Source organism: Acinetobacter bouvetii (assembly GCF_902753875.1).
GTDB lineage: Bacteria > Pseudomonadota > Gammaproteobacteria > Pseudomonadales > Moraxellaceae > Acinetobacter > Acinetobacter bouvetii_A.
Genome location: NZ_CADDTS010000025.1, coordinates 57672 through 115342, shown reverse-complemented (window position 1 = coordinate 115342; position 57671 = coordinate 57672). Strand labels below are relative to the sequence as shown.

Below are 57671 nucleotides of genomic sequence, written 5' to 3'. Positions count from 1 at the left end.
GGCTAGCTTATTCATATCTTTCTGATTGATCTGTGTCTTATGAATTTTCAAATCCATATGATTGATGTCAAAAATCAATTACAAAACTATATCTGGTTATTAGAGCATATCCCCAGCAAGGAAGTGGTTGCAGTTGACCCGACTCAAGCAGACCTGGTTGAAGCCTATTGTGCTAAGAATGGCTTAACACTAAGTCAAATCTGGCTGACACATTGGCATAAAGATCATACTGGCGGTGTTCCAGACCTGCTGCTTAATCGGCATATCCCGGTCTATGGCCCACGTGAAGAATTAACTAAAGTTCCGTTTATTAGCCATCCACTGCAGCATGAAGCAGAAATCAGCTTTCACGGTTTAAAGGTTGAGATTATTGCCGTACCCGGTCATACCCTGGGGCATATTGTGTATTTTATTGATGAACTTGATGTGCTGTTCTGTGGCGATACCCTGTTTGCCATGGGTTGTGGTCGCGTGTTTGAAGGCACTTATGATCAAATGTATCACTCGCTCAATCGTTTGGCCGCCCTCCCTACCCAAACCAAAGTTTACTGCACCCATGAATACACGCTGGCCAATGCCAAGTTTGCACTACACGTTGAACCGGACAATCTGGCGATACAGCAGCGCTTTGAACAGGTGGAAGCACAGCGAATGCTCGGTCAGACGACCTTGCCGAGCAGCATTGAACTGGAACTGGAAACCAATCCGTTTTTAAGAGCCGACAGCGTCGAAGAATTCCAGCGCCTGCGGCAGTTAAAAGATCAGTTTTAATGGTTGTCTGCTATGAAGTGCTTATAAAATCTGATGGGTTTGCGCATAGGCATCCAGCTCAACTTGTGTGACCACTTTGGTAATATGCATTTCATCGACACGGACCAGCAGCAAACCGCCCAAAGCCGGCTGATAACGACGCGCACTGCCAAAAGGCGTATAGGCCACTTGGGATTGTTCCGTGAAAATTAACCAATCTTCATGGCCCAGCATCACAGCAACAGGAATCAGCTCTTGTTGCTGCATGTTTTGAATCTGATTCAACACCTGCTGTTCAATGGTTTCTGTGCTCATTTCAATTCCATCATCGTCATTATCATCGTAAGCATAAAAAGTTGGCATATAGCTAAGCTTAAAAACATGCCGCTAAACACCGCCCTGCACTGTAACGTGTTTTCATCGAGCAGGCATCTATTGCGCCTATTTTTATTTTTTGAATGAACTCTGTGAAGATTTAAATGAAGAATTAAGTCATGATGCAGTTGAATAATTGTACTCAAAGATATTTAAACCGCAGATTTAAGCTCAAAACCTTTTAAACTTGACTGTAAATTGTATATAAATATTACTAACTCTAAAACCCTATATTAGTTCAATGAAAATCAATCAAAATCAATGAACTAAAAAACCATGCAATTCAGCTCATTGCTTATTTTTAAATCATTCTTGAATGAAGAGTTAGCCTATTTTTGAATAAAAAAACCACAAAATACTTATTTTTTAAAAAACAGCACATAACTCCCCTTTAAAAAAAAACCTATATCCCTATTAATTATTAAATACTACTCAACAAGTATCCCCTATACACAAGGAGTTCTCTCGTGAAGAAAGTTGTTAAAGCAAAAAATTTAATTGCATTTCGTATCTGGTTAGAAAAATTAGGCTACTCAGTGAAATCTTTAACCGATAATCGTGGATTTACCTTTAGCTTTAAAAAAGAATATGGTCTGGTGACTTATGATTTAGCCGGCAATCAACTGGCGATGAAACTTGGTGAAGAATTCGAAGATCACTTGAAAGCTTAAAAGGCTATTTTTCACTTTTGGATCGAGACAAAAACAATAATAATTTCAAATCTATTTTAAAAAGCCCATTTTGGGCTTTTTATTTATGTTCATTTTTTACTGACAATAAAAAAGCAAGGTATTTACCTTGCTTTAATATGGTGGGGATGGAGAGACTCGAACTCTCATGCCCAGAGGGCGCTGCGACCTGAACACAGTGCGTCTACCAATTTCGCCACATCCCCATTAGGGTACCAACTCAGTAGCTGGATTTTTTTACAACAAAAAAGCAAGGTTATTTACCTTGCTTTAATATGATGGTGGGGACGGAGAGACTCGAACTCTCACACCTTGCGGCGCTGGAACCTAAATCCAGTGCGTCTACCAATTTCGCCACGTCCCCATCAGGATACCAACAAAGTAGTTGGATTTTTAAAACTTGGCAGAGGATCAAGGATTCGAACCTTGACGAACGGTTTTGGAGACCGTCATGCTACCATTACACCAATCCTCTGTAACCTAACTATCATACCATGATGATATTTAAGTGGTGGGGGCGAAGAGACTCGAACTCTTACACCTTGCGGCGCTGGAACCTAAATCCAGTGCGTCTACCAATTTCGCCACGCCCCCGATGGCTGTGTATATTATAGAGATCGATTCCTCATGACAAGACCTTTTTATGAAAAATCCACTTGTTTGTTTAAATAAAAAACAAAAACCGTTTTTCTGTATTTTTCTTAAGCAATTTCAGTGATTAAGCACTGTTTTATACTGTAAATATCGGTAAAACGCTGGGCTTTTTGTTTGGCCAGCATGCCCGAAAGCAGTTTCTCAAAAATTGAAAATTGCTGTGGAAGTTCAATACTTAAGCACTGACAGTGTAAATATGCCCATTCCTGATAATTTTTTGCACGTAAACGTTGCCCGCTCAGCCATTCATACAAAATAATGCCTAAAGCATAAATATCAGTTTGCACGGTTTTTGCTTCACCATGAAAAAGTTCTGGTGCCATATAACGCGGTGTTGCCGTCAGATTTTGCAGATTTGTGGGTGAATCAATTTTTTGTACCTGCTCAAAATCGATCAAACAAAGCTGTTGCTGATAGGCAACTACATGCTCTCGTTTTAAATCACCGTGAATCCAACCAGATTGGTGCAATTGATCCACAGCATCCAGCAACTGGCCGATACGCTGCTTAATCGCATGGACTGAACGTTCAGCATGCTCAATCCATAGCGCCTCACCATGCGGCAAAATCAGCGCTGTAGCATCCTGCTGTTCTAGATCTTCGATATTGAACTCAGAAAGCATTTGAAAAGGTAATAAAAATTCAGGCTGCTTTGGCGTATCTATCCATTGTTGATAAAATGCCCATTCATTTAAGAATCCTACTTCAATTGTAGCATTGACATTTAAAGCTTGAGTTTTTAACCAGTAGTGCTGCTGCTGATATGCAAAGGCATAAAGATAACGCCCAAAAGTCAAACTTCTGGGCTTGGTTTTCAGTATTAAATTGATATCGGAAAAATCCGCAGCCTTAAACTGCAATAAATTCTGCGGATTTTTGCTCTGGATCATGTTGATAACTTAACAGCTCTAAACAGTGTTGGATGGTTTTACCAACCCGGGCATGGGTTTCGATGGAGGATATTTTCGGCCATGTTGCCCGCTCACCTTCTCTTTGCAACAACTTGAACAAATATGGACGTGGATTTTGCAACATATAGCTATAGTGACGTAAGCTATAATCCCCGACAATGTTCAAATCTCCATAATAGCCTTGATCAATCACTCCATAACCATGATCCAGCAGACGGCGTACAGATGGGATCCCTCCGACGCGACCGCGAGTAAAATCCATAATGCCTTTGGTAATCACTTTACCCTGACGGCGAATAATCCGTTCTGGCCAGCTCATCATATCTTGACGGTAACGCTCGGCGTCACTTTGCATAAATGGCACAATATGCGGATTAACCTGACTGGCAATGGTATAATTTAGATTATACAGTCGGGCCATTTTCTCTTGCGGGAAATCACTTCTGACACTGCCATCTACCCAGCGCGTATCTGACATATAAGGGGTTAATTGCCCGTCATGGCGCTTACTGGTCAGTTTAACCGGTGGAAATAGGATCGGCACTGCACAAGATGCCAGCACAGCACTCCAGACTAATAGATCTGGTGAAGTATAGGTGTTCATAATGCGGGCTTGTTGCGAAGTATCATAAGGTGCAACAGCGACATTGATATGCAAACCTGATGTTTTAAAGGCTTCCTCAAAAGTGACATCACCCAAATTTTCAACCAGAAACTTTTTCAGGTATTTCACATCGGCAAAACCACCATTGCCTTTTAAAATTTCGCTAAATTTACGAAAATGAAAAGCTTCAGTAAAAAAGTTTTCCCCATTTAACAGACTGTTAATATCGGAAGGTTTTGACGTCCCCAACATGGTCGTCATAATAGCTCCGGCACTGGAACCCGATAGCACTTTTGGCATTAAATCCTGTTCCAACAAGGCTTTACATACGCCAGTATGAAACAGACCTAATGTTGCACCACCTGAAAACATAATCGCAGGCTGGCCATAGGCCTTTTTACAATGCTGGAAAAATTCAATTTTTTCCGCCATAGATAGGCAAGTACAGTTACTCGAAGCAACGTAGGCCAAACTTTCGCTAACTTCCTCTACATAGTCTTCAATGATTTTTTTAGTACCCACATAAGTCGTGGTAAACAGCATGGGATGTGCAATATTGGCAATATCGTAGGTTAAACCTTCACGTAAAATGTACATGAGATCTTCAGTACGTTTTTGAAAACGGTAGCGCTTCAACCGGTTTAAGCGTTGAGAAATAATTTCAGCATCAAAATACGGCGAACAGTTATCAAATTTCCACTCTTGTGCACCTGATTCTTCATCTATTTTTAAGGCAATGCTTTTCCATTCTTCATAAGTTTCAGCTGCGGCAAGTTGGCTTTTTAATTTTTTTAGACGATACGCTTGATGTGGATTAATATCTTTTGTGAAATCATTAAATAACATATCTATCCCTCAAACACTTTCATTGTTATTTGCTATCCCTAATCAGGTATCGAACATCATATTTGCATTTGCACAATACACAAGTGATTAATCAACCATGATACCCGCTATTCAATTGGCAAACTATGACTATTTGATATACAGTTCCCCTGTAAAAATCTTTCTTTTCACTTCGTACGTATAAGCTGAACAATCATGGCAACAATTGATTTACCTGACAATATCTTACAAGTTCTTTCTACTGTACTCCATCAACTACAGCAAAACTTACCTGAACTGAAACAAGAAACCAACTTTGAGGCGTCTGCTTATAAGTGGCAAGATAAACAGCTAAAAGCCATCCAGCAGCCCAAAAAAATTGATTTGGATGATTTAAAAGGCATTGAGCGTCAAAAAGAGAAAGTGATTCAAAATACACTGCAGTTTTTAAAAGGCTTACCTGCCAACGATGTGTTATTGACTGGCTCACGCGGTACAGGAAAATCTTCAATTGTTCGTGCCCTGTTAACAGAGTACGAAGCTGAAGGTTTACGTTTAATTGAAATTGAACGTGACGATTTAGCTGATTTACCTATTATTCAGCAATTGATTGAAGCTCGACCTGAAAAATTCATTGTCTACTGTGATGATCTGGCTTTTAACGCTGAAGATGAAAACTATCGCAGCCTAAAAAGCGTCCTCGATGGTTCATTACAATCAGGTTCAAGTAATTTTATTATTTATGCCACCAGTAACCGTCGTCATTTGCTACCTGAATTCATGCATGAAAACACACCTGTCACCCGGGTGGATGTTCCGCAATATACAGAATTGCATCCGCAAGAAGCCATTGAAGAAAAAATTTCTTTATCTGACCGTTTTGGCATGTGGCTGTCGTTTTATCCAATGGATCAAAATCTGTACCTGGAAATCGTGCAGCACTATTTAGCAAAAGCCAATATGCCGATGACAGAAGAAACTCGTGCTGAAGCATTAAGATGGTGTCAGGGTCGCGGTCAGCGCTCTGGTCGTGCAGCCTATCAGTTCTCCAAACACTGGATTGGTTCACAGCAGTTGAAAGCGCTTTAAGATTGATTCACCAAAACTTTGCAACAACCTTGCAGACCTAACAACTAAAGCTCAAAGCCTTATAAAAAAGCCCAGCACAAGCTGGGCTTTTTGTTGTTCTTTTTAGATTGCTATTTTCATGTAATGGTCTTCATGATCTGATGCTGACCTTGTTATGGGATCGGATTTAAATCTAGCCCATCAATAACATATAAGGTATTGGTATCAATCTGTTTTTTATCCGCATCTAGATACTTTTGTTCCAGCACCCCATTGGTGACCCAAAGCGCAAAATCGTCATCATTAATTAGACCTAAGTGCTTGTTGTCAATCAGCCAAAGCCCTTCCATCTTGTCATGCGGAAATTTAACTTTTGCAATCATATCCAGTACCAAGGTTTTGACTGGCGGCACAATACCCAATGCTTTTAAACCATCCCAGCCTTGCGCCAAAACATACTGCTCTAGGGTTTGCCCATCAATCGTTAAACCCAATTTTGCATCCTGTTTCAGATTGCTATTTTCAGCAATCGACTCTAAATCTGTTGCAGAACGCAAATCGATTTTATACACGCGCTTAAATGCCGCAGGATTATCCCGATAAAAGTCACCATCACGCTCCAACACTAAAAATGATGTACTGCTTAAAGCTGTAATAGCTGAATTTGAATAGGCCTTTGCCCCACCTTCTTGCTTATACAAATACTGCTTCACCTTTTTACTGGACAAATCAATAGTCACAATACGGGTTAAATCAGACTTATTTACCGCGGTGCTTGGATTGTCCATAGTGGACTGCATGATGCCAACCAATGTTTTCCCGTCAGGCGTGATGGTCAAACCTTCCATGCCACGGTTAGGACGGCGGTTAGCAAATTCTGCCGGCAGCAAATAACCGCCCACTCTGCGAGTATCTTGTTCAAAAGCATTGATACGATCAATTTCGACTCCGTTCGCATCATAATGCACAATATGCGGTCCATATTCATCACTGACCCAAAAACTACCGTCGGCCATCGCCACCAAACCTTCAGGATCTAAGCCATACTCATTAGTTTGCTGTGCCAGCAATTTACCTTGAATGTCATAGGCAGCTTCTTTGGTAGCACCATAATTAGCATTTGGTAAGCCTGAAATCGCTGTGCCGTTCCGATCTTTTAACAAAATTTCCTTCAGCTTCTTCACAGTTCCATTTGTTTGTACTTCAAATAAGCCAATGCGCGGCACATAGCTTGGGTCTGGAAACATTTTGCCGTTGTCTTTATTTAAGTTGTAATCGGCATTAGGCCCGCGGTCGGTAATCGCATAATACTGATTTTTATTCGTTGGATGTGCCACCAAATCGGAACCAAAACCACCGCGGCGGAACTCAATCGTATTGCCCGGCTTAGCGCCATCTGCGATGCCTTTTAAATTTTCCATCACTTCATAGCTGAGCGGTACACCCAGCGCAAATTTATTTTCGGTAATACAGCTTGGCGTTGTCTGCTCGATTTCCGCATTGTCCAAAATACCATTGGCGTTTTTATCCTGACCCGATACTTTTGCGCTACCCCCCAACCAGCAAGTGCTGTCGCCAAAACTTAAGTTTTTTTCAGCCGTTAAAGTTTTTATGCTTGAACTTTGCTGATCATTATCATTATCACTGCCGCACCCCACCAAAGCCACTGCACTTAATACCCCAATTACCAATAGGTTCTGTTTCATTTTATTTTTACTCCCTAATTTGCACAGAATCTTATGCATGGCGCATGTAAATTAAATGACACTGAGATGACAATTTATTGAATAGATGTGCAGCAATATTTTGATCACTACGAGAATTCTATTTTTTATTTTTCGATAAATAGTTAAAAACAACGACATCAAAAAACAGACATTAAAAAAGAGGCTAAGTCGCCTCTTTTTTATCACATGAATGATCAAGCTTGATTTGGATTGGTCAGCTCGGTCATCGGCCAGCGCGGTGTGGTGGTCACAGACAAACCATCATGCTGACCTGCTTTTAAACGCTGATAACCAGCAAAAGCAATCATGGCGCCATTATCGGTACATAAAGCAGGTTCTGCATAATAGACTTGCGCCTGAATCTTGGCCAAATCCGCTTCCAAACGCTCACGTAAACGCTTGTTGGCGCTTACACCACCTGCAATCACCAAACGTTTTAAACCAGTCTGTTTTAAAGTTTTGACCGATTTTTTCACCAGAGTATCCACCAAGGCTTCCTGAAAAGATGCAGCAACGTCTGCTTCACGCCCTTGGCCTTCGACTTTTTTCAACTGAATGGAAACCGCAGTTTTCAAACCACTGAATGAAAAGTCCAAACCTTGATGCAACATCGGACGCGGGAAATCAAAAGCTTTGGCATCACCCTGTTCCGCCAGACGCGAAATATTCGGACCACCCGGATAAGGCAAACCCATCATTTTTGCGACTTTATCGAAAGCTTCCCCAGCGGCATCATCAATCGATTCACCCAGTAATTCATACTGACCAATGCCATGTGCTGCCATGAGCTGGGTATGACCGCCAGAGACCAATAAAGCAACAAACGGAAACTCTGGAGGAGTTTTTGACAACAAAGGCGCCAACATATGACCTTCCATATGATGCACACCAATTGCCGGTTTATTTAATGCAAAAGCCAAAGTCCGGCCAAACAAGGCACCGGTCATCAGCGCGCCCATTAAGCCCGGGCCACGTGTATAGGCCACTGCATCAATCTCTGATTTTTTTACCTTGCTTTGTTCAAGCAATTGATTAATCAATGGAATTAACTTACGCACATGATCACGCGAAGCCAATTCAGGGACCACGCCACCATATTCTGCATGCAGTTTAATCTGACTATATAACACCTGTCCTATTAAGCCGACTTCACTGTCATAGAGTGCTAACCCGGTTTCATCACAAGAAGTTTCCAAGCCCAGAACGATCATTAAACTGCCTTTTACCCGTATCTAAATATTGCTAAAGCTATTATAGACTTGTGATATGAGATGTAAATGAGTAAAATACTGTCCTTCACTTGTGATCTAAGGCAATCGTGCCATAGATCTTATCCATAACTTATGAGGATTCTTCATGCCACAAGTTAAATTGAAAGAAGGCGAACCAGTAGACGTAGCTATCCGTCGTTTCAAACGTTCATGCGAAAAAGCGGGTGTTTTAGCTGACGTTCGTAAACGTGAATTCTACGAAAAACCAACTCAAGAACGTAAACGTAAAAAAGCTGCTGCTGTTAAACGTTACCAAAAGAAATTGGCTCGCGAATCAGTTCGTACTACACGCCTTTACTAAGATTAATTTGTGATTGACTGCTTGGACAAGATAAATGACTACTTTAAAAACCCAAATAACTGACCTTTTGAAAGCAACTATGCGTGCTAAAGAAATGGACAAGTTGACGGTAATACGTAGTCTGCAGGCAGCAATTAAGCAAATCGAAGTCGATGAGCGCAAAGAGCTTGACGACGCTCAAGTTCTTGCGGTCATTGAAAAACAAATTAAACAACGTAAAGAATCGGTTAAAGCCTTTGCAGGCGCTGGCCGAGATGATTTAGCTAGTAAAGAACAAGCCGAAATTGAGCTTCTGTCTCAATTTCTACCAGAAGCTATGACTGAGGAAGAGCTTGATTCTATCATTGCGCAGACGATTACTGCTCAAGAAGCTACTAGCATGAAAGATATGGGTAAGGTGATGAATTCTCTGCGTCCGCTCATAGCCGGGCGCGCCGATCCTGCACAAGTTTCAGCAAAAATTAAAGCGAAACTTGGCTAATCCCCCACTGCTAAAATCATTCTTTATCGTTGAACTGCCTTTAAGTAAAGACAGTTCAAATATTCCTTTCTACTATCAATAAACATTTCTTATTATTTCAGATCACACTGAATATTATATTTTTTCAAAATCAGCATTTCTTTTGATGACATCACCTGATTAATCACATCCTGTTTGCTCATCTGTCTATATTGGCGATCCAAAGATTCCCTATTCTGATCCACCGCCTGATATAGCTGCGCAACATAATTTCCCACAATGCCACAAAATTGAGTCTGCTGCTGTACGCTAAAGCTAGTTTGCTGTGAGTTCAGACCATTAAAAAAGTTCCGGGTATCCTGCTTGTACTGCGCAGAAATGTTCTCTACTGCAGCCACATATTGCTCCACACTGGCAAATGCCGCATTGGAAGCCACACAGCTCAGCACCCCAAAAACAAAGAATATTTTTTTCATAAATCGCTATTGTTCATTTGAAATCTACATCACCCGCAAGATTATCACAGGCACCTTCATTTTCGTTGCAGATTTTATTCATCAATATGCAGAAAATCTGGTTTGTATTGCAGATAAGCCTGCTCGCTAGGCGCAGGTATATGCCCCTGTGTCACCGTCCCTAAACGCAAACGGATAACATCAGGTAAATCTATCCGGTAAGAATAGATCGGACTACCACATTCCTGACAAAAAACACGTGCTTTATTCGGACTATGAAAATATTCTTTGAGCAGCTTAATGCCACTGCTAATTTCAAATTTGGATTTTTCCAGTGGACTGTTCCAGCCACATAACGCTCCCTGAGCCATTTGACAGTCTTTACAATAACAGAGGATGGTTTTTTCAATTTCACCGTGATAGCGATATTTCACCATTCCACATAAGCATTGCCCTACAATCATTTTTCACTCCTTGTTTTTATTATGACTGCAAATTATCAGCTAAGATTAAATTTTTAACTGACGCTCTTTTTGCATTTCATTGATCCGCGTTTTTAATTTTCCAGCCAGGACTTCATTATCCTTAACCAGACGTTGGGCATGCAATAATGACTTGATTGCATTTTCTTCCAGCCCTGACCAGTATTCCACTTCAGCCCGATAGCGCAATACATTCACCGTCCTAAATGGCGATTGCTGATCAATATTGGCAGCCTGCTGCATCAAACGCCATGCTTGAATATCACGCGGGTTCTTGTTGGAAAAACGCTGAACCACCTGAGAAGCCTGCGCAGCATCTTTCTGGCGAATCAACACTTCTGCCAATTTAAAAGCCAAAGCCCGATTTTCAGGCATAATCCGGGCCGCGGACTGAATGGCCTTATAGGCCGCATCTACCTTGTTTTGTCCCAAATAAATATCGGTTTGCATGAGTACCAACAGATTATTCAATTGCTGGTGACTTTTGGCCTGATCTAAAACCTGCTGCGCTAAAACGTAGTCGCCCTGTTTAAGATAGAAGGCAGCCAAGGCCAACTGTCCGGCAAAATTTTTACGATTGGCCAAAATCTGCAATTGTTGTTCTGTGGCCTGATTGGATACCACCCGACTATACCATTTCAGGATTTCAAAATCTTCGTCATGCAAACTGGATTTAACTTTAGGGAATTGATTAGCCCTTAAACGCGCTTCGCTCATCCGCTCCGTACTCAGCGGATGCGTCAGCCAGAAATCCGGTAAAAAACTGACCTTACTGGTGGCCCGATCCATGACCTCAAAAAAATCTGCCATACTTTGCGGGTTATAGCCTGCACTATACATATACTGCATGCCAATCCGGTCAGCTTCACGTTCCTGGTTACGGCTATAATTCAGCTGCTTATCCATTAAGGCTGCTTGTGTGCCCATCATGACTGCCGTTCCGACATCACCATCGGCTTGTGAGGCCACCAATGCACCTACCAGCAGTCCTGCCAAAGTGAGCAAACCCTGACCCTTAAATGCTTCTTGCGAGCGACTGTAATGACGCTGTGATACATGGGCTACTTCATGCGCCATTACCCCTGCGACTTCATCCATATTGCGCGCAGAAGTGATCATCCCGGTATTGATAGCAAACAGTCCACCCGGTACAGCAAAAGCATTGATTTGAGGATCGTTGATAATCACCAGACCGATTGGTTGCCCAATTTGGGTTTGGCTTAAAATATGAAAAAAAACATTAGCCAGCTGATCTTCCAGCCATGGATTTTGCAGGACAGGCATTTGATGCTGCACTTCACGAAAAACTTTTTCACCAATCATTTTTTCTTTTTGTTGATCAATGAAACCCACACCACCGCCAATTTCAGGCACATTTAACTGTGGAGTAGTATTCACATTCGCAGCATAAACTCCCCCTGTCATGGAAATCCAGGCAATGTTGCAAGCCAATAAAAACCGTTTCAATATGCTGTTCTCAAACTGCTTTTTTTTGATTTATCCGACTATAACATTGAAAGTTGAAGGCATTTGCAATGAAGTGTTATCAAATTTTAAGAAAATGAAGGATTGACCAAACTCGGGGGTGTACGACCTGCCAGTGCGTCCACCAGATTACGATAAGCCAGTTCAGCCATTTTTTTCCGTGTTTCTGCTGTTGCAGAACCGACATGGGGTAAAGTCACCACATTGTCCAGACCAAACAGCTCCGACTCCTGCAAAGGCTCTTTTAAATATACATCCAACCCGGCAGCAAAGATTTTACCTGCTTTCAAGGTGTTAATCAGCGCCTGCTCATCCACCACGGAACCGCGTGCAATATTGACAAAAACCGCATGTGATTGCATCTGATCGAATTCCTGCTGACCGATCAGTGCCGCAGATTCTGTATTTAAATCGACAGCCACCACAACAAAATCTGACTGCTGCAACAGTTCATGCAAGCCGCAATAGCGTGCATTTAAAGGCTGTGCCAGCTCCAGTTTTTCACGACGGTTATGATAAAGAATATTCATATTAAAGCCATGAAAAGCACGCCGTGCAATCGCCGCCCCAATATTACCCAAACCGATAATACCCAAGGTTTTCCCAAAAACATCCTGCCCGAATTGAGCTTCACCTACAGTCCGCTTCCACTGCCCTTGCTTGGTCCAGTGATCCAGATACGGCGCTTTACGCGCAGCACTCATCAGCAAGGTAAAAGCCAAATCAGCTGTGGTTTCAGTCAGTACATGCGGGGTATTGGATAACCAGATTTTTTGCTGATTCAGATAAGCCAGATCATAGTTATCATAACCGACACTGACACTAGAGATAATTTTGAGTTGCTGTGCGTTGGCTAAATTGCTTTGATTCAGTAGACGACCGGCGCCAATCATACCATCGGCATCTTTAACCTGTTCACGGATCTGTTGATTCACATCCCCCTGTTTGGGATCGATCATCACGACATGATATTGTTGTTGTAAACGTTGAAGTACTTCTGGATCTAACTGACTAAAAACCACAACTTTCTTGTTCATGTTCCTTCCGTGTCTGGATGTCTTTTTTGCATAAACTGCCACAAGCGTTTTTTTAATAAGGGTTGATCCAGCATGTCTTGCAGACCAGCCAGACTAATGCTTTTCGCATGAGTAAAATAAGCACTTTGCCCTAGAAAAATAATATTTTTATCAATACTGATGGCATCTAAAAAGCCTTGCACATAACTTTCCGCACCACGGCCATCCTGAAAATTCATCAAGGCAAAAGGCCATTGCAATTCATAATATTCAGCCTGAAGCGCCTGTTGAATATTGTTCCATAATTGCTGTTGTTCAGCACTGATTTCGGTTGCATCCACCACAATGACACAATGTGGCAGGCCAAAAGCCTGAAGTTGAAATGCGGGAATTTGTAGCGCAGGACGCTGTTCAATCACTTCAGCAACAGCTTCAATTTGTTCTTCGGTAGTAGAAATAACAACCGTTGGTGGCTGTATTGAATTTAGTGCTGGCTGTTCATGTTTTACTTCTACTGGCAATGGCGTATTCACAACCACAATTTCAGTCGGATATTCAGGTGCCGATTGATCACGCCAAATCGATGACGACGGCATTTTTTGACATGCAGCATCCTTAGGAACCCAGATATCGATTCCCAATGCTGTAAATATGTCACGTTGATGCCCGATCATCTTTTTTTCATCACCCATTGAATGTTTGCTATTCTAACGAGATTAGTGAGTTTTTGCTGCGCTTTTATTGCAGATTAGTTTAATCAGCACACATCTATATTTTTTCGTACTTCATTTAGACGATCATCAAACTATTTTTTTTCTGCATCAGTTCAATAATTTCATCGGTCTCAAACCCAAAACGCCAATACAGCAATTCCAAGACATCTAACTCATCTTGAGTAATGATGCGATCATTCCATAAGCACAGTTCCGCAATTCCTAAAATACTCAAACGATCACGTAACAATAAGCCCGCTATGTCGTTTAAGATTTCTGCCAAATCAATCGGCTCATCTGAAATTTCGGTATACATTTCAATTTCTTGGGCAGTGAGTACCCGCTTGAGAATTTTTTCACGTACATCCAGCTGGTTCTGGCTATTAATCTGCTGCACATGTAACAAGGCATCGATTAGGCGCACGATATTCGGTTTCACATCTTCCAGCGAGGTAGGTGTATGAATTGGAAGAAGATTCAATTCATATTTCGCACATTCCAAAAGTAAGGCATCCAACAAACCGATTTCACCATCTTCCTGAATAATACGTGCCAGTTTCATTAAAAATTGCCGCGCGATCGTGGCCGGCATATTGCCAATATTTTTACAGGCATCATGAAAGATCGAGATGTGTACCCGACCATCCAAATTCAGTAGTGAGTCGACAATTGCACGGCTGACTTCAGCTTCAGCAGGAATAAACTCACGGTACTGCCGAATCATTAAAATGGCTACCATGACTTCGCGCGAGCCAGTTGCAGTTTGCAAGGCACGCTGAATCAACTCAGGGCGCTGTATATTATTTCGAATTTCCGGGTTTAATGGCTTAATGGCGTCATTAATAGCAAAACTAATGGGCGATAAACGCAGCAATGGCAGCGGCTGTGGTGAACTCCAAGGCGAATAGACCTCACTATTCATTTCATCCAGAGATCGAAACAGGCTAAATAACGGTTGATTGCGTAATTTTTTTAAATTTTCAAGCTGCAAATCCTGAACCAGCCCCGGATTTAACTCATAAATTCGCTGTTCAATGCGAGGATGAATATTCATCCAGTTTTGCGGACTTAATGAATTGGCAAAACACATATGTGAAATGGATTCTGCATATTCACTATGAATTTGCGAACCCGAATGATGCACATAAATTCGAAGCAAAGTTTGTACATTGGCATCATTCTGAATAAGTCGGCGGGTTTTTATGTCATTTTTAAACGTTCGACTGCCCAATGAAATATATTTAATAAACCGGGTAATCAAAACTCCCAGACTACCAATCAGCCAAATGACGCCCCCCATAGCCACAAAAGAAGTGGCAAATTTATGGGTATGTGCCTGCCCATGCTTGGTAAAGCCAAGTTTGGCAATTTTGCTACCCCACTGACTAAAGGTCGTTAAACTACTATAGAGAATTTTCAGGCGGGTGTTTTCAGCCGTTTCACCAGATAATATTTTATTAAACTCATGACTAAGCAGGCCATAAAGTTCCAATTCATCCAGATTTTGCAATGCCCCCCAAGTCAAGATAATTACAATATCCCGCGGATAAAATCCGGCGGTCAATGCATTAACCCCCACTTCATCCGGCAGCACATACACAGCAGGTGCTTCAATTAAAAAAGTATCTGCCAGTTGTTCGGTTATTTTTAAGGCCGTACTTTCTTCAGGAATACTTTCAATCAAGCTTAAACGGCGTGCGCCCAGCTGTTTGGCCAGAGAATGCCCACCTGAACGAAATACATAAAACTCATATAAAACCGAAACAGCCATGACGCTCAGTAACAGCACAATCAAATAAGGGCTTAACATATGCCAAAATATTGACTGACTTTGATCGAGGTAAAAAACTAGCAGCCCGGTAATGGTATTTAAAATAAATAGTGTCAGCAGTACCGCCAGCATGCACACACTAGCAGACCACACCATATTTTTATTTTTAATGAAAGAGTAACCCACATGCCTCAATGTAAAGTTCCTTTATTACATTGTACTTATTTAGCCATCATAAATTAAAAAAGCGGGAAATTCCCGCTTTTTCATTACCTAAAACAAGAATTTTATTCTTCTTTCAAGCCAGTCAGATCGACTGATGCTGCATCAATATTGACATCGATATAACCATCTTTTGACTTTTTCGCGCTTTCGCTACGTTTTTGTTGCAGGTCATCCAGATATTCAGCATTAATACCACCAGCCACATACACACCATCAAACACGGAACAATCAAATTCCTGCAATGCCGGTACTTTGCTGGTACGAACTGCCCCTTTTAAATCTTCCAGATCCTGGAAAATCAAACGGTCTGCACCAATAATTTCACGAATCTCTTCAACACTTCGACCTGAAGCAATCAGTTCAGATTTTGCTGGCATATCAATACCATACACGTTTGGATATTTCACCATTGGTGCTGCTGAAGCAAAGAATACTTTCTTCGCACCGGCATCACGTGCCATCTGAATAATTTCGTTACAGGTAGTACCGCGTACAATCGAGTCATCGACCAGCAATACGTTCTTGTCCTGAAATTCCAGTTCCACAGGGTTCAACTTTTGACGTACCGATTTTTTACGTTGCTGTTGACCCGGCATAATGAAGGTACGACCAATATAGCGGTTCTTCATAAAGCCTTCGCGGAATTTAACACCTAAAGTATTAGCAAGCTCTAAAGCTGAAGTCCGTGAGGTATCCGGAATTGGAATAACCACGTCAATATCATGCTCATCACTCCATTCACGCAGGATTTTTTGTGCCAGTTTTTCACCCATTTTTAAACGGGCTTTATATACTGAAATCCCATCAATGGTAGCATCAGGACGAGCAAAATATACATATTCAAAAATACAGGGACGATATTCAGGATTAGCCGCACATTGATGAGTAAATAAATTACCTTTTGAATCAATGAATACCGCCTCACCCGGTGCAACATCACGCTCTACTTTAAAACCTAGTGCAGTAATCGCCACGGATTCTGAAGCCAAGATATATTCTTTACCTGCTTCAGTTTCGCGTGAACCGTAAATGAGTGGACGAATACCGTTTGGATCACGAAAACCCACCAGACCATGACCGGTAATCATGGCTACAACTGCATAACCACCTTTACAACGCTCATGCACACGTGAAACCACATGGAAAACATCCTCCGCTGTCGGATTTAATTTGCCACGTTTTTGCAATTCATGCGCAAATACGTTAAGCAGAACTTCTGAATCCGAATCGGTATTCATGTGACGAAGATCAGTTTTGAACAAATCATCGTGAATTTCTTCAGCGTTGGTCAAGTTACCATTGTGCGCCAGCGTGATCCCATAAGGCGAGTTCACATAAAATGGCTGTGCTTCTGCACTACTTGAAGAACCTGCTGTTGGATAACGTACATGACCAATACCGTAATTACCTAGCAATGCACGCATGTGACGCGTATGAAAGACGTCTCGCACCATACCGTTGTCTTTACGTAGGAACAACCGCCCTTCATGACAAGTTACTATTCCGGCTGCATCTTGACCACGATGTTGTAACATCGTCAATGCATCAAACAACATTTGGTTAACAGGTGACTTACCAGCTATACCAACTACTCCACACATAGCAACCTCGCAAACAAGCTAGGATTAATAAAAAGGATTATTCGTTGATTCATCTGTACGCGCTGCATGCTTCTGCGTTTGAACAGACGATGAGTCGGAAGATGTCGGCGCACCTTCATCGGACTTGATATGATTCAGCGCGCCATGCGCGGCTTCTTTGGAAAGCTCGGCTGCCCATGGTGCATAAGGGATCAGGAGTTGTACGAATTTAGATTGTTTCCAATGCGGAGAACTTTCCACCCAGGGACCAACACCCTGCATGGTAATGAGTACAATCAATAAACCCTTTAAAGAGCCAAAGGCACCACCCGCCAGACGGTTGAGTGGACCAAGTTTTAGGCTCTTTAATATTTTGTTGAGTAATGAGGTAATAATCCAGGTTAAAACCACCATCACCAATACAATAAATGCAAAAGCTGCAATTTTTTGTACCACTGGATCTGCACTGAGTGAGATCATCGAAGGTGCTAGAATGGCTGCATATTTTGCGCCCACAATCAGCGCAAAAATCCATCCTACCAAGTTCGCAAAGGCTGAAACCAATCCTTGTCGCAAACCGTTGAGCCCTCCAATGAGCAAAATAATCAGTATGACAATATCCAGTGTATTCATGGTGTATTTAAAGCATCAACGCAATCTTTGACTAGAGTTGGGCCTGTATATATGAGGCCACTATAAATTTGTACAAGGCTGGCACCGGCCTGTTGTTTTGCAACGGCCTGCTCACCTGACAAAATACCACCCACACCAATCAATGGAATTTGACCTTTTAACACTTTGGAAAATGCCGCCAGACACGCGGTACTTTTCTCAAATACCGGCGCACCGGACAAACCGCCTGCTTCATTGCCGTGTTTGAGATTTTCCACGCCTTCACGTGATAATGTGGTATTGGTAACAATCAAACCATCAATTTTAAACTGAAGCAATTGTTTGGCAATAAATTCGATATCTTCGGCCGTGAGATCCGGCGCAACCTTAAGCACCAAAGGGACATAATGCTGATGTTCTTCAGCCAGTTCAAGCTGACGCTTTCTTAAAGTTTGCAACAATTCGGTTAGCGCATCACCACTTTGCAGACTACGCAAATTTTTGGTGTTGGGTGAGGAAATATTGACGGTAATATAAGAGGCGTAATTGTAGACTTTTTCCAGACAAATCAGATAATCATCAACGGCATTTTCAACCGGCGTATCGGCATTTTTACCAATATTAATGCCTAAAATGCCTTTGAATTTTGCCGCTTTGACATTTTCAATGAGTTTGTCTACCCCATCATTATTGAATCCCATACGGTTAATAATGGCTTTGGCTTCAGGTAAACGGAATAAACGGGGATGCGGATTGCCGGACTGCGGGCGTGGGGTAATGGTTCCGATTTCAATAAAACCAAAGCCCAGACCTGCCAGGGCATCAATATAAGCGCCATTTTTGTCCAAACCAGCGGCCAAACCTACCGGATTGGGAAATTCAATCCCCATACAGGTCACAGGTTTATTAGACGCTACGTTTTGACGCATCATGCCCATGCGATGAGCTGATTTCAATAACGATAGTGTGAGCTCATGTGCACGCTCTGGTGCTAAGGAAAACAACAAAGGGCGGGCAAGAGAATACAACATATCTATAAAAGTCTACTGCTTTTTAAGTCGCCATATTATAGGCATAGCCCATAGAAAACACCATGCTTAGCAGATCTTTATTTTTACCCTTTATTGTACTGTCGCTGTTAATTTGATCTGACCTGCATCTGAAATTAATTCTATTTTTTCAAGACTTAGCCCCATTTGCACCATTTGGGTTAAAAAATTGGCCAAAACCGCATAATTTTCATGCGCTGCCACAATCTGAATTTGTTCACCAGATTGCTGGGAAGCCACCGATAAACCCTGTTGTTGAGCCACACGCTGAACTTTTTCCGCAGCCGTTAACTGCAAATCATCCGCCGGTTTCATGGTTACGGCATTGCTTTGCATCCAGACCATCATATCTTTTAAATCATTGACACGATTCTGCTGCTTATTGGCTGCAGCATGCATATACCAAAGTGCCGAACCCAGAGCCGCAACCACAACAAAAATTGTGGTAAAGATCACCATATAACGTTCACGAACAGAAAGCCGATCCAGATAATCTGTAACACTTTCCAGCCATTGATCGATCGAGTTTTGCAGTTTTTCGGTTGTATTCATTATTGTATTTTCACCAATCCAATTGCACCCGTACCATTTGGCTGAATATTACCTAATTCAACTTTGAAGCCTTGCTGATTGAGTTGCTGGGTTAAATTTTGCAAAGCTGCGGCAGAATTGGCTTTCAATTCCATATTTAAGATAGAAGCATCATAAGCGATACGATTGGCCACAATCTGATTTTGCATCAGTACTGGACCAATACGGCTAAGTAACTGCAAAGCCTGTGTATTAGCACTTTTATTTAATCGTAGATGACTTTCAAACTGGCTTTTCAAATTCTGTTCAGTCACACGACTATTGGGACCAAACCAGTATTTATATTGATCCACGGCTTGTACCGCAGTCTGATCAGCCACCTGTTTATACTTATACCAACGCGTAGCATCATAACTAAACTGAACCATTAATGCCGCGACCAGCACCGCTGCACAGGCCTTCCAATAGCCAAATATACCCTGACTATTTTTAGCTTTGGGCAAAATGTTAAAGGGATGATTATGGGCTTTTTTGAGTGCCGGTAGTTCATAATGAAAAGATTCAATCTGCTCCTGCGTCAGCATGGCTTCAAGGCTTTGCATTTGCTCCGCGGTAAAATTACAAATTTTATAGCGTTGCCCTTCAGGCTGATAATCAAGAAACAGCGCCAGATCATCCACCGAATTGCCCATAAATTCATTTTCACGCACCAGTAAACGACCGGATACATTGGCAATTACAGTTTGCCCAGCTTCCGGAACTGGTAAAATCAGAAAATCAGGCAATAAGGAAATGATTTTCACCGGAATCAGGCTTAAGGCATGTTGCAAGGTTTCAACCGTACTATTAGCCATACCCAAAATAAACAATTGATCCGGATTTTGAAAATGATGTAAGACTTTCATGGAATCTATGGGCAGAACCACAAATTCTTCCAGCAGGTACTTTACCCCTTCCGCACCCAGTTTCTTATATTGTGCTTTGGCTAAAGTTTGCTGCAGCATTTGCACATCACGGCTTGGAAAAAAAACCACCGCTTCCCGCCCATGATAGGCCTGAGTTTCCTGAATCAAATGCTCAAGACTAGAGGCCTGAGACCAGTGCTCTCCAGTTGACCATTGCCAAACCCCATTGGCTTCAGGCATCCATAAATACAACATTAATATTGTTCTGCCGTTTTAATTAATATGTTATGCGTTTGGAATAAAGCTTTTTAACTGTGTAGACAATCCAGTTGCAATTACTGCCTGTTCATAAATTCGTGCTTCTGCCAAAGCATACGGATGAAAAGGCTCTGATGTCAATAACGATGCAATATGTGCCACCACATTCATGTGGCACACTACAACCACCGACTCATACGGCAACTGTGATAGCCAGTCCACTGCCTGTCCTGCATCATCATCTGGCTTAATCTTATTACAGACCATTACAGGCACATCTTTAAAATAGTGTTGCAGATGCGCCAAAGTTTCCTGTGCACGAACCAACGGACTGACCACAAAAACATCCGGTCGGATCAAATCCTTTAAATATTCAGCTGTTTGTTGCGCCTGCATATGCCCTCGCTCGGTTAAGGGACGTGTTTCATCCTTTCCATGCACCGCAGGAGAAGCTTCACCATGACGGATTAAAGTGAGTTGCATAAAATTTCCTTATTTCCAGTATGCAGTCATTATAAGCACGCATTATGACCGTGATATTTTATTGTTTTCGAAATTAGACTTCATGATGTGGCAAAACAAATTCTACATCACTACGATGCCCGTTTTTCATCAGGGAAAGTGCAATACTTAAAGGCGGAGCACCTTCAAAAATCACGTCATAGAGTGCGCTGGTAATTGGCATGTACACATCCAGTTCTTCAGAACGGCTACGTACCTGCACAATGGTATTAATCCCTTCCGCAGTTTGACCCAGTTCTTTGGTGGCCTGCTCCAAGGTCTTACCTGAACCCAAAGCAAAACCCACCTGATAGTTACGGCTGAGCGGACTATTACAGGTCGCAAATAAATCACCAACACCTGACAAACCTAGGAAAGTCAAAGGATTAGCACCGAGTTTTACTGCAAAACGACTCATTTCCGCCAAGGCACGGGTTAGAATCATACTCTTGGTATTTTCACCCACTTTATAGGCAGCCGCCATGCCCATGGCCACGGCATAGATATTTTTCAATGCCCCACCCAATTCCACACCATGCACATCATCACTGGCAAATACGCGGAACAATGCACTGTGCAAGGCTTGTTGCACCGCATAACGCACCAGTTCTGACTGGCTTGCAATGACTGTACCTGCCGGCTGACCAGCCATAATTTCTTTGGCTAAATTTGGTCCAGACAGTACACCATAAGGCACTTCAGGTAATTCTTCACGAATAATATCACTCATGAAGTGAAAGGTTTTAGCTTCAATCCCTTTGGTTAAAGACACAACTGCTTGCGAAGTAATAAAAGGCTTGATTTGTTTGAGCACATCACGAAAAGAATGGCTCGGAATCGCCACCAAAATAATGTCACGATGCGTAACTGCAATTTCCAAGTCCGTCACTGCCTTTAAACCCGGTTCTAAAATAAAATCCGGTAAATAACGTTTATTGACATGGTTTTGATTGATTTCTGCAGCTGCAGCTTCATCACGAATCCAGATCATGGTGTCACAGCCATTACGCACAGCGGTATTGGCCATGGCCGTACCAAAACTACCACCACCTAAAATCGTCACCCTTAAGGCCGTTTTTTGATCAACCACAACCGGTTCAACAAGATCTGAAAATTTCAACTCTGACATTATTTTTATATCTCAACTCATGATGCTAAACAGTTATTTGTTCCAATAACTGACATAATTTTGTGTATCCAGGGGTTCACGCGCTGGAATCGCTTTGATTGCGGTTCCAATATAAATAATCCCAGAAATTAAATCATCCTTTGCCAGCCCTAAACTTTGCTTAAATAAAACTGACTCAACTACAGCCCCACTTCGCCACATGGTAGAAAACCCTTGCGCTTGCAAAGACAATAAAAAGTTTTGGATGGCCGCGCCCGTACTCAAGGTTTGTTCAAAATTCGGTACTTTGGGATGGGGCTGAAATTTGGTCAGCGCTAAAACCAGAAGTGGCGCACGAAATGGGTGGTTTTTCACCCGATCCAGCTGAGCCTGATCTGTTTCGCCCAAATCTGCCAGCGCTTTAGATAACAATTCACCAAAAGCTTCGCACTGATCCGTAGGAATCACCACAAAACGGGTGGGCTTTAAACGGTGATGATCGGGTGCTGTCAGTGCCGCCTGGAAGGCTTTTTCCAGCTGCGCTGCATTGGGTGCAGGCTCCACCAAATGCCCAATGGACTGACGTTGATGAATATTCTGATGAACCGTATCTACCGCTAAATCCGTCATTGATTCTATATCTATGTACTCAAATATGGCATTAAGATTAGCATATTCTGCTTCTGATACTCTAGAGCATTGAGTCAATGTTGCCCTTGCATCTGAGCCTTAAAAGCAGGTTCATCACAGAGCAACCATATAAATGCAGCATATTTTATACAAGTCCTTCAAAAATCATTCAAAAAATCATGTTTCAATAACCTTAATTCATTTAAAAACTACCCAGGGGAAAAAGATGAATCAAGCCTTTGCACTCACTTCCACCATTGCTGCAGCTGTTGCCTTAACGGCCTGTGCCTCTAATCCAACCACTTCTTTAGCCGTTCAAAAAGAAAATAACCAGTACGAAGTGACCGGTATCGGGAAAAGCAGCTTAATTTCTAAAAACAACGCGATTGCTGCTGCAAACAACACCTGTGGCAAGAAAGCAACACCAGTCGTCGTGAATGAAAAGACTGATTACAATGGCGCTTTAAAAGGTGTTGTGGATGAAAAAACCGGACAAATGATTCAAGCGGCCACCAGTGTGCTGGGAACTTTAGCTGGTAAAAGTGGCAGCCTAGCACGTGATGAAGACTATCAAACCGTACTGACCTTTAGCTGCAGAGCCAACTAAGCCTAAGCTAATCTTCAATCAATACAGCAATCTATATTTAATAGATGCTAATAAAGAAGCCGCTGATTTCAGCGGCTTTTTTAAATTTACATTTTCAAATTAACAATAACCTTCCAATCGGGTCAGTGGCAATTTCTGACCAATCGCCTTTTCAATTTCCGGAAGATAGAACGCGTCATCTTCAGACAAGAAACTGATACTCACACCACGCGTACCCGCACGACCGGTACGACCAATCCGGTGTACATAATCATCCGACTGTTCTGGCAAGGTAAAGTTGATGACATGAGATACACCATCCACATGAATACCACGGCCCGCGACATCGGTGGCAATCATAATATTATGTTGACCATGTTTAAATTGATCGAGCATTTTCAAGCGTTTGTCTTGTGCAATTTCACCAGACAGCATCACGACTTTATAACCGTCTTTTTTCAAATGATCATACAGCTTACGTACCTGATCACGACGATTGGCAAAGATCATAACTTTTTCAATCGGCTCATCGCGTAAAATTTCTTGCAGCAACTTGTATTTATCAGTTTTTGCAACCATATAAACACGTTGTTCAACATCTGCATTGGTTTTCTTCTCTGGCTCAATTTCAACAGTGACGGGTTCAAATAACCACTGCTGTGCCAGATTCAACACATCATAACTAAAAGTTGCAGAGAACATTAAGGTTTGACGTTGTTCTTTACGCGGTGAGAAACGCACAATACGTTTTACCGATGGAATAAAACCCATGTCTAGCAAACGGTCAGCTTCATCAATCACCAAAAATTCGATCTGGTCCAGCCAAACTTCTTTTTGTTCTACAAAATCAATTAGACGGCCTGGTGTCGCAACAATAATATCGACTGGCTGTTTATCCAACTGTGCTTTTTGTTTATCAAAATCTACACCACCTAGCAAAGTTACCAGATGCAAATCGGTGAATTTGGTCAAGGCTTTGGCATCACTTTCAATTTGCAAGGCCAATTCACGGGTTGGCGCAAGAATCAGGGCACGCGGTTCACCACGATAGCGCTGTTCCTTGATTGGATTATTCAGTAAATCGTTAATCACACTGACCAGAAAAGCCGCAGTTTTGCCCGTACCGGTTTGAGCACGACCAATGGCATCATGACCTGCCAAAGTGAATTTTAAAACCTTTTCCTGAATAGGTGTCATTTCTTTGAAACCTAAAGCATCAATCGCTTGTTTCAGTTTGGGATGTAAATTTAAGGTTTCAAAACCAGATGACATATAAATGTGCTCTAACTAAATAATCACGAAAATAGGTTCCCATTATAAACAAAAACGCCCCAAATTACATTGGGGCGTTCTCATGAATAATCAGGCGATTAGTCTAAAGGTTGTACTTCTTCAGCTTGGAAGCCTTTTTGACCTTTAACTACGCTGAATTCAACACGTTGACCGTCACGAAGTGAACGATGGCCTTCGCCTTGGATAGCACGGAAATGAACGAATACGTCGTCGCCGCCATTACGTTGAATAAAGCCGAAGCCTTTAGTGTCGTTGAACCATTTAACTACGCCTTGTTCACGAGCTGTCATAAGTTAATCCTCATTGTATTTAATTAAAGGACCACCCGGTGTTGCAAACAGCAGAGTAAACAAGGTTTAAAAATAATTATTATTTCTAAGCTTGTAATCATTCTGTATTACTATTAACAAAATCCCGGTTACATCCATTGCGATATTCTATTTTAAGACTTTTTAGATAAGTCATTAATTTTGAATACGCGACGAGCTTAACACGGGTTTATGACAATTCATACTGTTTTTTTCGATTAATCTTCTTTTTGATTCAGCTTCTTTTTTACTAATTATTTCCTTATTTTAGATAAGTACCTTTATGTTTAAATTGTATAATTTTATTTGGTTATGGCACTAAATTTGCTAATATTTATATCAAGTTAGTTATATATCGAATGAGATGGATAATCTTGCCAGTTCAGTAGTAATCATTGATGCTATGGGTAAGCCCTGCCCGATGCCATTATTGATGCTTAAGAGAACACTTAAAAACCAGCTAGAGCATGTATTTTTGCTCAAGTCTTCTGATCCGCACAGTCAGCAAGATGTAATACGCTATTGTCAGATGCACCAGCTCAAATGCAATATGACTAAAATTTCCGATTCTGAGTATCACTACTTAATTGAATCTTAATTATTTTCAATTAAACTAGAACGTTTCAAATGTGTATAAAAAATTACATTTCTATACCCAATTTTCCTTAATTCAGGAAAATATTGGATTAAGATAAAATTTAAGATGGTTATGTCATCCACTTCTAAGGAGAACACATGAGTGACAGCAGCAATCAATTGATGCCCCTGTCATTATCGGCACCAGGGGTTAATCTCGGTGCTTATATAAGTACTGTCAATCAGATTCCTATTTTAACGGCTGAACAAGAAAAAGAGTTAGCCGAACGCTACTATTACGACCAAGATTTAGATGCCGCAAAAATGCTGGTGATGTCACATCTGCGTTTTGTGGTTCATATTGCCCGTAGTTATGCAGGCTATGGTTTACCGCAAGGCGACCTGATACAAGAAGGCAACCTTGGTTTAATGAAGGCCGTTAAACGCTTTGACCCGAATATGGGCGTGCGTCTAGTGTCTTTTGCCGTACACTGGATTAAAGCTGAAATCCATGAATACGTGATTCGTAACTGGCGTATTGTGAAAATTGCCACCACCAAAGCACAACGCAAATTATTCTTTAATCTGCGCAGCTTAAAAAAATCCAGTAAAAAACTGACTCTGGATGAAGCACAATCTATTGCCAATGACTTAAATGTGACCCCTGAACAAGTCCTGGAAATGGAAGGTCGCTTAACGGCTTATGATGCTGCATTTGAGGCGCAAGGCGATGACGATGATGAGGGTTCAACGCATGTTGCCCCGGCTCTGTATTTAGAAGATAACCGTTATGACCCTGCACGTTTAGCTGAAGAAGAAGACTACGAAGAACAGAGTACTTCTGCCTTGCATGATGCGATGGATCAGCTGGATGACCGTTCGCGCAATATTTTACAGCGCCGCTGGCTGGATGATGAAAAATCTACCCTGCATGAATTGGCAGCTGAATATAATGTCTCTGCAGAACGTATTCGTCAGCTTGAAAAAAATGCCATGGAAAAAATTAAAGTGGCCATGTCTTCCAACTAGGTGAAGAGGCAGATTTAATTTCATTTTAAAGAAAGGGCGAAATGCCCTTTTTTCATATTTAGCGATCCGGATTGTTGCTTTTAGCCTTTCTCGGAAGCCTGAAAATATGCTAAGTTATGCGCAAATTTACTCAGGTGGTCATTGCTTATGTGGATTGCAATTTCAGCCCTTAACCTCGCCTTTGCTGTGATGCTCGGTGCATTTGGCGCCCATGGCTTAAAAGCACATGCAACCGAAGCCCAACTCGCTTGGTGGCAAACTGCAACTGACTATTTTTTCTATCATGCACTTGGACTTTTAGCACTCGCTATTATAGCCCGAGTGATTCCAGAGCTTCCGATTAAAATCAGCTTTATCCTGATTCAAATCGGCATTTTCTTTTTCTGTGGCTCGCTTTATGTGATGGCCTTGGGCCTACCCCGTATTTTAGGAGCCATTACCCCGATTGGCGGCGCTTTGATGATTGCTGGATGGTTGGTTTTAGCCTGGAATGCATTTAAATACGTGAAATAAATTCAGCATACAGGGAAATGATGATGCATATATATTTGAACGGCGAATCTAAAAATACCTCATGCAACACTTTATTAGAATTGATTCAAGAACTTGAGCTTGAAGGTAAGCGTTTTGCTGTAGAACAGAATGAAATGATTATTTCCAAAAGCAGATTGGCACAGACTCTAATCTGCGCAGAAGATCATATCGAAATTATTCATGCCGTCGGTGGCGGTTAATTGGAGCTCCCATGGAAGACACCCCGCTTATAATTGGTTCGCGTACATTTAATTCACGTTTATTGGTGGGTACAGGTAAATATAAAGATTTAACTGAAACTGATTTAGCCATTCAGGCCAGTGGCGCAGAGATCGTCACGGTTGCAATCCGCCGGGTCAATATTGGTCAGCATCCGGATCAGCCGAATTTGCTTTCTGTGATTCCTCCAGAAAAATACACCATCCTGCCCAATACCGCCGGCTGCTTTGATGCCAACAGCGCAGTCCGTACCTGTATGTTGGCACGTGAGCTTTTAGATGGTCACAATCTGGTTAAATTGGAAGTTTTAGGCGATGAAAAAACCCTTTATCCTAATGTGACAGAAACCTTAAAAGCTGCCCGCACCTTAATTGATGATGGTTTCGAGATCATGGTTTACACATCAGATGATCCAATTATCGCTCAGGAATTAGAAAGCATGGGCTGTGTGGCGATTATGCCATTGGGCAGCCTGATTGGTTCTGGTTTAGGGATTTTAAATCCACATACCATTTCGATCATTAAAGAAAACGCCAAAGTTCCAGTCTTGGTCGATGCTGGCGTTGGTACGGCCAGTGATGCTGCGATTGCCATGGAACTGGGTTGTGATGGTGTACTCATGAACACTGCCATTGCGGCAGCACAAAACCCAATTTTAATGGCCTCTGCCATGAAAAAAGCAGTTGAGGCAGGTCATGAAGCTTTCCTTGCTGGTCGTATGCCGCGCAAACGCATGGCCAATGCCAGCTCACCTGAAACCGGATATTTCTTTAAATAAAAGTCAAAATACTAAAAAGGACTCACAGGAGTCCTTTTTTAATGCTTTAAGAAAAAGGTCCTTAACTACTTAAACCCTTTTGCAGAATCCGGATTTTCACATCCAGCACATCATCTTTCACTTGTTGCTGATAGGCATACATATGGGGTGTCTGCAAATGCGCATTTAAATGGTCAATACTTTCCCAATGTTCCAGCATGGTAATAACATCAGCTGATTTAGTCTGATAATCAACATTCGATTCTTGATCGATCAGTAACTCATAGCCGTAACAACCCTCTTCCTGCAACACCACAGGGATTATTTTTCTAAATGCATTGAACACATTCTGACGATGTTGAGCACCTGAGCGAATCTGAATATCTGCAATTACAATTAGCATAATTTACTCCTTACCCCACCCATCTATCAGGCGAAAACATCCATCAGATGTTGACGATATTTATGTTCATATTCAGCAACATTTGGCATTTTAATCACATCATTCACAATGAACGTATTTAAACTTTTCATACCTAAAAATTGATTGGCTTTATGAAATGGGAGATAAACCCCATCCACCCCGACCCCATGGAAAAATTGATCCGCGTCATTAAAAGCTTCGATGGGTGCATTCCAGGTTAAGGACAACATATATTTTTTATCGTGAATCAGACCACCTGAACCATATTTTTTCGATGTATCGGAACGGGATCGGCCATCGCTGGCATATAAAGTCCCATGTCCTTCTGTAAAAATATCATCAATATATTTTTTTACTGTCCACGGCGCACCCATCCACCATCCTGGCATTTGATAAATAATGACGTCTGCCCATACATATTTTTTAATTTCTTCCTGAATTTCATAGTCACTGTCTGCACGCGAGATTTTGACGTCATGACCCAATTCACCAAGCACCACATTTGCCAACTCAGTTAAAGTGTCATTTAATTCGCCATTCGAATGTGCAAATTGCTTGGCACCATTCACAATCAGGATATTACTCATTGATTTGCCTTTGATCATTTGTTTTCAGCGACCAATATATCCAAATATTTTATTGATAAAAATTCATGTATTTGCAAAATACTATTGATAATAAATCAACAATATATATTTTTTTATTCAAGGTTTAAAAACTTTTAAAAGAAAAAAGCACTTCAGCTGATTGATGTCCCATAATTTTACTAATTTTTTAGATAAAATATTTTTCAATTCAAAATTATATAGATAAGTTTTTATAAAGCTAAATTTTAAGGGATTAATTCATTAATCAAATAGGAGTTTATTCTTTGAATATAGGCTCAAAATCATCCTAGTTAAGCTAGAGAATCTTTCACAGCCGCAATATTTCAATAAAAATCGAATGAGATTCGTGTAGGCGAGATCTTACTTTTGAAAGGCCAAAAGTAAGCAAAAGCCTATGTTACCCATACACAACATCCTTGTTGTGATGGGTAACGTGTGGCATCCCTGCCACACTCGTGTATCGAAAACTGGCTTAAATCAAATTACAGAACAGTAGCACCCTCAGGTGCTTTTTCAAATTAATGCAGAGATTAAGGAATCAAACCTTCGTCACGCATTGCAATTTGTACGGACTGGCGTGCTGCTACTTTATTACGCAAGGCAATAATATTGCTATACGGCGTTAAATCATGGCCAATACCATTAGACCAGTTGGTTAAAACAAATAGATAGGCATCTGCCGGACCAAAATTATCATCCACTAAATAGTCGTTATCTGACTCGCCAATGGCTTTTTCGATATAGGCAAGTAAACGGTCTATTTCCGCATAAGCTTTTTCTTTCGCTTCTGCTTCTAAAGCGGCTCCAAAGAAAACGGCATAAGCATCATGTAATTCTGAATTTAAATAACCTAGCCATTCCAGAACTTTAGCGCGTCCCAACCCTGAAGGCGGAATAAGATCCTGTTTAGGGTCATGCTGGGCAAGGAAAGGTAAGATGGCAACATTTTCAGTAAGAATCAAACCTGGATTAATTTCTAAAGCCGGAACATAGCCTTTAGGATTAATCTCGTAATAATCTGCACCTTTTTCGGTTTTATGTGTTTTTAAATTAACTCGCTCCAAGTCAAAATCTACATTAATTTCATTCAATATAATGTGTGATGCCAAAGAGCACGCACCTGGAGAATAATAAAGCTTCATACCTGATCCTTGTTATATATCTATTCACTGTTTTAAATTGCTTCTAACGAACTTTCAAGTGATCGAACCTGTAAATTGCAAAAAAGCGTAAATGTATAAACATCACTTACTCTTCGAATATTGTCTAAATCACGCATATTTTCAAGTCAAAGCTGTATGCTTTTTTGCTTCAACTTGTTTTAACATACGCAGCTTTAAAGTTTGATGAAAGCAGCTATGCTGATAAGCCTGAAAAAAGAACAATGGTTTTCCAATATCCGCACCGATGTATTGGCGGGCCTAGTGGTTGGCTTGGCGCTTATTCCAGAATCGATTGCCTTTTCTGCAATCGCTGGCGTCGACCCGCAAGTCGGTTTATATGCTTCATTCTGTATTGCGGTCAGCATTGCCTTTTTCGGTGGTCGCCCTGCCATGATTTCGGCAGCCACAGGTGCCATGGCGTTATTGATGATTACACTGGTCAAAGATCACGGTTTACAGTATTTATTGGCCGCCACGGTACTAACCGGCATCATTCAGGTTATTGCGGGTTATTTTAAAGTCGCCAAACTGATGCGTTTTGTCTCGCAGTCTGTGGTCTACGGCTTTTTAAATGCCTTGGCGATTTTAATTTTCATGGCCCAGCTTCCCGAGATCAGCAAGATGGATAGCTTAGGCTATTTATTTATAGCGATGGGTTTGGGGATTATTTATCTGTTTCCTTATTTGCCAAAAATTGGACGAACCATTCCCTCACCCCTCATCTGTATTGTGGTATTGAGCTGCTTGGCCACATTTTTGGGTGCAGATATGCGTACCGTCAGTGATTTGGGACAATTCCCCGATACCTTGCCGATTTTCCTGATTCCAGAAATTCCGCTGAATATTGAAACCCTCAAGATTATCTTTCCTTATTCCATAACCTTAGCCACCGTCGGTTTGCTTGAAACCATGATGACCACAACCGTGATCAATGAAATCACTGGAACCGAGGGCGACCGCCATCAGGAATGTCGTGGACAAGGTCTTGCTAATATCGTCAGCGGTTTTATGGGCGGGATGGCCGGCTGTGCCATGATTGGACAATCCATCATTAATGTCAGCTCTGGAGCGCGTACCCGCCTATCGACTTTGGTTGCCGGGGTATTTTTACTCTGCTTGGTGGTATTTTTAAAAGACTGGCTCGCTTATGTACCTATGGCCGCTTTGGTCGCTATTATGCTGATGGTCTCTTTCACTACCTTTCAATGGGGCTCGGTCAAACAGTTTGCCAAACACCCCACTTCTTTTAATGTAGTGATGCTTGCGGTAGTGATTATTGTACTGGCCACGCACAATCTCGCTTTAGGGGTGTTTGTAGGTGTACTGCTTTCGGCTTTGTTTATGATTAATAAACTGGAAAGCTCGGTCAAGGTGCAATCCAGTTTACACAAGCAGCAACGTCTATATGTGATTAGTGGTCAAATCTTCTTTAGCAGTGCAGACAAGTTCTTTCAATTTTTTGACTTCAACGAAGCGATTCAAGAAGTAGAAATTGACCTGACACATGCGCATATTTGGGATATTACTTCAGTCAATATGCTCAATTCCGTGGTACAAAAATTTGAAGCCAAAGGTGTTAAAACGTCTTTAATTGGTTTAAATGAAGCCAGTAATACTTTAATTGATCGTATGAATGCTTAATCCAGATTATTTTCATGGAAAGGTCGTCTAAATTTGGACGACTTCTGTGTAATGCTTAAATTTCATTTTCCATGAAATCTTGGATAAAATTTAGCTGTAAATGCGATTGATAAAAAAATATACTGAACAAAATTTTAAAATTTAATTTTTAGTTTTAATTCATCTTTTTAAATATTTAAAATCGCAGGGGAAAGGCAAAAAAATGAGACAGGGATTCATGTCTAATCCAGCCCATAACAATAAATCCATGCTGATTTATTTCGGGATTCTTCTCATTATTGTGCTGTATATATTTCAGCCTACCTCTACCCATGCAAGCGAATCTATCAATTGTACCGCTGCGATCCAATCTATCCAGGTAGCAAAAGGCAATACACACAATGAAAGTGCTCACCCAACTCAGGGATGGATCAGCCTTAAAAAGCTACCAGATCAATGGAATACGCGTTGGCCCGATTACCACCAAAACGTCTGGTACAAAATTCAATTTAATTATCACTGTGCCAATCAACCCAAAACACCCTTAACTCTGGTTATCGAAAAGATTACCCAAAGCGGACGTGTCTATATCAATGATGAATTGCTATGGAGCGATTTGTCGGTGCAAGAGCCTGCTTCTCGTAGCCAATACATGCCCCGCCAATGGAACATTGCTGCCTCGAGTTTAAAAGAAGGGCAAAATATTTTATGGGTACAGGTTTTTGGCAGTATCACCCAAAAATCAGGATTAGGGTATTTAGAATTGGGAAATTACCAAAACGTTTATCCCATCTATAAAAAGTGGTTATTAGAAAAACGTACCTTAATCGAATTTAACGCCATGATTAGCTTTGTGGTGGGTATCTTCTATTTTTTAGCATGGCTCAGCAACCGTAAAGAAAAAAGTTTTCTATGGTTTGCCATCACCAACCTGTGTTGGATTCTGTATAGCTCCTGCTTTTTATTAACAGATCCTTTACCCTTTACAACCACAGTATTGGATCGAATCCAGAATATTATTTTCTGTTTTTATACCCTAGTCGGCTGTTTAGCTGTATGGTCATTTGTGCATCGAAGTTTTCCAAAGCTTGAAAAGGCATTATGGCTGTTTTTCTCAATCGCCTTACTCTGTCTAAGCTTAGCCCCACTATCTCATCTCAATACCGTCATCCAAATATTTTTCGGTATTGCCATGGTGATATTTTTAGCTAAATGTATCAGCTTTCTATTTTTGGCTTATCAATCAAAACAGCCTGAAAGTTATTTAATGGCTGCTGTATATCTACTATTTATACCTATTGCCTTGCACGATGCACATTTTGTTATTTCCATGGAAGGTCATCCACTTTCACCTTATACAGGCCCTTTCACTACATTGTCTTTAGGTGCAATTTTAGGCGTACGTTTAGCACGAAACGCTCGTCAAATTGAACGCTTTAATAAAACCCTATCGGAAAAAGTTTCGCGTGCAAAAGCCGAATTAACCGAATCACTAGACAATCAACATCAACTTGCACTAGAAAATGCACGCTTACAAGAACGGATTCATCTCTCCCACGATTTACACGATGGCCTAGGTGGATCGATTGTGCGATCAATTTTATTACTCGAACAAAATGACAAGATCGAAAAGCCTCAAGTTATGTCCATTTTAAAACTGCTACGTAACGATTTACGACAGGTGATCGACTCGGGATCAAGCATAAGCGCGCCAGTTCCTCATAGCCCGATTGATTGGGTCGCGCCGATTCGTTATCGTTTTGTGCGTCTATTTGAAGAAATGGAAATTCAATCAACATGGAGTTTTGGACAACAATGGCAAACAGTCCCTTCATCCAAACAATGCTTGACCTTAACCCGTGTGGTAGAAGAAGCACTGACCAATATTTTAAAACACAGTCAAGCCAATAAGGTTTCTCTACAGTTAAATGAATCTGAAGATAAAACCCTAATTTTGCAGATTCAGGACAATGGTATCGGCTTTGAACCTGCAACGGTATATACCGGCTTACATGTCGGATTACATAGTATGCAAGCACGAATTAGCCGTATGAGTGGTCAATTTAAAATTGATTCAAAACCGGGACAAACTATCATTCAGGTCATTTTACCTTTAACGGAAACCACACAGAAGGCTGAAACCATTCTTTAACACATATCTGCTTAATTAATGATTGTATGTGAAACCATTGAATTGCTTGGTCGCTAAAATAAATACTCTAGTTGGTTAGATTCTTTAAAATCTTTCAGTACTCGTGATTGAGCTGAGACACTTGCATATTTGAACTATAACCTGCTGTCATTTTTGATTAAAATAGAACTGCAATTATCGCTGCTACGCCACAAACTCTTCACACTCTGGCAGCTCAAAACTAAAAACCATAATAGGCCTAAACAATGAACACAAATCACTGGTTTATATGGGCAATACTCTCAGCCTGCTTCGCAGCTCTCACTGCCATTTTTGCTAAAGTGGGTTTACGTCAGGTCGATTCCGACTTAGCCACCCTCATTCGTACCGTGATTATTGTAGTGGTATTAGGTTTAATGGTTTGGGCTTTAGGCAAATGGCAAAATCCCCTATTACTGTCAGGCAAAACATGGCTGTTTCTAACCTTGTCTGCTTTAGCCACTGGTGCATCCTGGCTGTGTTATTTTCGGGCCTTACAACTCGGTCAAGCATCGCAAGTTGCACCCATTGATAAACTTAGCATGGTTCTGGTGACAGTATTTGCTGTTATTTTTTTAGGTGAGCGACCAAGCGTACAAGAATATCTAGGGATTGTACTGATTGCGCTTGGCGTACTCACCATTGCATTAAAATAACCTAGCTTCTTAGATTCCCTATGTTCTTAGACGAGATTCCTCTGCAATAACTGCATGCTGCTCAGGTCTGAGCGCTATCTAAAAAATGAAAAGGTTTGACTTGTTAGGCTCAGGACTTAAAATACCGCATTCGAATTTTTTACATTTGCCAAAGTTATGTCGAACGATCAATTAGACCAGCAAGTCGTAGAGCTGGACAACTTGAATGAACATCGCGAAATTGTCACTTTTATGCGTCGTTCATCACCGCTGAATACCTCTCAACGTACTGCGCTTGAACAATATGGTCACCTAATTTTGGAATATCCGGTGGGTGATTTACGTCAGCAGTTTGAACATCCAGAACGTCCGCTAACTGTGGAAATTGGTTTTGGCATGGGCCGTTCACTGGTACTAATGGCAAAAGCCAATCCTGAACGTAATTATGTGGGTATCGAAGTCCATGTTCCGGGTATTGCGCAATGTGTGTATGAAGCAGGAATGGCTGGTTTAACTAACTTACGATTACTGGATGCCGATGCCATTCAGGTGCTTCGTGAAATGCCGGATAACAGTATCAATGCGGTACAACTATATTTCCCTGATCCATGGCAAAAGAAACGTCATTTCAAACGTCGCTTTGTTTCACATGACCGTATGCCACTGGTGGAACAGAAACTAGAAATGGGCGGTACATTCCACTCGGCGACTGACTGGGAACCGTATGCAGAATGGATGCTGGATGTTTTAGATAACCGTCCGAATCTGGAAAATATGGCAGGTAAAGGCAATAGCTACCCTCGTCCGGACTGGCGTCCGCAAACCAAATTTGAACGTCGTGGTTTAGAGGAAGGTCATAAGATTAACGACTTCCTGTTCAAAAAAATCAAATAAAGCTGAAAAATAAGTTAAAAAATGGCTCATTTCTATGAGCCATTTTTTATTCCAGATTGTCATCTTTCAATATTTTTATCTTTAAATGCTATGTAGCCTTGATAAGCTAAAATCTGGCTAAAGCGTTGCACCATATTAAACCCACAGTGTTGAAGCAACTGTAGTGTTTCCTGTTCTGATAGCGGATAAAAGTCTTCATCCAAGCGATCTGCCATGGCTGCAGCTTGTGCCGTGGTTAATCCATTGGCCTCACAGACAAATTTCAGCACTTCTAATTCCTGAGCCGAGTTGATTTTGGTCAAATCAAACGTAATGAATAGTCCCTGAGTTTTTAGCCGTGAATAAATGCCTTTCAAGAAATGCGGCTTATCGGCATAGTTCACAAAATGGGTGACCAATACAGAAAGTACAGCATCATAGCTTTGTCCTGCTTGCAACTGATCTACATTTCCTAATACAAACTCAACCCGCTGCGACGCATTTAAGCTGTGTATATGCTGTTTAGACTTTTCCAACATGGTTTCCGATAGTTCGGTTGCAGTAAAGGTCCAGTTCGGAAATAACTCCAATAAATAACCCAGTTCATGACCCGTCCCACAGCCAATAATCAACACATGCGCATACTCATCGACATAGGTTTTTAACAAGGCTTTAATTTGCTGATGCACAAGGTCATAACCCGGTATGAGCTTGCGTATATGCAAATCATAGCCATCCACCACATAGACACTCTCAAAATCTTTTGCCATCTTTATATCCTTGTATTTTAATCACTGAGATTGAGGATGATGCGACTGGAAAATCTGTTGGCTCATCAAGTGGTAAATCTCTTTTAAATCTTCTCGCTGTGCATCATCCAGCATTTGCTGGTGCATATTCAGAATATTTTGATCCCCGCGCATCGCCGGCCCCGTCTGCATCTGCTTGGGATCATGCTGGACGGCCTTATTGGCCGTTTCCACAATGAGAGGATACAGCAGCGAAAAATCGACCTGCTGCGCATCTACAATCTGTTTCGCCATGTCATAACAATAATTGCTAAAGTTGCAGGCAAATACAGCGGCCAAATGCAGACTGAGACGCTGCGCTGATGAATATGAATAAACTCGGTGACTGAGCTGATGGGCAAGTTCGGTTAATAGCGCCAAATCCTGTTCAGACTTGGCTTCAACAAATAACGGCGTTTCCACCCATGCAATCTCGCGATCCAGACTGAAGGTCTGCAAAGGATAAAAAACACCGGCACGGGCATGCACCTGCGTCAGGATTTCAATATCGGTACTTCCTGAGGTATGTACAACCAGCACTTCGGGTAATTGTTGATGTAGCTCAGCAATGACTGAGGCAATCGCCTGATCGCTGACCGCAATAATGACCAAATCAATGTCAGGATGAAGCTCCATCATCTTCGAGATTGCTGTTGCACCCGTCTGCTGGGCCAAAGTTTGTGCATGCGCCAAAGTACGGCTATAAATTTGCACAATCTGATGCTGCTGGCTTAAAACCGCAGCCAAATGATGTGCAACTCGCCCTGCACCGATAAAACTAATACGCATAATCACTTCACATTTTTTCATTCAGCACAGCATGCCAATAAAAAAAGTGTGAATCAATTCGTGCTTGTATTTAATGGTGATATAGGAACAACTCCCATAAAAAAATCCCCGTGTAACTCGGGGATTTTTTTATGAAAACCATGAAAACTATAAATTTACTGTCTCTTGACTCCTTCTTCATTTACCTCACGAACCACACCCGTCTCCGTATTCAATACTTCAAATTCAATACGGCGATTCTTAAACTGGCCTTCAGCCGTCGCATTGTCTGCAACCGGTTGTTCCTGTCCAAAACCTACAGCCTGTAACTGCGCCGGATCAACACCCTGTTTCACCAGATAATCAACAATGGCTTGGGCACGTTTTTGTGACAATGCCTTATTAGCTTCGGCATTGCCTACAGCATCGGTATGCCCCTTGATGGTCAAGTGGACTTGTGGTGCACGCTTAATCAGCGCAGCTGCTTGATCTAGAATTGATTTATTGGCATCCGGAATTTCAGTACTGGCACTGGCAAAATTAATAATTTGCATATTCAGTGCCGTGGCAATATCCAGGGCACGGATCTGATCCGGATTGATTTCTGCTAGTGCTTTTTCTGCACTGGTATTGCCTGCACTAATTGCCGCACTGGTATCAACAGCCGTTGAACTCGCAGTCACCGCTTGGGTCATCACCGTCATATTTTTAACCAGTGGCTTAATTTTCGCAGCCAGCTGTTCTGCATCTGCCGGATTTGCAGTCTGAATGGAGAGCTGATCGCCCATCCAGATTAAAGACGCATTTGGCACACCTTTGACTAACTTCAGCACACTGGGAATTGAATCTTGATCAATAAATTCTGAATGATAAGACGCATTGTTTTCCACACCACAACCTGTGTTGTGATTAAAAATTTGTTTTATCTCGTTTTGTAAAATATCAATATAACCAGCATTGCCAGAATATAACTGGCAGGTTGTTAGATCTCCTGTTGAACCGGTGCTCAGTTGTAACTTTGCCGGTTGCGTACTTGCAGTTTGAGCCGGGACACCACTTGATGGTGGGGTGTCTTTTTTTTCTGAACATGATTTAAAGATAAGGCCTAATAGTGCAGCTAAAATGATAAAAGCTATTAATGGGAGTAAAACACCTGTTTTCTTTTTTTCCTCAACCGCGACATAAGGTTCTGCAGAAGGTGCCTGATGCAAACTTTGTTCCGATGCAGTACTGACACCCAATGCACTTAAAAGTACAGGGGCCCAGTGTGGCAATGCTGCCGACACAGCAGGCCAATATGTTTCTATGAGATGTGAAATGGCGCTAGGCTCAGCAGAACCCGCTTCGGTTTCCAAAAAACCCAAGGTAGGTGCAATAGAACGGTTTAAGGTAGATTCAATGTTTTCAGTAGGTACTGTACCGGAGAGCTGTTGCAAAAACTCCTGCTTCAATGCAGGATTTATACTAAAAATGTCTCCCAATCTCGGGTTTAATTGACTTTGTAAATTTGCAACTAAATCGGGTTTGGATTTAAAGATAGCCAATAGAATAGGGAAAAAACTGCTCAGCGCCTGACTCTTTTCACTCAAATGTGCTGTTTCACCTTCAAGAACCATTGCAGATACTTTCTGCTTTAATAGATCAATCAAATTAATATTCATTCTTTCATCCTTTTATTGTGCTTTTTATCATGTATTTTTTAGTTTATATGGTGATTTTTTATACAGTGTAATTAATTGTATTATTTGAATACTATTATTTTTCAGCCACAAAAAAAGCCAGCCGAAGCTGACTTTTTTACTATTCAGAAAAATTATTCTTCTAAATAATAGATTTTTTGACGTAACTCTGTCGTGCGCTGAGTGGTCATATTCGTTTCACAATTTAGTCGATAAACTTCAGGATTATCAGCATTCGAACTGTCTAATTTGCATTCTAGCTCACGTTTTTTCAGCCAAATTCTTTGTTCATCCAAAAGTTGGCTACGTACTTCTTTCGTAGTCGAGTTCCAGACTAAGTTTAAGTTCTTATTGGCTTTATCGTAATTCGTTTGAGCTTCAGAAATTAAAACCGCTTGATACTCTTTTGCGGCTGCATCTTCTTCTGCCACACGCTTCATCTCTTCTTGTTTCGCCACTTCAGCTGCATTTTGTCGTGCTGTTTTAACCAAAGAATCTACTGCTATATCTCGCACGAAATATGCTAGAGCATCTGGATTTTCTAAAGTTACATAAACTTTTTTGCCATCATCTGTAGGTTGAACTAAATATTCAATTTCCTTTTTTAACTGATTAGCTTCAAATGATAAGTCTGATAATACAGCAGCTTGAGCAATATTATTTTCATCATAAACAGCACGTGAAGCGTCCGCATCCTTTATCATTTGAGCTGGAATTTTAACGACAAATTCCGTTGCACAATACTGTTTATTACTATTTGGGTCTGAATTATTGGTACGCACATCATTGACATTAAATGTGATTTGTTGAAGCGTGCTACGTAACTTCCCCATATCAATAGTCACGTTTTCAGTATCAATTAACTCTTTAACACGTTCTGCAGAAATATCACTGACTGTCTTACTAAAACTTTCAACAACTAACTGTTTTGCAGTCTCATTATCACATTTTACCGTGCTACCAGTGATAGATTGCATCTTGTCACAGCCAGACATAAACAACATACAACCGATTAATCCTAATAATTTAAGTTTCATAACTACCCTATTTTTCAATTCGTCTTTGTTTTTCAAAAAATAAATTATTAATAATCTTCGTAATACGCTTCTGAGGCTGCAGTAGTTGCTGCATCAGTTGCTTCTATAGCTTCATTACTTGCCGAGTAATCAATATTTTCGGCATTATTTCTTTGCACAGCTGCTTTATTAGCTTCCAGATTTCTAATTTGATTTTTTTCAATCTGAGGCTTTAAAAATGCATAGGTTAAAGTTTCTGAAAGTAATGTTTGCATATTAGCCGTATTTTTAAGTAGTGCTAAAACTTTATCGCCTTTATCGGTAGGTTGCAGTACATACTCGAGTGTTAAATGCACCTTATGATTTTCATAATCTACGTCTAAATTATTTGCATGTTGCTCTACACTTACAGCATCCACTTTAGCTCTTGCTTCATCAGATTTTTTGACCAGATCAGAAGGAATAGTCGCAGTTAAATCTACTGAACATGATGTTTTTGGACTATTGGGATCAATAAAATCTGTTCTGCTATCTGCCAAAGCAAATTGGATATTTTTTGCTGAAAGTTTAAGCTTTGTCGGATCTAAATCTTTAATTGCACCATTTTTAATTAAGGTTTTAAGTTCATGCTCCAAAGATTGAGCCAAGTCATCTTGTAACACTTGTGTAACCAGTGATGTTGCCGATTCATCATCACATTTCACATGTTTAGAAAAAGGATTATTACAGCCAGCTAAAGCTAATGTTGAAATAAGCACAAAAAATGATTTATTGTTAAGTTTCATTAAAACACCCTCTTTTATTTACATAATTATAAACAAAATATTCAAAAAATAACAATTTAGTCACAAAAAAAGCCAGCCGAAGCTGACTTTTCAAATTTTAAGACGGCGTTAAATCAATTAAACCGCAAAGGTTTGCAGCACTTTACCCACCACTTTTTGGTTAATCAGCGGGGTATTTTTACCCTGAGAGATAATACTCTCTTTAGTAATTATCCATTCCAGTTTAGGGTCAAGCAAAGCCCAACCTGCTTCTTCAGTCCAGCGCTCAAACATGTTTGCCACTTTAGCCGGAGCAACCGTCACTTTTTCCACCCATTCCAAAGGTTCGAACAAGCCTTCATTAATCAGTTGAATACCAAAGGGTACAAATGTATCAAAAGCGGTGAAACCCGGTTGCGTTTCCGCAAAAGGCGCCATTTTTGCAGAACTGCTGAGTGGTTCATGATGAGTTGTAATCGCATCAATCACGCCCTCTTTCACGCCTTGGCGAAGCAATGCCTTGTCCTGTTCAGAACGTAAAGGTGGACGCACATGCGCCAGTGAATTAAAACCATCAATCAAGTTATCAGTTAAATGCAACTGATGCATGGCAACATCGCAAGTCACTGGTAGGCCTTTAGCTTTGGCATTTTTAATCAGTTCTACCGAAGCACCACAAGACAATAAACCAAAGTGGGCACGTACCCCGGTCGCTTCAATCATGAGCAAGTATTTGGCAATGGCTACAGTTTCTGCCAAAGCAGGAATCATCGGCAAGCCCTGACGTGAAGCAATAAAGCCTTCGTGCACACAACCATCTTTGGCAATTTGCGGCTCTTCTGCATAGAACACCACGGTCATGTTTAAACCAGCTGCATATTCAAGAGTACGAATCACCACATCATCATCAGCAAATGGCGCACTGGCATTCGATACTGCCGTACAGCCACCTTTTTTTAGGCCCGCCATATTGGCCGGTTGATTGCCTTTCAAACCTTGTGTTTGCGCACCAATCACTTGCAAATAGATACCACCATCCAGCATGGCTTTTTCCACCAAACCATGAATTAGAGCACCGTTGTCCTGAACGATCGGTTTAGAGTCTGGTGGGGTAAACACGTGCAGAATACCGTTATCACGCGCAGCCTTCCCTTCAGACTTCAAAGTGCCATGCTGCTGCTGACCGGGTTCACGTAAACGTGCACACAAATCCACCATAGTTGGCATCAACCATTTGCCTTGACCATCAATGGTTTCAGTCACATTGGCCGTTTCAGCAACCAGTTTGCCGTTTTCAATAAATACCGTTTGTACGCGGTCAGTTTTGTTAATTGGGTCTAAGACACGTACATTTTCAATTTTTACACTACTCATGACTTTTCCCTTATCCCGCAACTGCTTCTAACAAACCTTTTTCCTGCAACTGGCCCTGCATCGACAAAGCCAACACCGCCATACGCACTGCAATCCCATTGGTCACCTGATGCAAAATCACAGACTGTTTACCATCGGCAATACTTGAATCAATTTCTACGCCCCGGTTCATTGGGCCTGGATGCATCACGATGCAATCCGGTTTAGCCATGGCCAGACGTTCTTTGTTCAGCCCGTACATTTTGTAAAATTCAGCTTGTGAAGAAAGTGCTGGCGAATCAATGCGTTCGTTTTGAATACGGAGCGTGATGATCACGTCACAATCCTTGATACCAGCTTCCATGTTGTTGAACAGACGAATACCTTCGCCATATTCATCAAAACCGTAAGGTAACAAGGTATTTGGTGCAATCACACGGATATCTTTACAGCCCAAGGTTTGTAAAGCGGCAACATCTGAACGTGCGACACGTGAATGTTTAATGTCACCAATGATGGCGATACTGATGTCTTCAAAATTCTTTTTGGTTTCACGGCGAATGGTCAGCATGTCAAGCATTGCCTGTGTCGGATGGGCATGACGGCCATCACCGGCATTGATAATTGCGACATGCGGACAAACATCTTTGGCAATGAAATGTGGCGCGCCTGAAGATGAATGGCGGACCACAAAAATATCGGTTGCCATCGCTTCCAAGTTCCATAGCGTATCACGCAGGGTTTCACCTTTAGATGTACTGGAACGTGCAATATCAATATTCAAGACATTAGCAGATAAACGCTTTGCCGCAGCTTCAAAAGTGGTTCGGGTACGGGTCGAGTTCTCAAAAAACAGATTCATCACCGTACGACCTTCAAGAAGATTGTTGGTAATGAGCTGATTTTGGTCATTAAAAAAGGACTCCGCAGTGTCCAATATTTTTGTGAGGGTTTGTTTAGAAAGACCTTCGATGGTGAGGAAGTGTTTTAGGTTACCATCTTGGTTGAGTTGAATCTGGCTCGGAGTATGCAATGCCGCCAAGTGCATGAGAGATTCCTTATACGTTAAGTCAACGTATTATACAGATATTCCCTACCTGTGGCAGTTGAAGTTTTCAATAATTGTGCAAAAACCGTCTAGATAATAAAAATGGATATTAAAATTGCTATCCAATATTTCAATGAGATAATTTAAACTCAATTGATCACATTCAAACATTAATCAGCTTTTTATCACTTAATTATCTTTTGTATTCCCATGCATATAATCATTCAAAAATTCAACTGCCTATACTTGCTCTAAATCAATGATTTCATTTAAATAGATCCTAACCAAGTTAGCGTAAGGCACCAATATAATGATGCGAAACTTGAGCACGATAGATTTCTTCTTCTGTCACATCAGAATGATATGTTTCTTCCATAATAGGTTCTGCAATCAATTCTTCAATCTGTTCAACTTCAGGCTCGACAGAAAGGTCCATAACTGAATATAAGCGTGTCACCAAACGCTTTAGTTCGGTATCTTGTGTTGCTGTTGCTAGATCCACTACATGTTGAGCGTAATTTTTATTTTCAACCATATACATCACGTCTATTACTCGTCCGGCAACACGGCGAAGACGAGCATAAATTAAAGTGGAAATTGAAAATACTTCACCTTGAGTTAAAACTTCATTCATCACGATCCCCTGACTTAATGCATATCTATATCTAATTGAAAACATGAAACCTGTAATTGGATGTTTCATCACACATCTAACAAAATGTGCCGTTAAGATTGTGCAAAATATGTACCAATAACGTGAAATATAAAAATTATTTTTTATCACCCTTTCCATGAAGCACCATAATTTGGCTAAAGAATTCATCATCAAAGGCTTAAACATTCTTTATTTCAAGCAAATAATTTATCTAACAACTTCTCAAGATCATCCGCCCAAAGCAGTGAAAATACGTTAAAATATTAGATTGCTTTGTTGCTTTTGGAAATTTACATGAATTCGAAACCACGTCTTTCTACATACTGGGTCACCTGTGCAGATGGACTTGAAACCTTACTCCGCGAGGAAATTGAAGGTTTAGGTGTTCAAAATATTGAACAGTTACCGGGTCGTTTAATTTTCAAAGGCACATTGGAAAATGCATACCGTATTTGCATGTGGTCACGTCTTGCTTCACGTGTCTTAACTCCCATTCATACACATGAATTGGAACATACGCGAGATGCACGAGATGTGGCTGAAGAGCTCTATGAAGGTGCAATTAACTTTGACTGGTCTTTAATTTTTGCACCACAAAGTACATTTGCTGTGCGTTTACATGTAGAACGTGAAATTAAGGTCAACACGCAATTTGCCACTTTACGAGTCAAAGATGGTGTTGTGGATTCCTTTATGGAAGCCGTGGGCAAACGTCCAAGTATCGACATCAAACAGCCTGAAATTACGCTGTACGTCCTAGCAGGCAAGACTGCACATACCTATTGCCTGGATTTATCCGGTGATTCCTTACATAAACGTGGTTATCGTCATTACATGACCGATGCCCCAATTAAAGAAAACCTTGCTGCAGCCATTCTGCAAAAAGCAAAATTAAATCAACGCAAACCAGACATTATTCTAGATCCAATGTGTGGTTCTGGTACCTTTATCATTGAATCATTGATGATGCTTACTGACCGTGCTCCAGGTCTGGTCCGTCGTTTTGGTTTTAACGGCTGGAACGGTCATGACCATGAACTGTGGATGTCAATTAAAGCTGAAGCAGCTGAACGTCATCAAATAGCATTGGAACAGCCTTTACCGCAATTCTATGCCTATGATGCAGACTGGGAAGCTGTGAAAGCAACCAAACAAAACATCATTGCGGCTGGTTTTGAAAAACTACTCGACCATATCAAAATTGAAGAACGCACACTTGCAGACTGGCCAGATTTCAAGGCTGAAGGCAAAACTTCATTTATTGTCACCAACCCACCTTATGGTGAGCGTTTAGGTGATAAAGCCTCTAACCGTGCTTTATACTTAGGTTTATCTGCCCTGTTACAAAAGAACTTCCCAAACCAATATGCAGCAGTCATTGCGGCACAGGTTGAACAGGCTGACGTGCTGGCATTTAATGAACCGCAAATTTTGCGCTTGATGAATGGTAAACTGCCGATTTATGTGCGTTTCGGTATCATCAAACCGGCTGCTGTATCACAACCATTTTTAGCGCATTGGCAACCACAACAGTTTGAGCCAATTGAAGGTGCACAAGACTTTACCAACCGTCTGCAAAAAAACATGCAAGCTTTGAAAAAATGGGCAGTGAAAGAAAATATTTTCTGCTTGCGTTTGTATGATGCAGACTTGCCAGATTTTAATGTTGCAGTTGATTTGTATGGTGATCGTTTACACGTACAAGAATATGCGCCACCAAAAACAATTGATCCTGAAAAGGCTAAAAAACGTTTTAATCTTGCCTTACAGGCCATTCGTTCGGTAACTGGTTTAGGCCGTGATGCGATCTTTATTAAAACACGTGCCCGTCAAGAAGGTAAAAACCAGTACACCAAACAAAGTACCGCGTCTAAACGTTTTATCGTGCAAGAAGGTAAAGCCAAAATTTTGGTCAACCTGACTGATTATCTGGATACCGGCTTGTTCCTTGACCACCGTCAAATGCGTTTACGTATTGCGGCAGAAGCCAAAGGCAAACATTTCCTAAACTTGTATAGCTATACCTCTACTGCCAGCCTGCATGCTGCTTTAGGTGGCGCTGCAAGTACCACCAGTGTCGATTTGTCTAATACTTATCTGAACTGGTCTAAAGAAAACTTTGTTCTAAACGGTTTGACTGTGGATCATGCCGATGAACAGCACCAGTTCTTTGCCAGCGACTGTTTTGAATGGCTCAAAGAAGGTCATGAGCAATATGATCTGATCTTTATTGACCCACCAACGTTCTCGAATTCGAAAAAGTTTCATGGCACATTCGATGTGCAACGTGACCACTTGTCTCTGATCAAGCGTGCAATGAACCGCTTAACCACAGAAGGTACCTTGTATTTCTCTAACAACTATCGTGGTTTTGAAATGGACGAAGAAATTTTAGCGTTCTTTGAGGTTCAGGAAATTACCAATGAAACCATTGGCCTCGACTTTAAACGTAATACTAAAATTCACCGTGCCTGGAAAATTCAACATCCACAAAATTAATCGGTGATAAATCCTAGAGATGAAATGCTGCTTAAGGTTTCATCTCTATACTTATCCCCTCAAAATTATTCAGCCTTGAGCTATCTGCCTGATTGACAATATCAAACAAACGAACCGTCGAATAAGTTAAATCCTGTTTTTCATTGAGATGCAATAATTCCGCTGCTTTCTTCTTTTGCATTTGATCATCAGATAATACTGTTTAATCAATCGTTTGTTGTTGAATTTCCTGACTGTTCTGATTACTCAATGCCTTACTTTCTTGTTGCTGCTGCTCAACCGGTTGTTGAATACTTTTTTGCAACCGCTGAATACTTTGAGTATCCATATGTTTTGCATCACTCTGCTGTTCTGCCAATTTATGATCCGACAAATAAGTCTCAGCATTGCCCCAGGAACACATCAGTAACAGCAAATTCATTGCCATGATTTTTTTAATTTTAAATCGTTGGCTGTCACAGCCATTTTTATCGTGCATCTTCATGATTCACCTGCTCCTTTTTTATTATTGAGTAAGCTAACAATATTTTTTAAATCACAACAATTGAATTTCCGTAGTTCCCGATATTCAGCAATAAAAGAGGCTGACCAAGATGTAACCTCTTACTTCTAAGTGTTTTAATTTAAAAACTTCTTTGTACCACACTTATAATTAGTCCCAACTGTTAAAATGCCGTCTTTTCTTTTAGTTTATGACAAGCCTCATCATGAATTAAAATAAATATAATATTTTCAGATAGCTACATAAACCCAGCCTGATTATATGACTGAGCAATGATGAAGCTCACTTAAATTCGACCAACTTCCAGATAACTAACTTTTCTCCGATCAAAAGTCGTATATGGAGAGGCTTTAAAGCTATGGAAATAGTGTTTGGCTTGAATGACATGTGAAGTAGTCTTATCCATCCAGCTGATTCTTGGGTCATTATTAGCCAAAGTAATACAATATGCCTGTTTCTGGCGTAATTTTGTTTGTTGCTTGGCATGAAAAATCAGGCTGGCAAATACATCGAGTTGTTCAGGATGACATAGTGCACTATGAATCATAAGATATTCAAAGGCATTGTTGACCTTGGGCAAAGCTAAGACACCACGAATTTCAGCATAGACATTATAAAAAGGTTTCAGCATTTTTAATGGCAGTGAATACTTCACTACACGGGTCTGCTTAAAGGTTTTCTGATTCCACAATCCATACAATCCTACCATCTTATGATTTTGGTCATACATCAGATAAAAATCATGAATTTTCATGCCTAGCCAAAATGGATGATTGGATTCCGCCAATCCGGAAAAATCATAATGGGGCAGAAAGTTATAATGCTCTTTCATTGAAAGTATAAAGGCATTCACTTGACTGACATGACTCGCATTCATTTGCTGAAAATTATACTGAGAAAATTGTGCCGGTTTAACTGCCTGGGAAACAGTAAAGGTACGAATATCGTCATAATGAAAAGGGATGGGAAAACCTTTACGCTCGTTATGTAAAATCCCACATGCCACAGTATTGTCTTCTAGAACCACGCTTTCAAAAATAGTCTCACGTGGAATTTCATCATAGACATAATCCATCAACAAGCGCATGACCTTGTTGCCACGATGCTCAGGTAACATGCGTAAATCCGCGACATAGCGCAATACTTCTGACCTGCCATTGATAAAACAGTTGCGCCAACCCAAATTCATCATGGCGACAATTTCTGAGTGATCATCCGCTGGCACGACCAATTTAATATCAGGATGATGATATTGCGCATGGCTGGCACTCAGATAACTCGGATAACGCTCAAAAGCCCAAGTCATACCATTACTCGGCATGGTTTCCGCGATCAACTTTACCAGTTGCGCATCATCTGCTGCTGTAGCTGATCGCACCACAAAATTGGGCTCGTTTGAAGAACGATAAATTTCATTATTATTGTCGTTCAATGCATGTAATACATTCATGTTCATAAAGTTTTACTCAAATTATTTTTGTTTTCATTTTTTTCAATGGTTCAGGCTTAATATTGCCTTCGATCATTCCATTTTTCATAGCCAGGTTTTTGTAATAATCCCAGGCATTTTTTACATGTTTTACTTCGGGCTCATCTAGCTGCCCAAGGTTGCGGGCCAATTCATAATGAAAATTTTCTTTTAATAACTGATCTAAAGCAGCAGCACTCGGTTGTTTATGGATATTTCCTTCACTCAACATCATGTAATGCGGCTTTTTCTCATGGCAATGTTCAATACCCAAAATACTGATCGGTAGATAATCTTCCTGCTTAAATTCTGCCAAAACTTTGACTGCCACACTATGATCCAGTTTCTCACCCACCAGATCGACTGTCATTTTCCGTCCTAGAAAGCGGAAACATGGAATCCGTTGATAAAAATCGATCACTTCCAGTTCATCATCAATCACATAACGAATCAAACCAGAACCAGTGGTAATCACCGGACTGACGATGTCACCTACTTTAAGCTGCCAAGACGGTACGACTCGTTCACTGTCCTGCAGAATAAACTCATAAAAATGTGATTGATAACTGAGCGGAAAACGATCTGAGAACGGAATGGTGACTACACCTTCTGTTGCCCATAAGCCTTTACCTTCAAAGGCAACATTGGCTACCCGATCTTGTAAATTTTTTGCCCAGCGCTCCGCACTGGCCGTGTCCCAACTGGAAATCAGGGTCAATTTCGGCCAAAGCTCTTTCCAGGCCACTGGATTCTGTAAATGGAGTCGCTGCAATTTATAACTTTGTTCGCATGACTTTGGAGCTGGCAAATAATTCAGACCTTGGCGTGACCATCGTCCCGTTTTTAACACCCTGACAATTTCATCCTGAGATTGCTCGATAATATCGAGTAACTGTAATGCAAATGTCGGACTCCAGACTGAAATCATGCCTAAATTTTTATCTGCTACCAAAAATACCGCCGTGGCAAACATGGCATCTTCGGCCGATTCTGCCAGTGCAATGTCGGTCGGCACGGATTGGGTGATTTTGCTCAATACCCGCTTGGAAACATTCAGTAAAGCACTGTCATCGTTTAGATTGCTATTTTCTAAAAGTTTGCGCTGGCTTTCTGGCAACCAGGATACTGACCAATAATGGGTCGAGTTTTTTAATTGAGGATGCTGGCGATATAAATTGCTTAACCACAGTCCAATCGCTTCATCCAGTTCATTGAGGAAATATTGTGTATAAGGAATAAATTTCAGTGCTTCGCTTGAACCACTGGTGGGCTGAAAACGTACAATTTTCTCTGGTCCTAAACCGTTTTTCCCGCTTTGCCGGGATTGTTCAATTTTCTCTTTCCAATCTGCATATCGTGTCAGGGGATATTGTTCTGCAAAGCCCTCATAACTCAGACTTTGTGAGCTATGTTGTTTTAAAAATTGATCCAACTTTTGTCGTTGGATCACTTCTAAATCATTCGCTTGCTGCCGATAGCGGTTGAAAGCTTTGCGGCAGGCAAATTCCAATATTTGATGTGAAGCTGAAAGCAATAAACCCATCGTTATGCCACCTTAGAATTTGAGTCCGAGGCGATCTGCAGAGCGCGGTTTTTATAACGATTTTTACTATCATATTTACTTTCACTGGTGTTTTTACTCAAGAAACGATTTACATAACGGTATAAATCACTCCAACGCAATTCACCAATACAAGCTAGTTCAGTACCATCCACCCAAGTTGGGTTCTTGTCTTCAAAAAATGCAATCTTGAAATTTTTTTCACGTACATCATCGGTAATAGGAGCCACATCTGCTTTTAAAGGCTGATAGTCATCACCAAAATTCAGTAAGCCTGTAGATTTCTCATAATATTCAGAAAAATATTGATGACAATAAGATTCCACAAAATCCTTTAAATGAGGATGTTTTTCATTATAGTGCGGATAATAACTATAAAAATTATTAGCCAACAGTAAATAGGTCTTGAATCCTTTGGAAATCAAGATCCAGTAAATTGGCTTCAATGGATAACGTATTTTAAAGCTCACGATATAACGAAACATCGCACGGGTTAAAGCCCTGTTGCCCCAATATTCTTTTTCAATAATGGTATCACCACTAAAAAAGGCATGATGCGCTTTACCATTAACGACAAAATCACGCTCCATTACGGTAGAAAAACCAACGATTTGTTTATTTTTAGGTTCTAAAATAAGGAAAACACCGGTTTTTTCTAAAAAGTCACGCTCAAAAATTTCATAACGCGTATTGGCATAATATTTTTGATAAATACCATACATACACTTGAGTTCTTGAACCGTGACTTGGCTACATTTTTTATAAGCACTATAAGGCTCGTTTTTGAGCAAACGTACTAACTTAAATTCGATCATGATTACGATTCCATGTAACCTTCTCTTTGTGGAAGGCCATATTGTTTTTGTTTTAACTGCTTTTTATGCAAGTATTAATGCAAAGCGACGCCATCTTAAGGTTTAAAAAGTTGAGAAATCAAATAAAAATAGATGAATTTTACAAAAATACGATAAACGTTAATAATAAAAAAACCCGGCCAAAGCCAGGTTTTTTTCTCTATTTTTATCTTTTAGTTAAATCAAGTGATTAACTTAATTTCATTTTCTCAAATTGCAAGTGACCATTTTCACCTCTCACCAAGATGGTATCGCCTGGTAAAAATTCACCACTCAGAATTTTTTGCGCCAATGTATTTTCAACTTGTTGTTGAATAGCACGTTTCAAAGGACGAGCACCATATACTGGGTCAAAACCGGCTTCAATCAATTGATCAAATGCACTGTCATCAACTGAAAGACGCATGTCTTTTTCACTTAAACGTGCACGTAAACGGTCCAGTTGAATATCGGCAATACCACGAATTTGTGCTTTTTTCAGTGAATGAAACACGACCAGCTCATCAATACGGTTAATGAATTCCGGACGGAAATGTTGAGATACTGCGCTCATCACAACTGCACGAACTTCATCATCAGTTGCATTATCGCCCAATTCACGTACATCTTGTGAACCCAGATTGGAAGTCAACACAATCACCGTATTTTTAAAGTCCACCACACGACCTTGCGAGTCGGTTAAACGACCATCATCCAGTACTTGCAGCAAGATGTTAAATACATCTGGATGCGCTTTCTCGACTTCATCAAACAGCACCACGCTATATGGCTTACGGCGTACAGCTTCCGTTAAAACACCACCCTCTTCATAACCGACATATCCCGGAGGCGCACCCACCAGACGGCTGACCGAATGTTTCTCCATGAACTCACTCATGTCAATACGCACCATAGCATCATCACTGTCGAACAGGAAGTTTGCCAAGGCTTTGGTCAACTCGGTTTTACCTACCCCGGTTGGGCCGAGGAACAGGAACGAACCACTTGGACGGTTCGGGTCAGACAAGCCCGCACGTGAACGACGCACCGCATTGGATACCGCCACCACAGCTTCATCCTGCCCCACAACACGGCTATGCAAGAATTCTTCCATATGCAGTAATTTTTCACGCTCACCTTGCAGCATTTTTGCAACTGGAATACCGGTTGCCGCACTGACTACTTCGGCAATTTCATTTTCAGTGACTTTGGTACGAATGAGTTTCGGTTCCTCACCGTTTTCCTCAGCAACCTCTTCGGCAGCAAGACGTTTTTGCAGTTCTGGAATAACCCCATATTGCAAACGGCTGGCTTCGGCCAGGTCACCTTCACGCTGGGCTTTTTCAAATGCAGTACGCGCCTTGTCCAGTTCCACTTGCGCCTGACTGGTACCTTCAACCAGTCTTTTCTCGGCAATCCACTGTTCTTCCAGATCGCTATATTCTTTCTGCACTTCAGCAATCTGTTTTTCCAGATGTGAAACTTCAGCTTTACTGACCGAATCTGCATCCTGTTTCACGGCTTCCAACTGCATTTTTAATTGAATCAAACGGCGGTCCAGACGGTCGAGTGGCTCAGGTTTGGAATCAATTTCCATTTTAATCCGCGAAGCTGCTTCATCAATCAGGTCAATGGCTTTATCTGGCAATTGGCGGTCAGTAATATAACGATGTGACATTTTCGCAGCAGCGATAATGGCGGAGTCCAGAATCTGCACCCCATGATGGGTCGCATATTTTTCTTTCAAGCCACGTAAAATTGCAATGGTATCTTCAACACTCGGTTCATCGACCAAGACTTTCTGGAAACGACGTTCCAAAGCCGCATCTTTTTCAATGAATTGGCGATATTCATCGAGCGTGGTTGCACCGACACAGCGTAATTCACCACGCGCCAATGCAGGTTTTAACATATTGCCCGCATCCATGGCACCTTCACCTTTACCTGCACCAACAAGTGTATGCAGCTCATCAATGAACAGAATGATTTCGCCTTCATACTTGGCCAAATCTTTGAGGACAGCTTTTAAGCGCTCTTCAAATTCACCGCGATATTTGGCACCTGCCAGCAATGAACCCAAGTCCAAAGACAATACCCTTTTGCCTTTTAGACCTTCGGGTACTTCCCCATTGACAATACGTTGCGCCAAACCTTCCACAATGGCAGTTTTACCAACACCGGGTTCACCAATCAGGACCGGGTTGTTTTTGGTACGACGCGACAAGACCTGAATGGTGCGGCGAATTTCTTCATCACGGCCAATCACAGGATCCAGTTTGCCGGACATGGCACGTTCAGTTAAATCTATGGTGTATTTATTGAGTGAATCACGTTGATCTTCGTGGGTATTACTCATGACTTTTTCGCCGCCTCGAATATTTTCAATTGCTTTGCGTAAACCCTCAGTGGTTACGCCGACATTATTTAATAAAGTTTTGGTTGCACCAGTTTCAGCTAAAGCGAGTAGCACCCAGTCGGTAGATAAAAACTCATCCCCGGCTTTTTGCGCATAACTGTCTGCCAGATTTAAGGCACGAACCGCTTCAGGATTAAGATTAATATCACCGGTCGGATTGGCGATGGTCGGTGCATCATTCAATGCTTGCTGCAACTTGGTTTGAAGATTTCGTAGATTTGCCCCGGCTTGCTGTAACAAGCTGATATTGGCAGGCTCTTCCAATAACACGGATAAAATATGAATACCTTCAATTGAGGTATTATCTTTACCCATTGCCAGAGATTGAGCATCTGATAAAGCTTGCTGCAAGCGATTTGTAAATTTTTCAAAACGCATTCTTATTTTCCTCACAACAAATTTTGTACTTGGATAATAGATGGGAATGGTTTGATATTTTTCAATAAAATTTCTTAAAAAATATTTTAATTTTCAATGACTAATACAATCAACGTAAAATATAAACCCTAGTTATAATATGGGTATTTAAGTTAATTTTTTCAAGTTCATTTTGATCATTTATGTATGAGATTCTATTTAAAATACATTTTTGGATCTTTTCGGGACATATCATCAAGGTTTAAAAAACTTTTTAGACCGTGAGTCAATCAATCTGCTTTATAAACATTATGAAATTGAATTTTCAGGAAAGGATTAAATCAAAAGTGTAATGGGTCATTTTTAAATCAATAACAAGATGAAATGTGACTTTTTTATATGATCAAAATCTTTAAATTTTGCTTTAGATAAAAAAATGGCAACCCACAAATGAATTGCCATTAATAATTGATTATTCTGCTTCAATAATTTCAAAATCGTGGGTAATTTCCACCCCACCATCTGAAAGCATTTTGCTGGCTGAACAGTATTTTTCCGCAGAAAGTTCTACTGCTTTAGCCACCTGTTTTTCTTTCACAGCTTTACCGGTCACCACGAAATGTAAATGGATTTTGGTAAACACGGCTGGAATAGCATCTGCACGCTCAGCTTTGAGCTGACATACGACATCAGTCACATCTTGACGTGATTTCTTTAAAATAGTCACAATATCAAAGGAAGCACACCCACCAAGTCCCATTAATATCAGTTCCATAGGACGTGGTCCACGGTTTTGACCACCATATGCCTCAGCTCCATCCATCACGATTTGGTGACCACTTTCCGATTTTGCTTCAAAAGCAACATTCTCTAGCCAATGAACGCTTGTTTGCATTGCAACTACCTGAAAAAAACTATAAATTTACGATGTACCTGTACACTAACATAAATTGAGTTGATAAGGAATTTCAGCTCTACTGTGTGACAAGTTCACTTTAGGTCTTGTGCGATCTATTGATTATCCATATTCGGAACCGTTAGCATGACTTCAAACTTTTCACAACTAAGCACCGATGCACTGTCTCCAGGTCAACTCCCCGAGTCAGTGAAAGCATTATTAAAACGTGCATATATAAACCGTTATCCAAAACGTACTGCAATTGTAGATGCAGGCTCAGAATCAAAATCACTATATTTGATTTTAAAAGGTTCAGTATCCATTATTTTACGTGAAGATGATGAACGTGAAATTGTAGTTGCTTATTTGAATGCTGGAGACTTTTTTGGGGAAATGGGTCTTTTTGAAGCAAATCCACAACGTACTGCAGAAGTTCGTACACGTGACGTATGTGAAATTGCCGAAATTACCTATGACAACTTCCACGAATTAAGCAAACAGTATCCAGATCTGAGCTATGCTGTATTTGCCCAACTTGTTCGTCGCTTAAAAAATACTACACGTAAAGTGACTGACTTGGCATTTATTGATGTCTCTGGTCGTATTGCACGCTGTCTGATTGATCTTTCTTCTCAACCAGAAGCCATGATTTTACCAAATGGCCGACAAATCCGCATTACCCGTCAAGAAATTGGCCGTATTGTCGGTTGTTCGCGTGAAATGGTCGGTCGTGTCTTAAAGACACTGGAAGAACAAGGCATGATCCAGACTGATGGTAAAGCCATTCTGATTTATGATGTGGTTACTGAAGATACCGATGCATCTTTAGAAGACTACGATGATGAAGAATAATTTTTCTTCAATTCAGACTAAAAGCAAATCTTAAGATTTGCTTTTTTTATACCTGTATTTTTTCAACTTTGCTTTTTTAAATTTTATGACAAGGTTAATACTATTCATGATTTAACGCTGAACAAAAAATCAGTTAGTCTTGTGAACTATTTAAAATTTCATGATAAAAATTAAAGGATCAAGCATTATGCAACTTAAACCTTTGGCCAATACCGGCATTCTGCTCCCTGAAATCTGCTTGGGAACCATGACTTTTGGTGAGCAAAATACGCAGGCAGAATCGTTTCAACAACTTGAATATGCTTTGGATCAGGGATTATTTTTTTGGGATACAGCCGAAATGTACCCTGTTCCGCCCAAACCGGAAACCCAAGGTGCAACAGAAAGCATTTTAGGTAACTGGATTGCAGAGCGCGGTCAGCGTGACAAACTGTTTATTGCCTCAAAAATTGCCGGTCCTTCACAAGGCGGTAGCCATATCCGTGATGGTCAGACTCGCTTTACCGCTTCCGAGATCAGTTCAGCCATTGATGGCTCGCTAAAACGTTTGCAAAGCGATTATATCGACCTCTATCAACTGCATTGGCCACAACGTCCTACCAATTTCTTTGGCAAGTTAGGTTATAGCAATGCAGAAGCTGAAAATAAAAAGGAAATTACAGCTCTGGAAGAAACACTCACTGCACTGAGTGATGAAATCAAAAAGGGCCGTATCCGTTATATTGGACTGTCCAATGAAACGCCATGGGGAACCTTAAAATTCTTACATTTGGCTGAGAAATTAGGTCTGGAAAAATTTGTCAGTGTACAAAATCCGTATAGCTTGTTAAACCGGACTTATGAAATTGGCATGTCGGAAATTGCCCATTATGAAAATGTTGGATTACTTGCTTATTCCCCTCTCGCTTTTGGTTATTTGACTGGTAAATTCCGCCATGGTGCACGCCCAGCCAATGCACGAGTGACTCTATTTTCACGTTTTAGCCGCTATAGCAACCCGCAAAGTGAATGGGCAACTGAACAATATGCTCAACTTGCAGAAAAACATGGTTTAACGCTGACTCAGCTGGCTTTGGCATTTATCAAACAGCAGTTTTTTGTCACCAGCACCATTATTGGCGCCACCAATCTTGATCAACTCAAGGAAAATATCCAGGCTTTTGAAATTGATTTATCGGCAGATATTTTACAGGGTATTGAAGATATTCACCGTCAACAACCAAATCCAGCGCCTTAATTTCATTTTAAGCACTACTTTAAAATGAAATTTGAGCAGTAGAGGAAAAAAATTCTATTTTTGCAGAGAAATAAAAAAGGATGCACCAGGTACACTACTGTCCCATAGTTGAATTCCAGATATTGGATTCGCGAGTGTGGCAAGGATGCCACACATTCCCCATCACGACAGGATGTCGTGTATGGGGAATAAAGACTTTTGCCTACTTTTGGTCTATCAAAAGTAGGGTTCAGCCTACACAAACCCATTTAGACTTTTAAAGAAAAGACAAGGCTGTGAAAAATTTAAGTATAAATAAATATCAAACACTTAAAAATAACAGGTCATCATGTTGATTCAGTACTGAAATAAAATCCAAATTATGGGACAGCACTGACACCAGGCATCCTTTGATGAACTCACCAATACTTAACGTCTGTTATAAATCGCTTGTGCAGCAGGCAAGTTTTTACGCATGGCTTCAATACGTTGACTATTTGAAGGGTGAGTAGACAGGAATGATGAGCCACCTGCACCTTCGAGTTTATTCATTTTTTCCCACAGCGTGATTGCCGCTTGCGGATTATAACCAGCACGCGCCATCAACATTAAACCACCTTGGTCAGCACGGCTTTCCAGACTACGCGAATATGGCAAGCCCACACCTACCTGAGTACCCAACTGAGCTGCTGCAGCACCCAATTGCCCTACGTTATTGCCTGCATAGCCCAGACCAATGTTTAACGCCAAATCTGTTAATGCTTGTGCACCAATTTTTTGTTTAGAGTGTTCCTCCAAAGCATGCACCATCTCATGGCCCATAACGGCTGCAATTTCCGCATCAGTCAGGTTGAGTTTATTGACAATACCAGTATAGAACACCACTTTACCACCAGGCGCTACATAAGCATTCACCTGATCAGATTTAAGTACAGCTAATTGCCAATCAAACTTCTGGCCTGTTTGGTTAATCTGATCACCATAAGGTTTTAAACGTAAAAAAACTGAATTAATACGCTTATAAGTCGTAGATGATGTGTCTAAAGTTTTATTAGCATTCGCTTCTTGAACAGTTTTATTAAATCCTTGTGCAGCAGCCACATTTAATGTAGATGAATCTGCTCCTGCCATATCTGCAACTGTAGTACAACCAGAGAAAGTGATTACACTCGCAACGCACGCACTTAAAACAAGCTTGCTGTTCATTATAATAATCTCCACCTAAAAATACTTGTCTCTATTCTAGT

General features: G+C 40.9%; 58 protein-coding genes and 4 tRNA genes. 18 read left to right on the top strand and 44 right to left on the bottom strand.

What is annotated here, in order from left to right:
* Positions 1 to 39 precede the first annotated feature (39 nt).
* Positions 40 to 771: a hydroxyacylglutathione hydrolase gene (gene gloB / locus FB6_RS07515; protein WP_174559407.1), complete on the top strand. Its 732-nt coding sequence runs from the start codon at positions 40 to 42 to the stop codon at positions 769 to 771.
* 21 nt (positions 772 to 792) lie between these two features.
* On the opposite strand, the gene FB6_RS07510 is transcribed toward gloB, so the two are convergent.
* The gene (locus FB6_RS07510) at positions 793 to 1065 is read right to left on the bottom strand and encodes a hypothetical protein (RefSeq protein WP_174559427.1); all 273 of its coding nucleotides are present in this window, start codon (positions 1063 to 1065) and stop codon (positions 793 to 795) included.
* Positions 1066 to 1592: 527 nt separating this feature from the next.
* Between FB6_RS07510 and FB6_RS07505 the strand changes: the two genes are divergently transcribed.
* On the top strand, positions 1593 to 1796 hold the full coding sequence (locus FB6_RS07505) for a hypothetical protein (RefSeq protein WP_174559406.1): 204 nt from the start codon (positions 1593 to 1595) through the stop codon (positions 1794 to 1796).
* A gap of 138 nt (positions 1797 to 1934) precedes the next feature.
* On the opposite strand, the gene FB6_RS07500 is transcribed toward FB6_RS07505, so the two are convergent.
* The 6 genes from FB6_RS07500 to FB6_RS07475 form a co-directional block, all read right to left on the bottom strand.
* Positions 1935 to 2020, bottom strand: a tRNA-Leu gene (locus FB6_RS07500).
* A gap of 73 nt (positions 2021 to 2093) precedes the next feature.
* Positions 2094 to 2178: transfer RNA gene (locus FB6_RS07495), tRNA-Leu, on the bottom strand.
* A 37-nt stretch (positions 2179 to 2215) separates the two neighbouring features.
* Positions 2216 to 2289 (bottom strand) — tRNA-Trp (locus FB6_RS07490).
* 34 nt (positions 2290 to 2323) lie between these two features.
* Positions 2324 to 2408 (bottom strand) — tRNA-Leu (locus FB6_RS07485).
* Positions 2409 to 2515: 107 nt separating this feature from the next.
* Complete coding sequence (locus FB6_RS07480; protein WP_174559405.1) at positions 2516 to 3358, bottom strand: protein kinase domain-containing protein; 843 nt, start codon at positions 3356 to 3358, stop codon at positions 2516 to 2518.
* Complete coding sequence (locus FB6_RS07475) at positions 3318 to 4829, bottom strand: DUF3336 domain-containing protein (RefSeq protein WP_174559404.1); 1512 nt, start codon at positions 4827 to 4829, stop codon at positions 3318 to 3320. Before FB6_RS07475 ends, FB6_RS07480 begins: the two co-directional genes overlap by 41 nt.
* A gap of 195 nt (positions 4830 to 5024) precedes the next feature.
* On the opposite strand from FB6_RS07475, the gene FB6_RS07470 reads away from it, so the two are divergent.
* Positions 5025 to 5897 carry an ATP-binding protein gene (locus FB6_RS07470; RefSeq protein WP_174559403.1) on the top strand — a complete coding sequence of 291 codons (873 nt, stop codon included), beginning with the start codon at positions 5025 to 5027 and terminating at the stop codon, positions 5895 to 5897.
* 152 nt (positions 5898 to 6049) lie between these two features.
* Here FB6_RS07470 and FB6_RS07465 read toward each other — a convergent pair whose 3' ends face one another.
* Both FB6_RS07465 and tsaD read right to left on the bottom strand, forming a co-directional pair.
* Entirely contained in the window at positions 6050 to 7582 is a 1533-nt protein-coding gene (locus tag FB6_RS07465) for an esterase-like activity of phytase family protein (protein ID WP_174559402.1), read from the bottom strand.
* 215 nt (positions 7583 to 7797) lie between these two features.
* On the bottom strand, positions 7798 to 8814 hold the full coding sequence (gene tsaD, locus FB6_RS07460) for a tRNA (adenosine(37)-N6)-threonylcarbamoyltransferase complex transferase subunit TsaD (protein WP_174559401.1): 1017 nt from the start codon (positions 8812 to 8814) through the stop codon (positions 7798 to 7800).
* 145 nt (positions 8815 to 8959) lie between these two features.
* On the opposite strand from tsaD, the gene rpsU reads away from it, so the two are divergent.
* Together rpsU and FB6_RS07450 are read left to right on the top strand one after the other, a co-directional pair.
* On the top strand, positions 8960 to 9175 hold the full coding sequence (rpsU, locus tag FB6_RS07455; RefSeq protein ID WP_001136722.1) for a 30S ribosomal protein S21: 216 nt from the start codon (positions 8960 to 8962) through the stop codon (positions 9173 to 9175).
* Between the two features lie 34 nt (positions 9176 to 9209).
* A complete protein-coding gene (locus FB6_RS07450) occupies positions 9210 to 9656 on the top strand; it encodes a GatB/YqeY domain-containing protein (RefSeq protein WP_174559400.1) in 447 nt (148 codons plus the stop codon).
* A gap of 92 nt (positions 9657 to 9748) precedes the next feature.
* On the opposite strand, the gene FB6_RS07445 is transcribed toward FB6_RS07450, so the two are convergent.
* The 14 genes from FB6_RS07445 to FB6_RS07380 all read right to left on the bottom strand — a co-directional run bounded on the left by FB6_RS07445 (position 9749) and on the right by FB6_RS07380 (position 22956).
* Positions 9749 to 10111, bottom strand: a complete 363-nt coding sequence (locus tag FB6_RS07445) for a hypothetical protein (protein WP_174559399.1) — start codon at positions 10109 to 10111, stop codon at positions 9749 to 9751.
* A 74-nt stretch (positions 10112 to 10185) separates the two neighbouring features.
* On the bottom strand, positions 10186 to 10554 hold the full coding sequence (locus FB6_RS07440; protein ID WP_174559398.1) for a GFA family protein: 369 nt from the start codon (positions 10552 to 10554) through the stop codon (positions 10186 to 10188).
* Positions 10555 to 10599: 45 nt separating this feature from the next.
* Positions 10600 to 12039, bottom strand: coding sequence for a M48 family metalloprotease (locus FB6_RS07435; protein ID WP_438819962.1), 1440 nt, complete (start codon positions 12037 to 12039; stop codon positions 10600 to 10602).
* 86 nt (positions 12040 to 12125) lie between these two features.
* A complete protein-coding gene (locus tag FB6_RS07430; RefSeq protein ID WP_174559397.1) occupies positions 12126 to 13094 on the bottom strand; it encodes a 2-hydroxyacid dehydrogenase in 969 nt (322 codons plus the stop codon).
* Complete coding sequence (locus tag FB6_RS07425) at positions 13091 to 13747, bottom strand: hypothetical protein (RefSeq protein WP_174559425.1); 657 nt, start codon at positions 13745 to 13747, stop codon at positions 13091 to 13093. The genes FB6_RS07430 and FB6_RS07425 overlap by 4 nt, the downstream gene beginning before the upstream one ends.
* A gap of 115 nt (positions 13748 to 13862) precedes the next feature.
* Positions 13863 to 15713 (bottom strand): M48 family metalloprotease, encoded by a 1851-nt coding sequence (locus FB6_RS07420; protein ID WP_438819961.1) that lies wholly within the window; start codon positions 15711 to 15713, stop codon positions 13863 to 13865.
* Positions 15714 to 15844: 131 nt separating this feature from the next.
* A complete protein-coding gene (purF, locus tag FB6_RS07415; protein ID WP_174559395.1) occupies positions 15845 to 17383 on the bottom strand; it encodes an amidophosphoribosyltransferase in 1539 nt (512 codons plus the stop codon).
* Between the two features lie 24 nt (positions 17384 to 17407).
* Positions 17408 to 17995, bottom strand: coding sequence for a CvpA family protein (locus tag FB6_RS07410; RefSeq protein ID WP_174559394.1), 588 nt, complete (start codon positions 17993 to 17995; stop codon positions 17408 to 17410).
* Positions 17992 to 19005, bottom strand: coding sequence for a quinone-dependent dihydroorotate dehydrogenase (locus tag FB6_RS07405; RefSeq protein WP_174559393.1), 1014 nt, complete (start codon positions 19003 to 19005; stop codon positions 17992 to 17994). Before FB6_RS07405 ends, FB6_RS07410 begins: the two co-directional genes overlap by 4 nt.
* A gap of 90 nt (positions 19006 to 19095) precedes the next feature.
* Positions 19096 to 19575 carry a type II secretion system protein GspM gene (locus tag FB6_RS07400; protein ID WP_174559392.1) on the bottom strand — a complete coding sequence of 160 codons (480 nt, stop codon included), beginning with the start codon at positions 19573 to 19575 and terminating at the stop codon, positions 19096 to 19098.
* On the bottom strand, positions 19575 to 20714 hold the full coding sequence (gene gspL, locus FB6_RS07395; protein ID WP_174559391.1) for a type II secretion system protein GspL: 1140 nt from the start codon (positions 20712 to 20714) through the stop codon (positions 19575 to 19577). The genes FB6_RS07400 and gspL overlap by 1 nt, the downstream gene beginning before the upstream one ends.
* A 30-nt stretch (positions 20715 to 20744) precedes the next feature.
* Positions 20745 to 21200: a phosphohistidine phosphatase SixA gene (sixA, locus tag FB6_RS07390; protein WP_174559390.1), complete on the bottom strand. Its 456-nt coding sequence runs from the start codon at positions 21198 to 21200 to the stop codon at positions 20745 to 20747.
* A gap of 73 nt (positions 21201 to 21273) precedes the next feature.
* Complete coding sequence (locus tag FB6_RS07385; protein ID WP_174559389.1) at positions 21274 to 22347, bottom strand: NAD(P)H-dependent glycerol-3-phosphate dehydrogenase; 1074 nt, start codon at positions 22345 to 22347, stop codon at positions 21274 to 21276.
* 33 nt (positions 22348 to 22380) lie between these two features.
* Positions 22381 to 22956 (bottom strand): nitroreductase family protein, encoded by a 576-nt coding sequence (locus FB6_RS07380; RefSeq protein WP_174559388.1) that lies wholly within the window; start codon positions 22954 to 22956, stop codon positions 22381 to 22383.
* A gap of 226 nt (positions 22957 to 23182) precedes the next feature.
* Between FB6_RS07380 and FB6_RS07375 the strand changes: the two genes are divergently transcribed.
* The gene (locus FB6_RS07375; RefSeq protein WP_174559387.1) at positions 23183 to 23563 is read left to right on the top strand and encodes a hypothetical protein; all 381 of its coding nucleotides are present in this window, start codon (positions 23183 to 23185) and stop codon (positions 23561 to 23563) included.
* 99 nt (positions 23564 to 23662) lie between these two features.
* On the opposite strand, the gene rhlB is transcribed toward FB6_RS07375, so the two are convergent.
* Together rhlB and FB6_RS07365 are read right to left on the bottom strand one after the other, a co-directional pair.
* On the bottom strand, positions 23663 to 24814 hold the full coding sequence (gene rhlB, locus FB6_RS07370; protein ID WP_174559386.1) for an ATP-dependent RNA helicase RhlB: 1152 nt from the start codon (positions 24812 to 24814) through the stop codon (positions 23663 to 23665).
* Positions 24815 to 24912: 98 nt separating this feature from the next.
* Positions 24913 to 25125, bottom strand: a complete 213-nt coding sequence (locus FB6_RS07365; RefSeq protein ID WP_005177104.1) for a cold-shock protein — start codon at positions 25123 to 25125, stop codon at positions 24913 to 24915.
* A 382-nt stretch (positions 25126 to 25507) separates the two neighbouring features.
* Here FB6_RS07365 and FB6_RS07360 point away from each other — a divergent pair, with 382 nt between their 5' ends.
* From FB6_RS07360 to FB6_RS07340, 5 genes are all read left to right on the top strand, one after another.
* On the top strand, positions 25508 to 25741 hold the full coding sequence (locus FB6_RS07360) for a sulfurtransferase TusA family protein (RefSeq protein ID WP_174559385.1): 234 nt from the start codon (positions 25508 to 25510) through the stop codon (positions 25739 to 25741).
* A 137-nt stretch (positions 25742 to 25878) separates the two neighbouring features.
* Positions 25879 to 26748, top strand: coding sequence for an RNA polymerase sigma factor RpoH (gene rpoH, locus FB6_RS07355; RefSeq protein WP_086176049.1), 870 nt, complete (start codon positions 25879 to 25881; stop codon positions 26746 to 26748).
* Positions 26749 to 26895: 147 nt separating this feature from the next.
* The gene (locus tag FB6_RS07350) at positions 26896 to 27261 is read left to right on the top strand and encodes a DUF423 domain-containing protein (protein ID WP_174559384.1); all 366 of its coding nucleotides are present in this window, start codon (positions 26896 to 26898) and stop codon (positions 27259 to 27261) included.
* Between the two features lie 23 nt (positions 27262 to 27284).
* The gene (gene thiS / locus FB6_RS07345; protein ID WP_174559383.1) at positions 27285 to 27482 is read left to right on the top strand and encodes a sulfur carrier protein ThiS; all 198 of its coding nucleotides are present in this window, start codon (positions 27285 to 27287) and stop codon (positions 27480 to 27482) included.
* Between the two features lie 11 nt (positions 27483 to 27493).
* The gene (locus FB6_RS07340) at positions 27494 to 28279 is read left to right on the top strand and encodes a thiazole synthase (protein WP_174559382.1); all 786 of its coding nucleotides are present in this window, start codon (positions 27494 to 27496) and stop codon (positions 28277 to 28279) included.
* 61 nt (positions 28280 to 28340) lie between these two features.
* Here the strand turns inward: FB6_RS07340 and FB6_RS07335 are convergent, their stop codons facing one another.
* The 3 genes from FB6_RS07335 to FB6_RS07325 all read right to left on the bottom strand — a co-directional run bounded on the left by FB6_RS07335 (position 28341) and on the right by FB6_RS07325 (position 30432).
* Entirely contained in the window at positions 28341 to 28661 is a 321-nt protein-coding gene (locus FB6_RS07335; protein ID WP_174559381.1) for a putative quinol monooxygenase, read from the bottom strand.
* Positions 28662 to 28687: 26 nt separating this feature from the next.
* Positions 28688 to 29269, bottom strand: coding sequence for an NAD(P)H-dependent oxidoreductase (locus FB6_RS07330; protein WP_174559380.1), 582 nt, complete (start codon positions 29267 to 29269; stop codon positions 28688 to 28690).
* 551 nt (positions 29270 to 29820) lie between these two features.
* Positions 29821 to 30432 (bottom strand): glutathione binding-like protein, encoded by a 612-nt coding sequence (locus tag FB6_RS07325; RefSeq protein WP_174559379.1) that lies wholly within the window; start codon positions 30430 to 30432, stop codon positions 29821 to 29823.
* A 219-nt stretch (positions 30433 to 30651) separates the two neighbouring features.
* Here FB6_RS07325 and FB6_RS07320 point away from each other — a divergent pair, with 219 nt between their 5' ends.
* The 4 genes from FB6_RS07320 to trmB all read left to right on the top strand — a co-directional run bounded on the left by FB6_RS07320 (position 30652) and on the right by trmB (position 35772).
* Positions 30652 to 32094 carry a SulP family inorganic anion transporter gene (locus tag FB6_RS07320; RefSeq protein ID WP_174559424.1) on the top strand — a complete coding sequence of 481 codons (1443 nt, stop codon included), beginning with the start codon at positions 30652 to 30654 and terminating at the stop codon, positions 32092 to 32094.
* A gap of 217 nt (positions 32095 to 32311) precedes the next feature.
* Positions 32312 to 34225, top strand: a complete 1914-nt coding sequence (locus FB6_RS07315; RefSeq protein WP_174559378.1) for a sensor histidine kinase — start codon at positions 32312 to 32314, stop codon at positions 34223 to 34225.
* A gap of 245 nt (positions 34226 to 34470) precedes the next feature.
* Positions 34471 to 34899: an EamA family transporter gene (locus FB6_RS07310; protein ID WP_174559377.1), complete on the top strand. Its 429-nt coding sequence runs from the start codon at positions 34471 to 34473 to the stop codon at positions 34897 to 34899.
* Between the two features lie 156 nt (positions 34900 to 35055).
* Complete coding sequence (trmB, locus tag FB6_RS07305; protein ID WP_174559376.1) at positions 35056 to 35772, top strand: tRNA (guanosine(46)-N7)-methyltransferase TrmB; 717 nt, start codon at positions 35056 to 35058, stop codon at positions 35770 to 35772.
* Positions 35773 to 35831: 59 nt separating this feature from the next.
* On the opposite strand, the gene FB6_RS07300 is transcribed toward trmB, so the two are convergent.
* The 8 genes from FB6_RS07300 to FB6_RS07265 all read right to left on the bottom strand — a co-directional run bounded on the left by FB6_RS07300 (position 35832) and on the right by FB6_RS07265 (position 43846).
* A complete protein-coding gene (locus FB6_RS07300) occupies positions 35832 to 36521 on the bottom strand; it encodes a class I SAM-dependent methyltransferase (protein ID WP_174559375.1) in 690 nt (229 codons plus the stop codon).
* Between the two features lie 21 nt (positions 36522 to 36542).
* Positions 36543 to 37328, bottom strand: coding sequence for a Rossmann-like and DUF2520 domain-containing protein (locus FB6_RS07295; RefSeq protein WP_174559423.1), 786 nt, complete (start codon positions 37326 to 37328; stop codon positions 36543 to 36545).
* 155 nt (positions 37329 to 37483) lie between these two features.
* Positions 37484 to 38968, bottom strand: coding sequence for an OmpA family protein (locus FB6_RS07290; RefSeq protein ID WP_174559374.1), 1485 nt, complete (start codon positions 38966 to 38968; stop codon positions 37484 to 37486).
* 152 nt (positions 38969 to 39120) lie between these two features.
* The gene (locus FB6_RS07285) at positions 39121 to 40023 is read right to left on the bottom strand and encodes a lysozyme inhibitor LprI family protein (protein WP_254592209.1); all 903 of its coding nucleotides are present in this window, start codon (positions 40021 to 40023) and stop codon (positions 39121 to 39123) included.
* A gap of 47 nt (positions 40024 to 40070) precedes the next feature.
* Positions 40071 to 40787 (bottom strand): hypothetical protein, encoded by a 717-nt coding sequence (locus FB6_RS07280; RefSeq protein WP_174559373.1) that lies wholly within the window; start codon positions 40785 to 40787, stop codon positions 40071 to 40073.
* 117 nt (positions 40788 to 40904) lie between these two features.
* Positions 40905 to 42140 (bottom strand): dihydroorotase, encoded by a 1236-nt coding sequence (locus tag FB6_RS07275; protein WP_174559372.1) that lies wholly within the window; start codon positions 42138 to 42140, stop codon positions 40905 to 40907.
* Positions 42141 to 42150: 10 nt separating this feature from the next.
* A complete protein-coding gene (locus FB6_RS07270) occupies positions 42151 to 43167 on the bottom strand; it encodes an aspartate carbamoyltransferase catalytic subunit (RefSeq protein ID WP_174559371.1) in 1017 nt (338 codons plus the stop codon).
* Positions 43168 to 43456: 289 nt separating this feature from the next.
* The gene (locus tag FB6_RS07265; RefSeq protein WP_438819960.1) at positions 43457 to 43846 is read right to left on the bottom strand and encodes a hypothetical protein; all 390 of its coding nucleotides are present in this window, start codon (positions 43844 to 43846) and stop codon (positions 43457 to 43459) included.
* A 270-nt stretch (positions 43847 to 44116) separates the two neighbouring features.
* On the opposite strand from FB6_RS07265, the gene rlmKL reads away from it, so the two are divergent.
* Positions 44117 to 46321, top strand: coding sequence for a bifunctional 23S rRNA (guanine(2069)-N(7))-methyltransferase RlmK/23S rRNA (guanine(2445)-N(2))-methyltransferase RlmL (gene rlmKL, locus FB6_RS07260; RefSeq protein ID WP_174559370.1), 2205 nt, complete (start codon positions 44117 to 44119; stop codon positions 46319 to 46321).
* Positions 46322 to 46352: 31 nt separating this feature from the next.
* Here the strand turns inward: rlmKL and FB6_RS07255 are convergent, their stop codons facing one another.
* The 7 genes from FB6_RS07255 to FB6_RS07225 all read right to left on the bottom strand — a co-directional run bounded on the left by FB6_RS07255 (position 46353) and on the right by FB6_RS07225 (position 54353).
* Positions 46353 to 46502 carry a hypothetical protein gene (locus tag FB6_RS07255; protein WP_174559369.1) on the bottom strand — a complete coding sequence of 50 codons (150 nt, stop codon included), beginning with the start codon at positions 46500 to 46502 and terminating at the stop codon, positions 46353 to 46355.
* Positions 46503 to 46523: 21 nt separating this feature from the next.
* Positions 46524 to 46805, bottom strand: coding sequence for a hypothetical protein (locus FB6_RS07250; RefSeq protein WP_174559368.1), 282 nt, complete (start codon positions 46803 to 46805; stop codon positions 46524 to 46526).
* Between the two features lie 304 nt (positions 46806 to 47109).
* Positions 47110 to 48279, bottom strand: coding sequence for a GNAT family N-acetyltransferase (locus FB6_RS07245; protein ID WP_174559367.1), 1170 nt, complete (start codon positions 48277 to 48279; stop codon positions 47110 to 47112).
* Positions 48280 to 48289: 10 nt separating this feature from the next.
* Positions 48290 to 49834, bottom strand: coding sequence for a GH3 family domain-containing protein (locus FB6_RS07240; RefSeq protein ID WP_174559366.1), 1545 nt, complete (start codon positions 49832 to 49834; stop codon positions 48290 to 48292).
* A gap of 2 nt (positions 49835 to 49836) precedes the next feature.
* Positions 49837 to 50667, bottom strand: coding sequence for a hypothetical protein (locus FB6_RS07235; protein ID WP_174559365.1), 831 nt, complete (start codon positions 50665 to 50667; stop codon positions 49837 to 49839).
* Positions 50668 to 50896: 229 nt separating this feature from the next.
* Positions 50897 to 53479 carry an ATP-dependent chaperone ClpB gene (gene clpB / locus FB6_RS07230; RefSeq protein WP_174559364.1) on the bottom strand — a complete coding sequence of 861 codons (2583 nt, stop codon included), beginning with the start codon at positions 53477 to 53479 and terminating at the stop codon, positions 50897 to 50899.
* A 451-nt stretch (positions 53480 to 53930) separates the two neighbouring features.
* The gene (locus FB6_RS07225) at positions 53931 to 54353 is read right to left on the bottom strand and encodes an OsmC family protein (protein WP_174559363.1); all 423 of its coding nucleotides are present in this window, start codon (positions 54351 to 54353) and stop codon (positions 53931 to 53933) included.
* 147 nt (positions 54354 to 54500) lie between these two features.
* Between FB6_RS07225 and crp the strand changes: the two genes are divergently transcribed.
* Positions 54501 to 55208 carry a cAMP-activated global transcriptional regulator CRP gene (gene crp, locus FB6_RS07220; protein WP_174559362.1) on the top strand — a complete coding sequence of 236 codons (708 nt, stop codon included), beginning with the start codon at positions 54501 to 54503 and terminating at the stop codon, positions 55206 to 55208.
* A gap of 187 nt (positions 55209 to 55395) precedes the next feature.
* On the top strand, positions 55396 to 56445 hold the full coding sequence (locus FB6_RS07215) for an NADP(H)-dependent aldo-keto reductase (protein WP_174559361.1): 1050 nt from the start codon (positions 55396 to 55398) through the stop codon (positions 56443 to 56445).
* A 408-nt stretch (positions 56446 to 56853) separates the two neighbouring features.
* Here FB6_RS07215 and FB6_RS07210 read toward each other — a convergent pair whose 3' ends face one another.
* Complete coding sequence (locus FB6_RS07210) at positions 56854 to 57630, bottom strand: M48 family metallopeptidase (RefSeq protein ID WP_174559360.1); 777 nt, start codon at positions 57628 to 57630, stop codon at positions 56854 to 56856.
* Positions 57631 to 57671 lie beyond the last annotated feature (41 nt).

What these genes read in the sequence shown, in the direction of transcription:
- gloB (WP_174559407.1), top strand. Translation starts at nt 40, where the DNA reads ATGAATTTTCAAATCCATATGATTGATGTCAAAAATCAATTACAAAAC.
- FB6_RS07510 (WP_174559427.1), bottom strand. Translation starts at nt 1,065, where the DNA reads ATGAGCACAGAAACCATTGAACAGCAGGTGTTGAATCAGATTCAAAAC.
- FB6_RS07480 (WP_174559405.1), bottom strand. Translation starts at nt 3,358, where the DNA reads ATGATCCAGAGCAAAAATCCGCAGAATTTATTGCAGTTTAAGGCTGCG.
- FB6_RS07475 (WP_174559404.1), bottom strand. Translation starts at nt 4,829, where the DNA reads ATGTTATTTAATGATTTCACAAAAGATATTAATCCACATCAAGCGTAT.
- FB6_RS07470 (WP_174559403.1), top strand. Translation starts at nt 5,025, where the DNA reads ATGGCAACAATTGATTTACCTGACAATATCTTACAAGTTCTTTCTACT.
- FB6_RS07465 (WP_174559402.1), bottom strand. Translation starts at nt 7,582, where the DNA reads ATGAAACAGAACCTATTGGTAATTGGGGTATTAAGTGCAGTGGCTTTG.
- tsaD (WP_174559401.1), bottom strand. Translation starts at nt 8,814, where the DNA reads ATGATCGTTCTGGGCTTGGAAACTTCTTGTGATGAAACCGGGTTAGCA.
- rpsU (WP_001136722.1), top strand. Translation starts at nt 8,960, where the DNA reads ATGCCACAAGTTAAATTGAAAGAAGGCGAACCAGTAGACGTAGCTATC.
- FB6_RS07450 (WP_174559400.1), top strand. Translation starts at nt 9,210, where the DNA reads ATGACTACTTTAAAAACCCAAATAACTGACCTTTTGAAAGCAACTATG.
- FB6_RS07445 (WP_174559399.1), bottom strand. Translation starts at nt 10,111, where the DNA reads ATGAAAAAAATATTCTTTGTTTTTGGGGTGCTGAGCTGTGTGGCTTCC.
- FB6_RS07440 (WP_174559398.1), bottom strand. Translation starts at nt 10,554, where the DNA reads ATGATTGTAGGGCAATGCTTATGTGGAATGGTGAAATATCGCTATCAC.
- FB6_RS07430 (WP_174559397.1), bottom strand. Translation starts at nt 13,094, where the DNA reads ATGAACAAGAAAGTTGTGGTTTTTAGTCAGTTAGATCCAGAAGTACTT.
- FB6_RS07425 (WP_174559425.1), bottom strand. Translation starts at nt 13,747, where the DNA reads ATGATCGGGCATCAACGTGACATATTTACAGCATTGGGAATCGATATC.
- FB6_RS07420 (WP_438819961.1), bottom strand. Translation starts at nt 15,713, where the DNA reads ATGGTGTGGTCTGCTAGTGTGTGCATGCTGGCGGTACTGCTGACACTA.
- purF (WP_174559395.1), bottom strand. Translation starts at nt 17,383, where the DNA reads ATGTGTGGAGTAGTTGGTATAGCTGGTAAGTCACCTGTTAACCAAATG.
- FB6_RS07410 (WP_174559394.1), bottom strand. Translation starts at nt 17,995, where the DNA reads ATGAATACACTGGATATTGTCATACTGATTATTTTGCTCATTGGAGGG.
- FB6_RS07405 (WP_174559393.1), bottom strand. Translation starts at nt 19,005, where the DNA reads ATGTTGTATTCTCTTGCCCGCCCTTTGTTGTTTTCCTTAGCACCAGAG.
- FB6_RS07400 (WP_174559392.1), bottom strand. Translation starts at nt 19,575, where the DNA reads ATGAATACAACCGAAAAACTGCAAAACTCGATCGATCAATGGCTGGAA.
- gspL (WP_174559391.1), bottom strand. Translation starts at nt 20,714, where the DNA reads ATGTTGTATTTATGGATGCCTGAAGCCAATGGGGTTTGGCAATGGTCA.
- sixA (WP_174559390.1), bottom strand. Translation starts at nt 21,200, where the DNA reads ATGCAACTCACTTTAATCCGTCATGGTGAAGCTTCTCCTGCGGTGCAT.
- FB6_RS07385 (WP_174559389.1), bottom strand. Translation starts at nt 22,347, where the DNA reads ATGTCAGAGTTGAAATTTTCAGATCTTGTTGAACCGGTTGTGGTTGAT.
- FB6_RS07380 (WP_174559388.1), bottom strand. Translation starts at nt 22,956, where the DNA reads ATGACGGATTTAGCGGTAGATACGGTTCATCAGAATATTCATCAACGT.
- FB6_RS07375 (WP_174559387.1), top strand. Translation starts at nt 23,183, where the DNA reads ATGAATCAAGCCTTTGCACTCACTTCCACCATTGCTGCAGCTGTTGCC.
- rhlB (WP_174559386.1), bottom strand. Translation starts at nt 24,814, where the DNA reads ATGTCATCTGGTTTTGAAACCTTAAATTTACATCCCAAACTGAAACAA.
- FB6_RS07365 (WP_005177104.1), bottom strand. Translation starts at nt 25,125, where the DNA reads ATGACAGCTCGTGAACAAGGCGTAGTTAAATGGTTCAACGACACTAAA.
- FB6_RS07360 (WP_174559385.1), top strand. Translation starts at nt 25,508, where the DNA reads ATGGATAATCTTGCCAGTTCAGTAGTAATCATTGATGCTATGGGTAAG.
- rpoH (WP_086176049.1), top strand. Translation starts at nt 25,879, where the DNA reads ATGAGTGACAGCAGCAATCAATTGATGCCCCTGTCATTATCGGCACCA.
- FB6_RS07350 (WP_174559384.1), top strand. Translation starts at nt 26,896, where the DNA reads ATGTGGATTGCAATTTCAGCCCTTAACCTCGCCTTTGCTGTGATGCTC.
- thiS (WP_174559383.1), top strand. Translation starts at nt 27,285, where the DNA reads ATGCATATATATTTGAACGGCGAATCTAAAAATACCTCATGCAACACT.
- FB6_RS07340 (WP_174559382.1), top strand. Translation starts at nt 27,494, where the DNA reads ATGGAAGACACCCCGCTTATAATTGGTTCGCGTACATTTAATTCACGT.
- FB6_RS07335 (WP_174559381.1), bottom strand. Translation starts at nt 28,661, where the DNA reads ATGCTAATTGTAATTGCAGATATTCAGATTCGCTCAGGTGCTCAACAT.
- FB6_RS07330 (WP_174559380.1), bottom strand. Translation starts at nt 29,269, where the DNA reads ATGAGTAATATCCTGATTGTGAATGGTGCCAAGCAATTTGCACATTCG.
- FB6_RS07325 (WP_174559379.1), bottom strand. Translation starts at nt 30,432, where the DNA reads ATGAAGCTTTATTATTCTCCAGGTGCGTGCTCTTTGGCATCACACATT.
- FB6_RS07315 (WP_174559378.1), top strand. Translation starts at nt 32,312, where the DNA reads ATGTCTAATCCAGCCCATAACAATAAATCCATGCTGATTTATTTCGGG.
- FB6_RS07310 (WP_174559377.1), top strand. Translation starts at nt 34,471, where the DNA reads ATGAACACAAATCACTGGTTTATATGGGCAATACTCTCAGCCTGCTTC.
- trmB (WP_174559376.1), top strand. Translation starts at nt 35,056, where the DNA reads ATGTCGAACGATCAATTAGACCAGCAAGTCGTAGAGCTGGACAACTTG.
- FB6_RS07300 (WP_174559375.1), bottom strand. Translation starts at nt 36,521, where the DNA reads ATGGCAAAAGATTTTGAGAGTGTCTATGTGGTGGATGGCTATGATTTG.
- FB6_RS07295 (WP_174559423.1), bottom strand. Translation starts at nt 37,328, where the DNA reads ATGCGTATTAGTTTTATCGGTGCAGGGCGAGTTGCACATCATTTGGCT.
- FB6_RS07290 (WP_174559374.1), bottom strand. Translation starts at nt 38,968, where the DNA reads ATGAATATTAATTTGATTGATCTATTAAAGCAGAAAGTATCTGCAATG.
- FB6_RS07285 (WP_254592209.1), bottom strand. Translation starts at nt 40,023, where the DNA reads ATGAAACTTAAATTATTAGGATTAATCGGTTGTATGTTGTTTATGTCT.
- FB6_RS07280 (WP_174559373.1), bottom strand. Translation starts at nt 40,787, where the DNA reads ATGAAACTTAACAATAAATCATTTTTTGTGCTTATTTCAACATTAGCT.
- FB6_RS07275 (WP_174559372.1), bottom strand. Translation starts at nt 42,140, where the DNA reads ATGAGTAGTGTAAAAATTGAAAATGTACGTGTCTTAGACCCAATTAAC.
- FB6_RS07270 (WP_174559371.1), bottom strand. Translation starts at nt 43,167, where the DNA reads ATGCACTTGGCGGCATTGCATACTCCGAGCCAGATTCAACTCAACCAA.
- FB6_RS07265 (WP_438819960.1), bottom strand. Translation starts at nt 43,846, where the DNA reads ATGTTTTCAATTAGATATAGATATGCATTAAGTCAGGGGATCGTGATG.
- rlmKL (WP_174559370.1), top strand. Translation starts at nt 44,117, where the DNA reads ATGAATTCGAAACCACGTCTTTCTACATACTGGGTCACCTGTGCAGAT.
- FB6_RS07255 (WP_174559369.1), bottom strand. Translation starts at nt 46,502, where the DNA reads ATGCAAAAGAAGAAAGCAGCGGAATTATTGCATCTCAATGAAAAACAG.
- FB6_RS07250 (WP_174559368.1), bottom strand. Translation starts at nt 46,805, where the DNA reads ATGAAGATGCACGATAAAAATGGCTGTGACAGCCAACGATTTAAAATT.
- FB6_RS07245 (WP_174559367.1), bottom strand. Translation starts at nt 48,279, where the DNA reads ATGAACATGAATGTATTACATGCATTGAACGACAATAATAATGAAATT.
- FB6_RS07240 (WP_174559366.1), bottom strand. Translation starts at nt 49,834, where the DNA reads ATGGGTTTATTGCTTTCAGCTTCACATCAAATATTGGAATTTGCCTGC.
- FB6_RS07235 (WP_174559365.1), bottom strand. Translation starts at nt 50,667, where the DNA reads ATGATCGAATTTAAGTTAGTACGTTTGCTCAAAAACGAGCCTTATAGT.
- clpB (WP_174559364.1), bottom strand. Translation starts at nt 53,479, where the DNA reads ATGCGTTTTGAAAAATTTACAAATCGCTTGCAGCAAGCTTTATCAGAT.
- FB6_RS07225 (WP_174559363.1), bottom strand. Translation starts at nt 54,353, where the DNA reads ATGCAAACAAGCGTTCATTGGCTAGAGAATGTTGCTTTTGAAGCAAAA.
- crp (WP_174559362.1), top strand. Translation starts at nt 54,501, where the DNA reads ATGACTTCAAACTTTTCACAACTAAGCACCGATGCACTGTCTCCAGGT.
- FB6_RS07215 (WP_174559361.1), top strand. Translation starts at nt 55,396, where the DNA reads ATGCAACTTAAACCTTTGGCCAATACCGGCATTCTGCTCCCTGAAATC.
- FB6_RS07210 (WP_174559360.1), bottom strand. Translation starts at nt 57,630, where the DNA reads ATGAACAGCAAGCTTGTTTTAAGTGCGTGCGTTGCGAGTGTAATCACT.